44 protein-coding genes and 2 pseudogenes (2 of these 46 cut by a window edge) are annotated in these 57671 nt (G+C 55.1%); 38 read left to right on the forward strand and 8 right to left on the reverse strand.

The genetic code is table 11. The annotated features are described in order from the left end of the window. The 4 genes from secF to NYE74_RS12140 all read left to right on the forward strand — a co-directional run. A protein-coding gene (gene secF, locus NYE74_RS12125; RefSeq protein ID WP_240752019.1) for a protein translocase subunit SecF crosses the window boundary here: on the forward strand, positions 1–312 show its 3' portion. It extends 582 nt beyond the left edge of the window; 312 of the gene's 894 nt are visible here — the last part of the coding sequence; its start codon lies off the left edge, out of view; the stop codon is at positions 310–312. 111 nt (positions 313–423) lie between these two features. Beyond that, positions 424–1380, forward strand: coding sequence for a cation diffusion facilitator family transporter (locus NYE74_RS12130; RefSeq protein ID WP_124332590.1), 957 nt, complete (start codon positions 424–426; stop codon positions 1378–1380). Between the two features lie 246 nt (positions 1381–1626). Beyond that, positions 1627–4035, forward strand: a complete 2409-nt coding sequence (recJ, locus tag NYE74_RS12135; protein ID WP_036620634.1) for a single-stranded-DNA-specific exonuclease RecJ — start codon at positions 1627–1629, stop codon at positions 4033–4035. 134 nt (positions 4036–4169) lie between these two features. Then, positions 4170–4682 carry an adenine phosphoribosyltransferase gene (locus NYE74_RS12140; RefSeq protein WP_036620637.1) on the forward strand — a complete coding sequence of 171 codons (513 nt, stop codon included), beginning with the start codon at positions 4170–4172 and terminating at the stop codon, positions 4680–4682. A gap of 383 nt (positions 4683–5065) precedes the next feature. Here the strand turns inward: NYE74_RS12140 and uraA are convergent, their stop codons facing one another. Next, positions 5066–6364, reverse strand: coding sequence for a uracil permease (gene uraA, locus NYE74_RS12145; protein ID WP_036620640.1), 1299 nt, complete (start codon positions 6362–6364; stop codon positions 5066–5068). Between the two features lie 308 nt (positions 6365–6672). Here uraA and NYE74_RS12150 point away from each other — a divergent pair, with 308 nt between their 5' ends. The 9 genes from NYE74_RS12150 (at position 6673) to NYE74_RS12190 (ending at position 18681) form a co-directional block, all read left to right on the forward strand. Beyond that, on the forward strand, positions 6673–8850 hold the full coding sequence (locus tag NYE74_RS12150) for a RelA/SpoT family protein (protein WP_036627716.1): 2178 nt from the start codon (positions 6673–6675) through the stop codon (positions 8848–8850). Positions 8851–8871: 21 nt separating this feature from the next. After that, the gene (gene dtd / locus NYE74_RS12155; protein WP_036620643.1) at positions 8872–9321 is read left to right on the forward strand and encodes a D-aminoacyl-tRNA deacylase; all 450 of its coding nucleotides are present in this window, start codon (positions 8872–8874) and stop codon (positions 9319–9321) included. Positions 9322–9997: 676 nt separating this feature from the next. Continuing rightward, the gene (locus NYE74_RS12160; RefSeq protein ID WP_164815308.1) at positions 9998–10165 is read left to right on the forward strand and encodes a hypothetical protein; all 168 of its coding nucleotides are present in this window, start codon (positions 9998–10000) and stop codon (positions 10163–10165) included. A gap of 203 nt (positions 10166–10368) precedes the next feature. Continuing rightward, positions 10369–10827: a hypothetical protein gene (locus tag NYE74_RS12165; RefSeq protein ID WP_036620645.1), complete on the forward strand. Its 459-nt coding sequence runs from the start codon at positions 10369–10371 to the stop codon at positions 10825–10827. 678 nt (positions 10828–11505) lie between these two features. Further along, positions 11506–12750, forward strand: coding sequence for a histidine--tRNA ligase (hisS, locus tag NYE74_RS12170; RefSeq protein WP_036620647.1), 1245 nt, complete (start codon positions 11506–11508; stop codon positions 12748–12750). A 49-nt stretch (positions 12751–12799) separates the two neighbouring features. Beyond that, positions 12800–14578 carry an aspartate--tRNA ligase gene (aspS, locus tag NYE74_RS12175; RefSeq protein ID WP_036627717.1) on the forward strand — a complete coding sequence of 593 codons (1779 nt, stop codon included), beginning with the start codon at positions 12800–12802 and terminating at the stop codon, positions 14576–14578. Positions 14579–14625: 47 nt separating this feature from the next. Further along, positions 14626–15381, forward strand: coding sequence for a tRNA threonylcarbamoyladenosine dehydratase (locus NYE74_RS12180; protein ID WP_036620648.1), 756 nt, complete (start codon positions 14626–14628; stop codon positions 15379–15381). After that, a complete protein-coding gene (locus tag NYE74_RS12185) occupies positions 15378–16043 on the forward strand; it encodes a YdeI/OmpD-associated family protein (RefSeq protein WP_341004807.1) in 666 nt (221 codons plus the stop codon). The genes NYE74_RS12180 and NYE74_RS12185 overlap by 4 nt, the downstream gene beginning before the upstream one ends. A 283-nt stretch (positions 16044–16326) precedes the next feature. Next, positions 16327–18681 (forward strand): HelD family protein, encoded by a 2355-nt coding sequence (locus NYE74_RS12190; protein ID WP_341004808.1) that lies wholly within the window; start codon positions 16327–16329, stop codon positions 18679–18681. Positions 18682–20174: 1493 nt separating this feature from the next. Here NYE74_RS12190 and NYE74_RS12195 read toward each other — a convergent pair. Next, positions 20175–21014 carry an HNH endonuclease gene (locus NYE74_RS12195; RefSeq protein WP_371861002.1) on the reverse strand — a complete coding sequence of 280 codons (840 nt, stop codon included), beginning with the start codon at positions 21012–21014 and terminating at the stop codon, positions 20175–20177. A gap of 242 nt (positions 21015–21256) precedes the next feature. Then, positions 21257–21553 (reverse strand): CD3324 family protein, encoded by a 297-nt coding sequence (locus NYE74_RS12200; protein WP_036627728.1) that lies wholly within the window; start codon positions 21551–21553, stop codon positions 21257–21259. 474 nt (positions 21554–22027) lie between these two features. Here NYE74_RS12200 and NYE74_RS12205 point away from each other — a divergent pair, with 474 nt between their 5' ends. Then, the gene (locus NYE74_RS12205) at positions 22028–23341 is read left to right on the forward strand and encodes a replication-associated recombination protein A (protein WP_036620656.1); all 1314 of its coding nucleotides are present in this window, start codon (positions 22028–22030) and stop codon (positions 23339–23341) included. 506 nt (positions 23342–23847) lie between these two features. Here NYE74_RS12205 and mnmA read toward each other — a convergent pair. After that, positions 23848–24981: a tRNA 2-thiouridine(34) synthase MnmA gene (mnmA, locus tag NYE74_RS12210; RefSeq protein WP_036620658.1), complete on the reverse strand. Its 1134-nt coding sequence runs from the start codon at positions 24979–24981 to the stop codon at positions 23848–23850. 306 nt (positions 24982–25287) lie between these two features. On the opposite strand from mnmA, the gene cymR reads away from it, so the two are divergent. After that, entirely contained in the window at positions 25288–25707 is a 420-nt protein-coding gene (gene cymR, locus NYE74_RS12215) for a cysteine metabolism transcriptional regulator CymR (protein WP_036620661.1), read from the forward strand. Between the two features lie 441 nt (positions 25708–26148). Here the strand turns inward: cymR and NYE74_RS12220 are convergent. Next, positions 26149–26462: pseudogene (locus tag NYE74_RS12220) on the reverse strand (glycoside hydrolase family 125 protein); the annotation flags it as partial. Positions 26463–26920: 458 nt separating this feature from the next. Between NYE74_RS12220 and NYE74_RS12225 the strand changes: the two are divergent. From NYE74_RS12225 to NYE74_RS12325, 21 genes are all read left to right on the forward strand, one after another. Then, a complete protein-coding gene (locus NYE74_RS12225; protein WP_278738994.1) occupies positions 26921–28084 on the forward strand; it encodes a cysteine desulfurase family protein in 1164 nt (387 codons plus the stop codon). An 84-nt stretch (positions 28085–28168) separates the two neighbouring features. Further along, positions 28169–28672: a PRC-barrel domain-containing protein gene (locus NYE74_RS12230; protein WP_036620664.1), complete on the forward strand. Its 504-nt coding sequence runs from the start codon at positions 28169–28171 to the stop codon at positions 28670–28672. 31 nt (positions 28673–28703) lie between these two features. After that, on the forward strand, positions 28704–28913 hold the full coding sequence (locus tag NYE74_RS12235) for a hypothetical protein (RefSeq protein WP_082208025.1): 210 nt from the start codon (positions 28704–28706) through the stop codon (positions 28911–28913). A gap of 234 nt (positions 28914–29147) precedes the next feature. Beyond that, complete coding sequence (locus tag NYE74_RS12240; RefSeq protein WP_051985322.1) at positions 29148–30584, forward strand: PTS mannitol transporter subunit IICB; 1437 nt, start codon at positions 29148–29150, stop codon at positions 30582–30584. Positions 30585–30675: 91 nt separating this feature from the next. After that, positions 30676–32799: a BglG family transcription antiterminator gene (locus NYE74_RS12245; RefSeq protein ID WP_036627732.1), complete on the forward strand. Its 2124-nt coding sequence runs from the start codon at positions 30676–30678 to the stop codon at positions 32797–32799. 41 nt (positions 32800–32840) lie between these two features. Next, on the forward strand, positions 32841–33272 hold the full coding sequence (locus tag NYE74_RS12250; RefSeq protein ID WP_036620666.1) for a PTS sugar transporter subunit IIA: 432 nt from the start codon (positions 32841–32843) through the stop codon (positions 33270–33272). 2 nt (positions 33273–33274) lie between these two features. Beyond that, entirely contained in the window at positions 33275–34432 is a 1158-nt protein-coding gene (locus NYE74_RS12255) for a mannitol-1-phosphate 5-dehydrogenase (RefSeq protein WP_036620668.1), read from the forward strand. A gap of 547 nt (positions 34433–34979) precedes the next feature. Continuing rightward, positions 34980–36047 (forward strand): AI-2E family transporter, encoded by a 1068-nt coding sequence (locus NYE74_RS12260; RefSeq protein WP_036620671.1) that lies wholly within the window; start codon positions 34980–34982, stop codon positions 36045–36047. An 893-nt stretch (positions 36048–36940) separates the two neighbouring features. Continuing rightward, a complete protein-coding gene (gene alaS, locus NYE74_RS12265; RefSeq protein ID WP_036620677.1) occupies positions 36941–39565 on the forward strand; it encodes an alanine--tRNA ligase in 2625 nt (874 codons plus the stop codon). Between the two features lie 132 nt (positions 39566–39697). Then, positions 39698–39958 (forward strand): IreB family regulatory phosphoprotein, encoded by a 261-nt coding sequence (locus NYE74_RS12270; protein ID WP_036620680.1) that lies wholly within the window; start codon positions 39698–39700, stop codon positions 39956–39958. A gap of 302 nt (positions 39959–40260) precedes the next feature. Continuing rightward, complete coding sequence (gene ruvX, locus NYE74_RS12275; RefSeq protein ID WP_036627733.1) at positions 40261–40677, forward strand: Holliday junction resolvase RuvX; 417 nt, start codon at positions 40261–40263, stop codon at positions 40675–40677. Between the two features lie 13 nt (positions 40678–40690). Next, the gene (locus tag NYE74_RS12280; protein ID WP_036620682.1) at positions 40691–41008 is read left to right on the forward strand and encodes a DUF1292 domain-containing protein; all 318 of its coding nucleotides are present in this window, start codon (positions 40691–40693) and stop codon (positions 41006–41008) included. Next, a complete protein-coding gene (locus tag NYE74_RS12285) occupies positions 41001–41303 on the forward strand; it encodes a DUF1292 domain-containing protein (protein ID WP_082207705.1) in 303 nt (100 codons plus the stop codon). The genes NYE74_RS12280 and NYE74_RS12285 overlap by 8 nt, the downstream gene beginning before the upstream one ends. A 94-nt stretch (positions 41304–41397) precedes the next feature. Then, positions 41398–42453 carry an endolytic transglycosylase MltG gene (mltG, locus tag NYE74_RS12290; RefSeq protein WP_174719606.1) on the forward strand — a complete coding sequence of 352 codons (1056 nt, stop codon included), beginning with the start codon at positions 41398–41400 and terminating at the stop codon, positions 42451–42453. A 13-nt stretch (positions 42454–42466) separates the two neighbouring features. Further along, positions 42467–43402 (forward strand): peptidase U32 family protein, encoded by a 936-nt coding sequence (locus tag NYE74_RS12295; RefSeq protein ID WP_036620688.1) that lies wholly within the window; start codon positions 42467–42469, stop codon positions 43400–43402. Positions 43403–43425: 23 nt separating this feature from the next. Beyond that, positions 43426–44760, forward strand: a complete 1335-nt coding sequence (locus NYE74_RS12300) for a peptidase U32 family protein (RefSeq protein WP_036620691.1) — start codon at positions 43426–43428, stop codon at positions 44758–44760. A 245-nt stretch (positions 44761–45005) separates the two neighbouring features. Next, a complete protein-coding gene (locus NYE74_RS12305) occupies positions 45006–47189 on the forward strand; it encodes a methyl-accepting chemotaxis protein (protein WP_036620694.1) in 2184 nt (727 codons plus the stop codon). Between the two features lie 524 nt (positions 47190–47713). Further along, complete coding sequence (locus NYE74_RS12310) at positions 47714–49492, forward strand: peptidoglycan D,D-transpeptidase FtsI family protein (RefSeq protein WP_036620696.1); 1779 nt, start codon at positions 47714–47716, stop codon at positions 49490–49492. A gap of 182 nt (positions 49493–49674) precedes the next feature. Then, the gene (locus NYE74_RS12315; RefSeq protein ID WP_326045501.1) at positions 49675–51108 is read left to right on the forward strand and encodes a polysaccharide deacetylase family protein; all 1434 of its coding nucleotides are present in this window, start codon (positions 49675–49677) and stop codon (positions 51106–51108) included. 171 nt (positions 51109–51279) lie between these two features. Beyond that, positions 51280–51837 (forward strand): MarR family winged helix-turn-helix transcriptional regulator, encoded by a 558-nt coding sequence (locus NYE74_RS12320; RefSeq protein WP_036620700.1) that lies wholly within the window; start codon positions 51280–51282, stop codon positions 51835–51837. A 64-nt stretch (positions 51838–51901) separates the two neighbouring features. Beyond that, the gene (locus NYE74_RS12325) at positions 51902–53107 is read left to right on the forward strand and encodes an MFS transporter (RefSeq protein ID WP_227872841.1); all 1206 of its coding nucleotides are present in this window, start codon (positions 51902–51904) and stop codon (positions 53105–53107) included. 80 nt (positions 53108–53187) lie between these two features. Here NYE74_RS12325 and ilvD read toward each other — a convergent pair whose 3' ends face one another. The 3 genes and pseudogenes from ilvD to NYE74_RS12340 form a co-directional block, all read right to left on the reverse strand. Continuing rightward, on the reverse strand, positions 53188–54873 hold the full coding sequence (ilvD, locus tag NYE74_RS12330) for a dihydroxy-acid dehydratase (protein WP_036620704.1): 1686 nt from the start codon (positions 54871–54873) through the stop codon (positions 53188–53190). Positions 54874–55070: 197 nt separating this feature from the next. Then, a pseudogene (locus NYE74_RS12335) lies at positions 55071–55325 on the reverse strand (KGG domain-containing protein); the annotation flags it as partial. Between the two features lie 130 nt (positions 55326–55455). After that, positions 55456–56511, reverse strand: coding sequence for an acyltransferase family protein (locus tag NYE74_RS12340; RefSeq protein ID WP_036620708.1), 1056 nt, complete (start codon positions 56509–56511; stop codon positions 55456–55458). Positions 56512–56724: 213 nt separating this feature from the next. Between NYE74_RS12340 and NYE74_RS12345 the strand changes: the two genes are divergently transcribed. After that, entirely contained in the window at positions 56725–57501 is a 777-nt protein-coding gene (locus tag NYE74_RS12345) for an HAD family hydrolase (RefSeq protein WP_124332625.1), read from the forward strand. A gap of 37 nt (positions 57502–57538) precedes the next feature. After that, a protein-coding gene (locus NYE74_RS12350) for an NAD-dependent protein deacylase (protein WP_124332585.1) crosses the window boundary here: on the forward strand, positions 57539–57671 show its 5' end (the start). Its footprint extends 620 nt past the window's final position; the window shows 133 of its 753 coding nt (coding positions 1–133); its start codon is at positions 57539–57541; the stop codon falls past the right edge of the window.

The following is a 57671-nucleotide window of genomic DNA, read 5'->3' on the forward strand; positions in this document are numbered from 1 at the left end:
AACGATACGATCGTTATCTTCGACCGGATTCGCGAGAACCTGCGTTTTTCCAAGCTCAAAACGCGTCAGGACCTCGTCGATTTGGTCAACCACAGCGTGGCGCAGACGATTATGCGTTCCCTATACACCGCGCTTACGGTGTTTGTGGCCGCCTTCTTCCTGTTCCTGCTGGGCGGCGAGTCGATCAAGATGTTCTCGCTCGCCATGGTGATCGGCCTGCTGTTCGGGGCTTACTCTTCGATCTTTATCGCCAGCCCGCTCTGGTTTGTCTTTAAAGGTAAGCAAAAGAATAAACCGGCTAAAGCATCCTAAGCGGCTTTTTGAAGATATCTAGCCATCGGTTGGTTCAAGAAAGAGCCGCGTCGACTAAAGACGCGGCTCTATCATTCTTCATCAGTTTCTACATGGTTTTAGGAGGTCATTATGAAACGCGAACATGCTGCCTTTTCCGATTCCGCCGCTTGGCTTAGCATCGTAAGCCATGCAGCGCTTGCCGTCTTTAAAGGGATGGTGGGGCTATGGTTCGACAGCCGGGCGCTGCTGGCGGCCGCATTGCACTCCGCTTCGGATGCCGCGGCCGAAATCGCCGCAAAAGTGGAGTGGCCCGGTTTACGGAAGCGGAGAGCGCTGCACGCGGCATATGTCGGGAGAGAAGGGGCTGAGCCGCTTCTTGCGATCTTTTTTGCCGTGTTCCTGCTTATGGGCGGACTGCAGATGATGATTGCCGCCATATCGAATATCGCCAGAGACGAGCTCAAGCCTCCGGAAGTGATGGCCGGAGTCGCCGTCGTCGTTTCATTTGCGCTGAAGGAAGCGGTGTTCCAATTCCGGTTTCGCCAGTCCCGGAAAGAGGATCCCAAAACCGCGCAATCGCTGATCGCAACGCACCGTTACTCTCTTTATTCTTCCGTAGCTGCGTTCATCGGTGTTTTTGGCGCGGTGGCGGGGCAGGCGATGGGGGTTTCTGAATTGCTTTATCTTGATCCTTTGGCCGCCTTTTTTATCGCTTGCCTCGTCTTTTGGAGAGCGTACCGTCTGATCAGGGAGTCCCTTTACGGCCGGCTGGTTTCCGCCATTCAGGAGGAAGACGCCACTTCCTTTATCGAGACGGTCCAGCGGGTCCACGGCGTTATTGCCGTCGATGAACTGAAAGCGCAGGAGAATGGACATTACGTTATCGTGGACGCGAAAATCAGCGTGAATCCGCGGATCACGGTTATGGAAGCAAACGACATCGCCAATCGCGCCAAAATGCTGCTGCTCAACCGGTTTTCCCACGTAAGCGAAGTACGGATTCAAGTGGCGCCTTACGACGCCGGCTATCCTTATAAGAGCAACGCGGAGGAAAACGGCAGCGATATGCCGAATTTACTGCAATGACACTTGGCCCTGCGTAAAAAGACATTAAATGCGTAAAAGACATTTGAATGAAGGTTCAAAAAGTCAGGTTTTCAGCACCGAGAAGGTTGGATGAAGCTAGGGACTGAGTAGCGGAGCGTAGGCTGATCCTACGTGAGCAACGGAAGGCCCGGCTGAATTCAAGATTCGACGTCGAGTTCACTTCTTGACCTGCTTCGTGATCAAAAGATGACTTTTTGAACTACCTCTAGAAAGAAGGTGCCGCCCATGCTTCATCCTAAGTACCGCTGGGACCCGCTTCCCGCCGACGAAGAAGCCGCCCGTTTGCTCGCCGATCGGCTTAACCTCTCTCCGCTTGTCGCCTCGCTGCTGGTTACGCGGGGGATGGCGAAGCCGGAGGAGGCGGAGCTTTTTTTGAAAGGAACGGCCGCCGATCAACACGATCCGATGCTGCTTAGCGGCATGAAGGAAGCGGTCCCGAGAATTCGCCGGGCCGTGGAAAACGGGGAGCGGATCCTCGTGTACGGAGATTACGACGCCGACGGGGTATCCTCGACGACGCTGATGATTTGTTTGATGCGCAAGCTGGGCGCTACATACGAATACTATATCCCGCATCGTACCAAGGAAGGTTACGGTTTACATATTCCGGTTCTGGAGCAGGCTAGGCAGAAGGGGGTTACGCTGGTCGTTACCGTGGATACCGGCATCAGCGCGGTGGAACAGATCGCTTATGCCCGCGAGGAGGGCATGGACGTAATCGTGACGGACCATCACGAACCGCCGGCGGTGCTTCCGGAAGCCTACGCCTTAATTAACCCGAAGCTCCCCTTTTGTCCTTATCCGTTCAAGGGATTGGCCGGTGTCGGCGTCGCTTTCAAGCTGGCTAAAGCGCTGCTTGGGGATGACACCCCGGAATGCTGGACGGAACTGGTAGCGCTTGGAACGATCGCCGATTTGATGCCGCTGGTCGGAGAAAACCGCATGCTGGTCCGGGCCGGGCTCGTCGCGATGTCGCGATCGGCTTTTCCGGGAATGACCGCTTTGCTCGGAACCGCCGGCTGGTCCAAGGGCGAAGTGACCTCGACGGCGGTCGCATTCGGGCTGGCGCCGCGCATCAACGCCAGCGGGCGCATGAGCCACGCGGACCGGGCGGTCGCTTTGCTGACCGCCGAAAACGCGGACGAGGCCGAAACGATTGCCGAGGAGCTTGATGTGCTCAACAAGGAACGGCAGATGCTGGTGGAAAGCATGGTGCAGGAGGCGCTGCTGCAGCTCGAGGAGCAGACCGGTGACGCAGGTTTGCCGAATATCATCGTTGTGGCCGGAGAGGGCTGGAATGCCGGGGTCGTCGGCATCGTAGCCTCAAAGCTGTTGGAGCGGTACTTCCGTCCGACGATCGTGCTCGGAATTAATCCGGAAACCGGCGAATGCAAAGGCTCCGCCCGCTCCATTCCCGGCTTCGACATCTACGAGGCGTTAACCGATTGCGCCGATTTGCTCGACCATTTCGGCGGCCATCCGTCGGCGGCCGGCATGTCGCTGGGGCGCGGCAACCTGGCCGAATTTTCGCGTCGTCTCAATGCTTTCGCCGCCGGCAAGCTCCGGCCGGAGCATTTTGTACCCGTGATTACGACCGATTTGGAATGTTCGCTTAAGGAGATCACGTTATCGTCCATCGAGGAACTGGAAAGCCTGGCTCCGTTCGGGATGGCCAATACGTGTCCGCGCCTGCTGATCCGCGGCGTAAAGCTGGTGGAATGCCGGCAAATGGGCAAAGACGGCAAGCATTTGAAGCTGGTTGTCGGGCAAAACGGAGTGACCGTGGAGGCCGTAGCCTTCGGCAAAGGAGAGCTTGCGCCCCTGCTGGCGGAAGAGGCGGTTTTGGACATGGTGTGCGAAGCCGGAATTAACGAATGGAACGGCTCGCGCAAACCGCAGCTGATGATTCAGGATCTTGCGGTTTCCCATCTTCAGGTGTTCGATTACCGCGGTTCGCGGAATCCGGCTATGCAGTTGGAGCAGCTTAAGAGCACGCTCGTTCACCTGCCGGCGTATGAACGTGACATCCCCGCCGTGATCGCGGCTGGCTCGGGCCCTCAATTGCTTCAGCTTGGCGATTTGAAGGATACCTCGGTTTGGGTATATGATAAGGACGATGGCGTTCTGCCGGGCAACGCTTTGGCGGAATCGGTCGGCGCAAGCCGCGTTACGACGCTGTTTGTGCTTGAGCTGCCGGATGCCTCGGAAGGCTGGAGCCGGATGATGGCTGCGTTTGTGTCGTTGGAAAGAATTTATTTGCTGCATCCGCAGCGCTCGCCGCAGGAAAGAATCGAAACACCGTCCCGCGATCATTTCAAGCAGGTGTACGGCCTGCTGCTTAGGCTTGGCGGGGCGGCTCTGCGCGAAGAAGAAATAGTGGCGGCGCTGTTGAAACGGACCGGCTGGTCGAGGCGGATGCTGGAGCTAACGCTGGGCGTGTTCGAGGAACTGGGTTTTATCTCCAGAGCGTCGGGCTCCATCGCCGTCAACCCTTCTCCTTCCAAACGGCCGCTGGAAACCTCAAGCCGTTACCGGGAGTTCGGGCTGCTCGCCGAAATGGAGCAGATGCTGCTTCATGCCCGGGTTCCGGAAATTACCAAATGGATGTTAACCCGGATTAAAGGGGCTTCATAGATTAACTTAATCTAGTTTTAGAATGGTTTATCTTGCGGTATCAGAAAGGGCGGGGCCTATAAGCTTGTGCTCCCTGATATCTAAAAAATAATCAAAGCACTGCATATTACGTAGTTACGTAGGAGGAGATTGGATTGGATTATAAAGATTACATCCGGGTGATTCCAGATTTTCCCCAGCCCGGGATCAGCTTCAAAGATATTACGACCTTGCTTAACGACGGGGCTAAATACAAGCAGGCCATCGACGATTTGAAAAAGCTCGTTTCCGGCCTGAAGATCGACCTGATCGCCGGCCCTGAAGCGCGCGGTTTCGTCGTGGGGGCGCCGCTGGCGTATGCGCTTGGCGTCGGCTTCGTGCCGATCCGCAAAAGCGGCAAGCTTCCTTACAAGACGATTGAGGTGGAATACGATCTGGAGTACGGGAAGGACCGGCTGGCGATGCACAGCGACGCGGTGAAACCCGGCCAAAACGTGCTGATCGCCGACGACCTGTTGGCGACGGGAGGAACGATTTCGACTTCCGTAAGTCTTGTTCGCGAGCTGGGCGGCAACGTGGCGGGCACCGCGTTTCTGATCGAGCTTAGCGAATTGAACGGCCGGGCCAAATTGCCGGGCATCGAAGTATTTTCCCTTGTAACTTACTAAAATGAAAAAAAGGCCGAGCAGGATTTGTTCCTGGCTCGGTCTTTTATTAAATTTAGCGGTAGCAAGGGCAAGGGCCCGACCTTAAATCGACCTTGAAAACGGTCTTTACAAGCCAACTACTTCGAAGAAGGCCAACCGCCGGTCTCTTTACAATAGCGGCACTTTATGTGCTTATTATCCGGAGATTAGCATGGTCCTCGTCATTAGCGGCATTTTTTGCCCCTATTTTCCAGTGAAATGGCCAGAATGCGGGTAATGCCCGGCAATCCGGGCAAATAGGGGCATCAATTACCTTTATTTCTTTCATATAGAGGGAAACCGCTGGAATAACGGCATTTTTTACCGCTATTTCCGGCGGCAATGAAACTAAACCGCCGGTGCGTTTAGTCCGCTTTATGCGCGGCTTCTTCCTTTTCGTTCGACCAGCCCAGCACCTGAATCAGCTTGAAGAACAAGCTGAGCAGAACGCCGACGATCGTGGCCAGAGCCATTCCTTTCAGTTCGACGTTGCCCATCGTCAGCTTTGTTCCGCTGAGGCCGATGACGAGCACGACCGTGGCCAGCAGCATATTGGTAGGCTTGGAGAAATCGACCTTTTGCTCGACGAAAATCCGCAGGCCGGAGGCGGCGATGACGCCGAACAGCAGGAGCGAAACGCCCCCCATGACCGGTCCCGGAATGCAGGCGACGATCGCCGAAAATTTGCCCGAGAAGGAGAGCAGGATAGCAAAGATGGCCGCTCCGCCGATGACGAACACGGAATATACTTTGGTGAGCGCCATCACGCCGATATTTTCGCCGTATGTCGTGTTTGGCGTAGAGCCTACGAAACCGGACAGGATGGTCGAAATGCCGTTCCCGAGCAAAGAACGGTGAAGCCCCGGATCCTTGGACAAGTCTTTGCCGACGATATTGCTCGTGACGAGCAGGTGTCCGATATGCTCAACGATTACGACGAGCGCCACAGGGATGATCGTGATGATGGCCGGCAGGCTCCACTGCGGCGTGGTCACCGTCGGCAGCGAAATCCAATTCGCTGCGGCGATCTTGGCGGTATCGACTTGCCTCAGGACTAAAGCCAGCACATAACCGACGACGATCCCGATCAGGATATGTATGATTTTGGGGAATCCGCGGAACAGTACGGCGCCCAGCACGGTTACGCCCAGCGTAATCAGCGACAGCATGATGCTGGTCGGATCGGGGGTCCAAGGTTTGGCCGGATCGCTGTTGATCCAGCCGGCCATGCCCGCCGCCACCGGAATGAGCTCGAGGCCGATCAGCGCGACGATGGCGCCCATGGCCGCCGGAGGGAACACGACGTCAATCCACGCGGTGCCGGCATACTTGACCAGGAGCGCGATGACGGAGAAAATGACGCCGGTAACGATAAAAGCGCCGAGCGCCATGGCGTAACCGTTCCCCGGATTGTTCGTAAGGACCAGGGTCACCGGAGAGATAAACGCAAAGCTGGAACCGAGATAAGCGGGGATTTTCCCTTTACAGATCAAAATATAAAGCAAGGTGCCGATGCCGTTCATCAGCAGGATCATGCCGGGGTCGACGCCGAACAGGTTCGGGACGAGCACGGTGCTTCCGAACATGGCGAACAAATGCTGCAAGCTCAGCAGAACGCCGGGGCCGAAAGGAACTTTTTCGTTAACTTGAATTTCGCGTTGCAACCAGGACCACTCCTCTAAATTTAAACGTTCATAGGATAACTATCCTTAATAGATTAAATACATTGCCGTCATATTTCAACAAGAAATTACTTGGACGTGTCATTTTCCATAACATCTCCTGCCCGGCCATTTGACATGCATTGTGGTATCCGCCCATGCCGGAAAAGCCTGGAACCGCCGGACGGCCGGTAGTTGACGAGAGGGGGCGCAAGAGTCATAATTATAGGAAATCAAAATAAGGCGATTTATGCTCTTGTATGGGTTTTTTCAGCATATTTTCATATAGAAAGGAATCGAACGGGATCTCAATGGGCATAGAGCAATTACTCGAAAAGGCGTCTGCCTATATAAAGGAACCGGAGCTTCAGCGTATACGGGTAGCGTACGAGTTTGCGGAGCAGGCCCATCACGGACAGGTCCGCAAATCCGGAGAGCCGTATATTCTTCACCCCCTTGCGGTGGCCGATATCGTGGTTAACATGCAGATGGATGCACTGTCGATCATTGCGGCCTTGCTTCATGATGTCGTAGAGGACACTACCGTGTCCTTGAAAGAGATACAGGAACAATTCGGAAATGACTGCGCCCTGCTTGTCGACGGGCTGACGAAACTGGAACGGATCAAATTCAGATCCAAAGAAGAGCAGCAAAACGAAAACTACCGGAAAATGTTTATCGCCATGGCTCAGGACATCCGCGTGATCGTGATCAAGCTTGCGGACCGTCTGCACAATATGCGGACGCTGAAATATCAGTCGGAGGAGAGCCAGCGGCGGATCGCTTATGAAACATTGGAAATTTTTTGCCCAATCGCCAATAGATTGGGTATTTCCGCGATCAAATGGGAGATGGAAGATATCGCGCTAAGGTATCTCAATCCTCAACAGTACTACCGGATCGCCAACTTAATGCGCAAGAAGCGGGCCGAACGCGAGGAATACATCAAAAACGTCATCGCCCGCATCGCCGAAAAGCTGGAGGAAATGGGCGTGCAGGCCGATTTGTCCGGCCGGCCGAAGCATATTTACAGCGTATACAAGAAAATGACGACGAAAAACAAGCAGTTCAACGAAATTTACGATCTGCTGGCCATTCGCATCATCGTGGAAAATATCAAGGATTGCTATGCAACCTTGGGCATAATCCATACGTTGTGGAAACCGATGCCGGGGCGGTTCAAGGATTACATTGCGATGCCCAAGGCCAATATGTACCAGTCGCTGCACACGACGGTCGTCGGCCCTAACGGGGAGCCGACCGAGGTGCAGATCCGCACCTGGGAAATGCACCGGACGGCGGAATACGGGATCGCGGCCCATTGGGCTTATAAAGAGGGATCGGGCGACAACGGCCTGGTAAACAAAATTACGTTCTTCAACGAAATTTTGGAGCTGCAGCATGAGGCGAAGGACGCCTCCGAATTTGTGGAATCGCTCAAAATGGATTTCTTCTCCGACCTGGTGTTTGTGTTTACGCCGTCCGGGGAAGTCATCGAGCTGCCGGCCGGCTCCGTCCCGCTCGATTTCGCCTACCGGATTCATACCGAGGTGGGCAACCGGACGATCGGCGCCAAGGTGAACGGGCGCATCGTACCGCTCGACCATCGTCTGAAAACGGGCGATATCGTTGAGATTCTGACCTCGAAGCATTCCTACGGGCCAAGCCAGGATTGGCTTAAAATCGCCCAGTCCTCCCATGCCCGAAGCAAAATCAAGCAATGGTTCAAAAAAGAGAAGCGGGAGGAGAACGTCGAAAAGGGGCGCGAAGCGATCGAACGCGAACTGAAACGCGCCGGGATCGAGCCGCCTTCGTTTATGACGGACGAGAAGCTGCTCGAGGCGGCCAAGAAGTACGCTTTCAACGACATCGACGACATGCTGTCGGCCATCGGGTTTGGCGGCATTACCGCCTCCCAGATCGTCACCAAGCTGACCGAAAAGCTGCGCAAGGAGCAGGAGGAGGCTGCGGGCCATATCGAATTGACCTCCGAGGTCAAGGAAGTGAAGGCTCCGGAAGACCGCAAGCATCGTCCGACGAACGGTGTGGTCGTGAAAGGCATCGACAACTTGCTGGTGCGGTTTGCCCGCTGCTGCAATCCTGTGCCGGGCGACGAAATCGTCGGATACATCACCCGCGGCCGCGGGGTTTCCGTGCACCGCAGCGACTGCCCGAACATCCCGGCGGGAACCGATGGGGGAGAAGCGGCCCGCGTGATCGAGGTGGAATGGGAGAACGCGATCGAAGCGAATTACAACGTCGATATCGAGATTACCGGCCACGACCGCCGCAACTTCCTGAACGAAGTGCTGCAGGCGGTTTCGGAAAGCAAAACGAACATTTCGGCCGTGTCCGGCCGTTCGGATAAAAATAAAATGGTTTTTGTGCATATGACGATTTTGATCCGCAACACCGATCACCTGCAATCCGTGGTGGAGAAAATCAAGCGGGTCAAAGATGTGTATACGGTGCACCGGATTATGCAATAGCCGAGTTGAAAGGTGAAGACGATGAGAATTGTGGTTCAGCGCTGCCGGCAAGCCCGCGTCACGGTAGAGGGAGAAACGATCGGCTCCATCGGGCGGGGCTTAATGCTGCTGGTCGGCGTTACGCATGAGGATACGGAACGGGATGCCGCTTATTTGGCCGAAAAAATCGCCGGTTTGCGCATTTTTGAAGACGAAGCCGGCAAAATGAATCTTAGCGTGACGGATATCGGCGGAGCCATTTTGTCCGTGTCGCAGTTTACGCTGTACGGCGATTGCCGAAGCGGCAAGCGTCCGAGCTTCACTGCGGCCGCCCGGCCGGAAACCGCCGAGCCGCTTTACGAGCGGTTTAATGCGATGCTCCGGGAGAAAGGGCTGACGGTGGAAACCGGCAAATTCGGGGCCGACATGAACGTCGAGCTCGTCAATTGGGGGCCGGTCACGCTGATTTTGGACAGCCCTGGCGGAGCTTAAGCGCGAGCTTGTTGGGGCTTGTTCGAGCTTGCAGGACGACCTGACGCTCCGGCAGCGTTTCCAACCCTAACGGACACCAGCGCCGTTATTTCGATGAAGACGACCGTTTTCAAAATGTAACGGACACCACAGACCTTATTCGGTATTGATGTGCGCGTATCCGGCCTTTTTTGAGCAAATAGAGGCTCTCCTGTCCGTTAGAAATGAAAAAGAGCACTAGTGTTGCATTAACTTTCAATCTAGACAACTTGCAGCCCTGATCCATTTCAGATTTCCTGGGATCCAGATTTCCGGGGAAATGATCATGTTTTCAAGCCGATAATGCGCCCGCCGGAAATCTAACGGTTGTGATCGCCGTTATTTGCCTGAATCTAAGCAAACTGAGCCGGATTTAAGTGAAATAAGCGCTCCGGCAACCGTTACAATTTGAAATCAACGTTTTTGGAACAAATAATGTTTGTGGCAACCGTTAGAATACCGGTGTGGCTAGAAAATGTATCTTGTCAGATTTAATGCAACGCCAGTGGAAAAAGAGCCTTTTTTCGGGCAAATAAGGTTGTCTAGTCCGTTAGCCTTCATGAGGTCGGATATCTGCTGCCGAAGAGGGATAATTGGGGCTTGCCGAGGGTACACTTGAGGGTACCAACAACGATGTCCTGAAGGAGCCCACAACCCTATGCGTCAATCGACAAAGTCCAAAGCTTGGCGGAGCGTTCCGCTGCTGGCGGCGGGAGACCGCGGTGAAGCCCGCATGCTGGCGCGTGCGGCGGAACCGGAAGCCTACGAGCTGATCCCGCGGGAGGTTAAGCCGTCCGCCGAGTGGCTTCCGCGCCCGGGAAGCTGAACGCTGTCATTATAGCGGTGGCGAGAAGTGGAAATAATAACAAAACGCAAGCGTAGGAGTAAAATGCTCTCCTGGCTTGCGTTTTTGGCTTTATCGGGCAATTCGCCACATTCGTCATAAACTCTCCCGATTCGGGCAATAACAAGCAAAGAATCGTTCGGCGATCGATGCTTACACCCGAGATGAAGGAGAGATGATCAAGCATGACCAAACATATCCAGGCTTATTTCCGAACCGAAGACCAGGTGGAGGGGGCGCGAATCGGCCTGCTCTCGTACGCGCCGAACCAGGTAGAGGCGGGGCATACGGACGACAGAACGGGCGAAGATAACAAGCTGCTGGTGCAACTGCTTCCCGTTCCCAATGGCTCGATGAATTCCGGCGGCACCGTTGGACTGCCGCTTCCCGGAACGCTGCGGGGCGGCCAAAGCGCGCTTCCGGTATTCGCTTTCGGTGACCGGGGGGCTGGCGACGCTTTGAACGGAGAGCACAGCGAGGCGGTGGCCGGCGAGCGGGAAATGGACCCGGCCCGGAACGTCGTGAATACCGGGGACGGGCCGGAAGGCTGGAAATATGTGCTCAGCGCGGCGGTAAAAGATGAGGATTACGACAGGATCGTGCAAAAATTGCGCGCCCACGGAGCGTATATTCCTATAGGTTAAGCCATGCTGTAATATAACTGTAATATTAGATTCATGATCCCTTAACATAAGCTGTTTATAATAACAGCATAACCCCCTTTTTAATACAATATATACCTTTGGACCTGCACCCCGTTGGTGACAGGTTTTTTTCTTTAATCCGACATTTTTGTTGAGCAGACTTGACTTTAGCGCGGTGGTTACATACAATCAAGAAATAACAGTTGATGTCACCCCCTGGTATGGGGCGCCAATTGAAATAAATAAATGTATGATAGCAATTCGATGACGGGACAAAGTAATTCGACCCCACACCCGCAGAGAGGGATCCCGAGTCTTCGTGGCGATAGGCGCTCTTTAGGAGCCGCTATCCGCTTATGAAGCAGGCTGGAAGGATTCCGGTGATGATTGAACGAAAGACTTCCCCGAGAACCGGCGGCGAAATGCGGTGAGCGGCACCTTAACAGGCTTCCGCTACGGCAAAGTAGACGTACGGCGTAGGCGGGCGATAACCGCTTAAAGCGAATCCCTTTTTCGCATGCAGCATTGCCGTTATCACGGCTGGTGTTGTACGAATCAGGAATTCGGAATGTGGGTGGCACCACGGGTGATTTGGAAACCAGTCTCTCGTCCCTGTTTGCATCAAACAGGAACGGGAGTTTTTTATTTTGATGAGCAATTTAGGATGGAGGATGAACTATGGCTTTTCAAAAACCGAAGGGCACGCAGGATTTGCTGCCGGGCACCGTCGAGAAATGGCAGTTTATTGAAGAGTCGGCCAGAGATATTTGCCGCCGCTTTAATTACCGTGAGATCCGCACGCCGATTTTCGAGCAAACCTCGCTGTTTGAGCGCGGTGTAGGGGAAACGACCGACATCGTCGAGAAGGAGATGTACACCTTCTTGGACAAGGGGGACCGGAGCATGACGCTGCGGCCGGAAGGCACGGCGGGAGTTGTTCGCGCTTATGTGGAGAACAAGCTGTTCGGAGAGCCGGACGTCAGCAAGCTGTATTACATCGGGCCGATGTTCCGCTATGAGCAGCCGCAGGCCGGCCGCCAGCGCCAGTTCCACCAATTCGGGATCGAGGCTTTCGGAGCGACGGACCCGGCGATCGACGCCGAAGTCGTGTCGCTGGGTTACGAGTTTTGCCGCGAGCTGGGACTTCAAGGCGTCAAAGTGGAAATCAACTCCGTGGGCAATCCGGCGAGCCGGGCCGCCTACCGCGAGCAGCTGCTTGCTTTCCTGCTACCGATGAAGGATTCCCTATGCAAGGACTGCCAATCGCGGATAGAACGCAACCCGCTGCGCGTGCTCGATTGCAAGGTGGATCAGGACAAATTCGCCGGGGCGCCTTCAATTCTCGACAGTCTGGATGAGGAATGCACGGCGCATTTCGCCAAAGTCCGCGAACTGCTGACCGCCATGGGGGTCGATTACGTTATCAATCCCCGGCTGGTGCGCGGGCTCGATTATTACACGCATACCGCCTTCGAATACAAAGCGCAGGGGATCGGTGCGATCGACACGATCGGCGGCGGCGGCCGCTACAACGGCCTGGTGGCCGAAGTGGGCGGTCCGGATCAGCCGGGCATCGGGCTTGCTTTAGGCCTGGAGCGGATCGCGCTGATCCTGGAAAAACAGGAGATCGGCATCGGCGCCGCCAAACCTCTCGACGTATATCTCGTCGCGCTCGGCGAGGCGGCCGACAAGGAGAGTACGACCCTGTTGTATAAGCTGCGGCAGGCGGGATTTTCCGCCGAACGCGACTATTTGGGGCGCAAAATGAAGGCGCAAATGAAGTCTGCCGACCGGATGCAAGCCCGCTATACGGCGATCCTCGGCGACGACGAGCTGGAGCGCGGAGAAATCGCCCTCAAATCGATGGAGAGCGGCGAGCAGCGCACCGTGAAGCTGAGCGAATTGATTCATGAGCTATCGTGATCAATAGATGACTTTTTAAACAACATATAATAAGGAGTGTTTTTACATGATGCAGCGTACTCATCATTGCGGCGCCCTCGGCACCGCGAATATTGGAGAAACCGTCACGTTAAACGGCTGGGTGCAAACCCGCCGCGACCTGGGAGGCGTCTTGTTTATCGACCTGCGCGACCGCAGCGGCATCGTGCAAATCGTGTTTAACCCGGCTTATTCCGGGGAAGCACTGCAAATTGCCGACAAGGTGCGGAGCGAATACGTGCTTGCCGTGAGCGGCAAGGTGGTGCAGCGGGACCCGGAGACGGTGAACCCGAACCTGCCGACAGGGCAAATCGAAGTACAGGTCACGGAAATCGAGGTGCTGAACGCCGCGAAAACGCCGCCGTTTTTCATTGAAGACGGCATCGAAGTGGACGAATCGCTGCGCCTGAAATATCGCTACCTGGACCTGCGCCGTCCGGAAATGCAGCAAACGCTGTGGCTGCGCTCGAAAGCGGCTAAAGTATTCCGCGACTTCCTCGATGCGGAAGGCTTCATCGAAATCGAAACGCCGATCCTGACCAAGAGCTCGCCGGAAGGCGCGCGCGACTATCTTGTGCCGAGCCGTGTGCACGAGGGCGAGTTTTTCGCCCTGCCCCAGTCGCCGCAGCTATACAAGCAGCTGCTGATGGTCAGCGGCGTGGAACGCTACTACCAGATGGCCCGCTGCTTCCGCGACGAGGACCTGCGCGCCGACCGCCAGCCGGAATTCACCCAGATCGACATCGAGACCTCGTTCCTGTCGCGGGACGATCTGCTCGATATGATGGAAAAGCTGGTTGTGCGCTTGTTCAAGGAAACGAAGGGCATTGACATTCCTACGCCGTTCCAGCGCCTGACCTACGCGGAAGCGATGGGCAAATACGGCTCCGACAAGCCGGATTTGCGCTTTGGTCTGGAGCTGGTGGACGTTAGCGATCTCGTGGCGAACAGCGGCGTGAAGGTGTTCTCTTCCGTCATCGAAAAAGGCGGGGAAGTCAAAGTGCTGAACGCCAAAGGCTGCGGCACCTGGAGCCGGAAGGACATCGACGACCTGGGACCGTACGCCGCCCGCTACGGCGCGAAAGGCCTCGCCTGGATTCAAGTGAAGGAAGGCGAATTCCGCGGCCCGATCGTGAAGTTCTTCACCGAAGAGGAAATCGCCGCGGTGAAGGAACGCACCTGCGCGGAAGAAGGCGACCTGCTGCTGTTCTCCGCCGACAATAAAAAGGTCGTCGCCGACGTGCTTGGCGCGCTGCGCCTCAAAATCGGCCGCGACCTGGGCCTGATCGACGACAGAGTCTATAAATTCGCCTGGGTGGTGGACTTCCCGCTGCTCGGCTGGGACGAGGAGCAGAAACGGTACGTTGCCGAACACCATCCATTCACTCGTCCGCGCGACGAAGATCTGCCTTTGTTCGACACCGATCCGGGCAAAATTTTGGCCCAGGCCTACGACCTCGTGCTGAACGGCTACGAAGTGGGCGGCGGCTCGATGCGGATTTACCGGCGCGACGTTCAGGAGAAGATGTTCAATGCGATCGGCCTGTCGCCGGAAGAAGCCCAGGACAAATTCGGCTATCTGCTCGATGCGTTCGAATACGGCACGCCGCCGCATGGCGGAATCGCCTTCGGTTTCGACCGCCTGGTGATGCTGCTTGCCGGACGTTCGAACCTGCGCGAAACGATCGCCTTCCCGAAAACGGCGAGCGCGACCGATCTGCTGATGAACGCGCCTTCCGAAGTGGACGGGTCGCAGTTGGAGCAGCTGCATATCAAGCTTGCCGTCAAACCGGCCGAAGCGAAGAAATAAACAACATGAAATGCCATACATGCCATATTTCGGGAGGTGCTTAGACCATGCTTCATCAATTTTCACGGACCGAGCTGGCGATCGGGGCGGAAGGGCTGGACGTATTGAAAAAAAGCACCGTCGCCGTGCTCGGCATCGGCGGGGTCGGTTCGATCGCCGTCGAAGCTTTGGCCCGGACGGGGATTGGCCGCATCATCCTAATCGATAAGGACGTCGTCGACGTTACCAACATCAACCGCCAAATCCATGCGCTGACGACGACGATCGGCCAGAAGAAGGCGGATCTGATGTGCGAGCGGGTCAAGCTGATCAATCCGGAGTGCGAAACGATCGCCCTGAATATGTTTTACACGGAAGAAACGTACGAGGAATTGTTCAAATATGAAATCGACTACGTGCTTGACGCTTCCGATACGATCAAATACAAAATCCACCTTATCAAGGAGTGCCTGAAGCGCGGGATTCCGATTTTGTCCAGCATGGGCGCGGCCAATCGAATGGACCCGACCAAGTTCCAAGTGGCTGACATTTCCAAGACTCACATGGACCCGATGGCCCGCGTCATCCGCGCGAAATTGCGGGAAGAAGGCATCCGCAAAGGGGTCAAGGTCGTTTTCTCCACGGAGCAGCCGGTCAAGCCGCGCGCCGATGTCACGAAAAAGATCGTGCCGGAAAACGCTCCGCAAATCCGCAAAGCGAAGCAGCCGCCGGCGAGCAACTCGTTTGTCCCGCCGGTGGTGGGGCTGATCATGGTCAGCGTCGCCGTCCGCGAGCTGCTGGAACGCGGTGGAGTGCGCGTATGAACGAGGCGCTGGCGAAAAAGCTGCGTTTGCCCGAAGCCGGCGCCCGGAGTTTGGTGCTGAACGCTCCGGAAGGTTATTTGGGCGAGCTTGGCCTGGGGCCGGATCACGCCGTGTACGACGGGAAGCTGGCCGGGAGTTACGACTTCGTGCAGATGTTTTTCCGTTCGATCGGGGAAGTGGAGAACCGGGCCGGCGCGGCGCTTGACGCGGTCAAACCGGACGGGCTGCTGTGGTTGTGTTACCCGAAGGGCGGCGTCAAAGCGGGTACGGATCTGACCCGGGACAAGGGCTGGGAGACGGTGAAGGCGGCCGGATTTGAGGGAATCGCCCTCGTCTCCGTGGACGAGGTGTGGTCCGCCATGCGTTTCCGTCCGGCTGAATTGGTGAAGGCTGCACGGTCGTCGTCCCGGCGTGGCGCGGGGAGCGGAGCGGCTCCGGCTAAGAAGCCGACCCAGCCGGTAGAGGCCCCGGAGGATTTGACGGCCGCTTTGCGCGATCATCCGCAGACTGCCGCTTTTTTTGACGGGCTCGCCCCTTCCCACCGCAAGGCTTACATTGAATGGATATCGGAGGCCAAGCGGGAAGAGACGCGGCAGAGCCGGATTGTCAAAACGGTAGAAAAGCTGGAGCAGGGGCTGAAGCGCCCGAGCGACAAAGCGTAAGGTTCGTATTGCGTGTTTTTACAAACATCAGGTCGTACGAGGCATAGTGTCCTTAGGCGGCTGCCGGACATAAGCGCAGGTTTGATGACAACATCGAATCTGCGCTTTTTAGCGCGCCTGGGTTATTTGTGCCTGTTTTGCCGGGGAAGTTCGCCTTTTTTTCGCCGTAGTGATATAATGAGGTTTCTCTGGCTCCGGATCATGGGAAAATAGCGGATGGCGGGCGTTTCGACTGCCCTGCGGTTGACCGGCGGAGTACATCAATCTTAGGAGGTAACTGAAAGTGGAACATTTTCAAAGTGCCTATCAAGAAGAAAAGGCGCGGCTAGATCGCACCCTGGAAGAGATCGAAAGGCAGCTGAAAGAGCTGCGCAGCATCCCCGTATACACGGGGCATGATTTTACGGAGCAACTGCTTGAGGCAAACCGCGAATCGCAAAGGAAACAGCTGGAGCAGTCGGAGCGTGAGCCTTATTTCGGCCGGCTTGATTTTGCGGAAGCGGGCAGAAAACGGACGCCGATCTATATCGGCAAAGTGGGCGTCGGCGACCCGGAAGCGGGGCACCCGCTCGTTATCGATTGGCGCGCGCCGATCGCCAGTTTGTTTTATTCTTTTACCGGCGGGGATGAGGCTTCTTATCTTGCTCCCGAAGGCTTGATTGACGGACTGGTGTACCTGAAACGCAACATCGTGATTCGCAAGGGCATTCTCGAACGGGTGGCGGATACGTACGACCGCGACAGCGACGGACCGGCCGTAAGCGACGAGTTTCTCGTGTACCGGCTCGGCGAAAATAAGGATAATCGGCTTCGCGATATCGTTTCGACGATCCAGGCCGAGCAGGATCGAATTATCCGTGCGGCCAAAAATACGGCGTTGATCATCCAGGGGGTCGCCGGCAGCGGGAAAACGACCGTGGCGCTGCATCGGCTGGCCTTTTTGCTGTACCAGTACAAAGAGCAGATTTCTGCGGAACGGCTGGTCATTTTTGCGCCGAATCATATGTTTATCGACTACATTTCCGAAGTATTGCCCGAACTGGGGGTCGGGGATATCCAGCAAAATACGTTCAGCGATTGGGCGGCCCGGGTGCTTGGCTTGGAGGAGGGGCCGTCTGACGGGACGGAAGCGCTGTCGCACTGGTTTGACGGAGACTGGCCGGGACAGCCGCAAGGGCGGAGCCAGGCGGAAGGACAGGCGCAGGAGCAGAAGCTGAGGCAGGGGATCGCGCAGTGGCAGGCTCAGACGAAGGATCAGGCGGAAGAGCAGGATCAGGTGAAAGAGCAGGTACCAGCACAGGGGCTGGGACGGAAGCAGATGCATGGGGGCGCCCAGGTTCAGGAAAGCCCGGACGATAACAAGCTGCCCGGCCGGTTTAAAGGCTCCATGCATTTTAAGTCGTTAATCGATGCCTATGTGGAAAACCTGGAGTCCATCTGCGTGCCCGAAGGGGACTTTGAGCCTTGGGACGGGGCGTGTTTATCCCGGAAGGAGATCATCGGCTGGTTTGAAGGCGAATACCGCCATTACCCGGTCGCCCGGCGCAAGGAACGGGTGCTGGCGCGGATTCACCGCTGGATCGAAATGGAGCTGAAGAAGCCGTCTTCCGCGGCGGCGCTGAAGGAACGCAAGAAGAAGGCGCAGCAGCGGGAAAAAGCATACGCCAAAAAGTGGCCTGAGCTCGCTCCGCTTAACCTGTACCGGGGTCTGTTTGGCATCCGGAGGAGCGGCGGGACGGCGGACTCGGGCCTTGCGGATATGGCGGGGCGGATTCCGCGGGAGATTTGGCGGGAAACGCAGGGCTATTTGAAGAAAAACAACCTTAAGGAAGAAGATCTGCCCGCACTGTTGTATCTGTACTCCGTGGTCAACGAAATCGACGGGAAAATGACCTTCGACCATGTGGTGATCGACGAGGCCCAGGATTTTTCGCCGTTTCAGGTGTATGTGCTGGACCGGTTCGTCAAAGGGCATTCGTTTACGATCCTGGGAGACTTGTCGCAGGGCATTCACTATTACAAAGGCGTAAGAAGCTGGGAGGAAATGCAGAACCTGTTCCGTCCGGAGGAGACGGCTTACTTTGCGTTGACCCGAAGCTACCGCTCGACAATGGAGATCATTGAGTTCGCCAACGAAATATTGAAGCGGGGCGTGGGAACGGATTTGCTTGCCGTCCCGGTGTTCCGCAGCGGGGAGCCGGTGCGGCTGCTGCCGGCGGCCGGAGAACGGCGCTTCGGCGCAATCCGTTACGCCTTGGACAAGGCGCTGTCGGGCACGTACCGGACGGTGGCGATTCTGACGCGGACGATGCGCGAAGCGGAGGAACTGCATGAGGAACTGCATAAGGGACTGACGAAGAACGGTACCGAGATCAACCTGATTAACGGGGAACTCAAGGAATATGCCGGCGGGGTGTCGGTGCTGCCCGTGTATTTGTCCAAAGGGCTGGAATTCGACGCAGTGATCGTGACGGACGTCGACCCGCTTCACTACGGGCCGGAGGAAGCCAAGCTTCTTTACGTCGGCTGCACCCGCGCGCTGCATGAGCTGTGGCTGCTGCATGGCGACGAGCTGCCGGACTACGTTCCCGGAGAAGACACCGACTTCGCCGTCCGCGCGGCTGTGGAGGGATTTTGATCTGCGGTCCCTGAAGTTTAGGGGCCCGAGTTTAGCGCCCCAGGCGACCGTGAGATGAAACCATTAGGCGAGTTGATTAGGCGTGCGTGGCGCGTCACGGACTGAAATGTAGGGATTAAAATGACCTGAGCGACTATTAGCATGAAATCACTCCAAGCGGCCTCATTTGGAGCCGAATAGCGCCTGCTGAGACCGTTACGTCAGGAAATACCCGGGAATTGTGCGAATAACCTCGCGGAGTACGGTGGGATGAGAGCGTCGTCGATGTCCTGCTTTTTCAGCCAGGTCAACAGGAAGTGGCGTAGCCTGTGTGGCGAAAGGTGTCTTGGTATCCCTGCCTGCTGCTTTGCACGATTATTCCTTTTGTTCAGGGGGGGAGAGGATGGGGGCTATTCACGGTCTTTTCATTTTTCCCGGTGTCTTGCCCCATTCCTCCCGTCAGGTCTGCTTCACTTCTCCTAACCTCCTGCTCACAAACCTGTCTAACGATCTCGAACATGTCTGCTTCTCTTAAACATATTTTTCTCCTGAATTTATCTTCCTCTCTGCTTCCGGATCAAACGGGATAATCGTGCAAAGCGTCCGGACAGCGGATATTGATCTGCCGACCAAGCACCGGCCTTCCCTGTCAAGCGCTGATTATTAGGTTGAGCCGATTTTCTCGCATTCCCCGATCCGTATATTTTTTCTTCCACGACGATTCAAACAATAAACCGCAGTTTTTTCCTCATCGCATCAGCATGCATGGCCAATAGCTCTTTGAATGATTGCGGGAACGGAACAATTCGGGCTTTTCCACCCTTCCCTTTATTGATGGTTATTTGCCAGTAGTGAAAAATCAATTTCCGAAAGCCGTACATTGACCAGTTCGCTTACCCGGATACCGGTATACGTTCGCAAGGCTGGAACAAACTTTTGCAGGTAGGGTGTTGAAAAAAACTTGATATTATTCCCTCAATCTCCGAGCTTTTTTACCTTCTCTAACCTTAATCTAAAATATGCTGTTTAAAAGGGAATCGTAATCTTTAAGTCTCTTTATACTATCTTCATATGGGTAACATTCTGTCAATTTAGGAAATACCCTTCGCTTTGGGGGGGATTCTAATTTTATCCATTCGTTTGCACCTGGTGACAGTTACGCTGGCATTACCCCTTACTGGATGCATATCTCGCTTCCGCATGTTCGCTCCTTTGCTAAGGAACGGCTGCTTTAGCGGAGGATGAACCGCAAAAGTGCATTTCATTTTTCGTATATTCACGTTTTAGAGCGATTAAAATGCAAAGTGCATCTGTTTTGCGGACATTTGATCAAAAAGTAGCTATTGACCGGAAATGAACTATACATTTGCATTTGAACTGCCCGCTTCGAGGAATTTCGACGAAAATCGCATGCACTTTTGCATTTCGTGCGGTGATGGTCTCAGTGGGTACCAGGGACCCCGATGCAGATGTGTTGATCCGAACCTAACCATGGGCCGGGATTTTTTCATCGGTCAGCGGGGCCGGCCCTCGATAAAATCCTCCAGGTCTTGGTCCGCTTTGCTTTGATTGCACAAATTGCAGGCGCAGACGCAGTTTACCGGAGTGGTGTGGCCGCCTTTCGCTTTGGGCAGCAGATGGTCGATCGTGTCCCCGTATTCCCCGCAAAAAAAGCAGGTATAGTTGTCGCGGGTGAGAATATAATTGCGAAACGCTTTGTTGGTGTAGAGGCGCCGGATCGTATGCGGGTTGACGACCACGGCGGCATGCTCGCGGACGAGCGTTACGGCCAATTCAAAGTCGACCTCCTGCTGCCAGCGGCGGCCTTTGTCGGTCCGTCCGCGCATACGGATCATCCCGTTGCGGTTCGGGCGCAACGTCCGCACGTCCGGCCCCTCCGCCCGCGGCGGCGGTGCCGGCAGCGCACGTTTGATCCGGCGCTTCGGCGTCGTCCCGTGAACCGCCGGCAAGGAGGCCGCTTTGGCGTCCCGTCTAGCCGAAGCGGCTCCCGCAACGTCATCGCCTGCTTTGGGAACGATTTCATCAGCCTTGCGGCTGTGCCGAGCAGCTTCTTTGCTCTTGTCAGGCCTGCCGCTCTGCCGCGCCGCCTGGGCCTGGGCAGCGCCGGCATCGGCCGTCACGGCAAGTCCTACAGCGGGTGATTCCACGCTCCTAGGCTTTTCCTGGACCATGCGGGCCTGCTGCTTCCGAAGCGACCGGCAGCTTCGGCAGGCGCCGCGGCGCGAGCCTTTGCCGGAGCGTTTGCCGGTGCGCCGGAGGAACTCGGAAACCGGTTTTGCTTCGCCGCAGTAGGCGCAGGTTTTTGTCGCCGGCACCGGCGCGTTTCGGCGCATATCTGGTCTTTGCTCTTCCATGTTGTCCCGGCGGAAAGACGGGGCATGCTGCTGTGTCAATGGTGTCACCTCGGTTTCGGATAAGCGGCGTATCCTGCTTTAGTCATATTTTCATTATACCTGATCGAAAATATAAATATAGCCAAGACCGCGGGTCTTGGCTTCGCATATGGTTAATTTATCGTAGAACCAAGCTGCTGGCTTTCCGCCTCGGCTGCGGGGCGGGACCTTTATACCCGCGTTTACTCCGTTACCGCTGCCTGGGGTCTGAGCGCTCGCATTTTGGTCAAAATTTTTCGGATACTTTCATCGGATAAATGGTATTTGGCGGCTAAATCCCGTACGGAACACCCTGTATGGTGAAGCCGGTAAATCTCTTCGTTTCGTTTGGCGATGGACGTGCGCGATCCGCTCAATTCACCCCATAACGCTCTTGTCCGTTCCGGTTTCGGGATGTACAGCAGCTCGCCTTGAATGTAGTTCTGGAGCTCCTGCAGCAGCCTAGGGGGAAGAACATCCTTCCCATTTTTGTAGTTCACGATCATGTACCTCCTTATTTCGTGGTCCGTTTTCCATAGTTGTTACGATATAAGTCAGCATGGCCGTAAATCCCCCTTTCAGCTTGGAATAATATTGAAAAATTCAACTTAGGATCTATCATAACACAGTCATCATCTAAACGGAAATAAGGGGAGCTGTTTCCAGCCCCCCGTTTTTTTGCGGTTTCCGCTTACGCGGAAGCCACCTCACTCACTGAAATCACTTCGATCAGCCCCCTTTCCCGTGATTCGTCGGCCCGACATCTATATTAACTCATATTTTGTGCCGCGGGAAAAGCGAAAGAACAACTATAAGTGTTTTTTACGCATTAGTGCTTTTAAGTGTTTTACTACTTTAGGTGCTTTAACTACTTTAAGTGCTTTTTTTGCATCGGTGTTATGGGGCATAAGTGTTTTTGCTGCGGGTGTGCTAGAATAGAGTAGACAATGCCTACGATCAAGGAAGTGAGCATGATGGATTTGTTCTCCTACCAACAGGAGCAAAACCCGGCGGGGCGGCTTTTGGCCGATCGGATGCGGCCCGTCACGCTGGATGAATATATCGGACAGGAGCATATCGTCGGTCCGGGGAAGCTGCTGCGGCGGGCGATCGAAGCGGACCAGATATCCTCGATTTTGCTGTATGGCCCTCCCGGCTGCGGGAAAACGACGTTGGCCCACATTATCTCCAACCACACGAAAGCCGAGTTCGTCCGGCTGAACGCGGTTGACGCTTCGGTCAAGGATGTTCGGGAAGTGATCGAAAAGGCGCAAAACGACAAGTCGTTTTACGGAACGAAAACGATTCTGTTCCTGGACGAGGTGCATCGCTTTAATAGCTCGCGCCAGGATGCGCTGCTGCCGGCGGTGGAGAAGGGAACGATCATTTTTATCGGCGCGACCACGGAAAACCCGTTTCATTACGTCAACGGCGCTTTGATGAGCCGCTCCACTTTGTTTCAGCTCGAGCCGCTGACGAAGGAGCACTCGCTTATCGCAATGCGCCGGGCGTTGGCCGATAAGGAAAAAGGGATCGGCTTCATGCAGTTGAACGCCGACGAGGAGGCGCTCCAGCACATCGCTTCCATGGCCAACGGCGACATCCGCCGCGCCCTGAACGCGCTGGAGCTGGCCGCGATGACCACGCCGCCGCAGCCGGACGGCACGGTGCATCTGACGCTCGAAGTCGCCGAGGAGTCGATCCGCCGCCCGCTGGTCAAGGCGGACGAATCGACGCAATATGATGTACTGTCGGCGTTCCACAAGTGCATTCGCGGCTCCAGCGACGCCGCGGTGTTCTGGTTCCTGTACGCGGTGGAAAAGCTGGGGATGGACCCGATGACCTTCATCCGGCGTTTGATCGCCGCCAGCAGCGAGGACATCGGGCTGGCCAATCCGCAGGCGATGGTGCAGGCGGTCAGCGCTTTGGAAGCCTACCGCAACAACGGCTGGCCCGAGGCCAAGCTTAATGTCGTCCAGGCGATTTTGTTCGCGGTGGAAAGTCCGAAATCGAACGGGGTGGTTGAGGCGATCGGAAACGCCATGGCGGCGATCGAGGAGGTCGTTTCGGCCGAGGTGCCGCTGCATTTGCGGGACACCCATTACAAAGGCGCCGTGAAGCTGGGGCACGAAGGGTATAAATACCCCCACAATTATCCGGGGCATTATGTGGAGCAGGAATATTTGCCGCCGAGGTTGTCCGGCCGCACGTTTTACCACGCTACGGAGCAGGGCAACGAGGCGAAAATCAAACACAACCAGGAGCTGCGGCGCAGGGTGAAAAGATAAGGGCGGGTCTTTCGTAGGCCTGCTCAGCCAAAAAAATCGGCCCTCAAAAGCCAACTGAATGGAACGGCCAACCGTCGGCCGGGCCTGCAAATTAGCTGCACTTTATGTATTTTTTATCCGAAGCCTGGCATGTTCATCCCCATTAGCGACGTTTTGTGCCCCTATTTTCCTATGAATGGCCCAAAGCACGGGCATTTCCTTGCGATGGGGCAAAATAGCGGCATAAATTGCTTCTACTTCTCTCCAACGGACGGATATCGCTGAAATAACGACGTTGTGTCCTTATTTTTTCGCTGGAGTTTCTCGGGCGGCCTGATTTTAGCTGGTTTTCTCGGCACACCATAAAAGAGCCCCGCCGGCTTACCGGCGGGCTCCTGTTTTGATGTTCAGCGGCGTCACGCTCTTATGGGGCATCGGTCTAAATATCATCGCTCTGGAAGGCTGGCCCTGTTGTCCCTATATTTCGAGCAGAGGACCCCGAGAAAGGGCGAGCTTATCGGCTCGTATTACCCCAGCGCCCCTTCCGCCTCACGCGCCTCCAGCTTCACCGGCGATTCGATCGTGCCGCCGCCGAGGCATTCCTCGCCTTGGTAAAACACGACAGCCTGCCCCGGCGTGATCGCTTTTTGCGGCTCGTCAAACTCGACATACACCGTGCCGTCCGCCCGCTTCGTCAAGGTTACCCCTTGATCCGCCTGGCGGTAACGGAATTTCGCCGTGCAGCGGAACGGTCCGTCCGGCAGCTTGTCAGCTCCGGCGATCCAATTGACGCCCGAAGCGGTCAGCGCCGTCGAATACAGGCTCGGATGCTTATCGCCCTGAACGACATATAAAATGTTGCGTTCCAGGTCTTTATCCGCGACAAACCACGGTTCGCCGGTGCCCGAGCCGCCGATGCCCAGGCCTTGCCGTTGGCCCAGCGTATAATACATCAGCCCGTCATGGCGGCCCTTGACCTCACCGGTCGCAATGTCGACCATATCGCCGGACTGGGCCGGCAAATAATTGCTCAGGAACTCCTTGAAATTGCGTTCCCCGATAAAGCAAACGCCGGTGCTGTCTTTTTTCTTCGCCGTGTACAGGCCGGCTTCTTCCGCGATGCGGCGGACCTCCGGCTTCGGAAGATGGCCGATCGGGAACATCGCCTTGGACAATTGCTCCTGATTCAAGGCATTCAGGAAGTACGTTTGGTCCTTGTTGCCGTCAACGCCGCGCAGCAGCTTGTACACCCCGTCTTTTTCGACAACGCGGGCATAATGGCCGGTAGCGACGTAATCCGCGCCGAGATCAAGCGCTTTGTTCAAAAATTCGCCGAATTTGATCTCGCGGTTGCACATCACGTCGGGATTTGGCGTACGGCCGCGCTTATATTCATCGAGAAAGTAGGCAAAAACTTTATCGTAATACTGTTTCTCGAAATTGACGGTATAGTAGGGGATATCGATTTGCTCGCACACGCGGCGGACATCCTCGGCATCCGCTTCGGCGGTGCAGTAGCCGAATTCGTCGGTATCGTCCCAGTTTTTCATAAATATGCCGATAACGTCGTAGCCTTGCTGTTTCAGCAGGAGCGCCGTCACCGAAGAATCGACGCCGCCGGACATGCCGACGACAACGCGGGTTTCGTTTGGTTGCTTCATTTCTATCACTCCTTTGGGCGCATGTGGCCCTGCCGTTATTTTACCATATGCGTGCAACCCTATACGATGGGTATTCCCTATATTAAAGTAAGGAAAACAAATTGCAACCCCAAAAAGGTTGATTTATTTTTCAAAACACATATGATATGTTACGATAAGCAGAGGTTAAAGATAGGAATAGGGAGGTATTCTTTAAATAACTGGACTTCAGCCGCGGTTTTGGGCCGTAGACGCCGTCAATCGCCATTTAATTGATCGGAGTTCAATTATATAAAGTTTCCCTGAAAATTGAAAGAGGTGGCTTCTTTGAAGATTTCTACAAAAGGACGCTATGGATTGACGATTATGATGGAGTTGGCCGCAAAATTCGGCGAGGGCCCGACTTCCCTGAAAAGCATCGCCGAAAAAAACCAGCTGTCCGAGCATTATCTGGAGCAGCTCATTGCACCGCTTCGCAACGCCGGATTGGTTAAAAGCGTACGCGGCGCCTACGGCGGGTACATCCTGTCGCGCGACGCGAGCGAAATTACGGCGGGGGATATTATCCGCGTTCTGGAAGGACCGATTTCTCCGGTTGATTTTACCGAGGAAGACGATCCGGCCAAACGCGATTTATGGCTGCGCATCCGCGACAGCATTGCGGAGGTGCTCGATTCGACAACGCTGGAAAACTTAGTCAACTTTGAAGAGCATGGCGCGAAAGAGAATTATATGTTCTACATTTAAGATTTTGTCCGCGGTCAGCCGTTGACGGCTTATGCGAAGTCATCTCATATTGCTGATGGCGGCTTTGAGTGGCCTTAGATAAAGTAAGTAATTACAAAAGTCAGCCCAAAAAGAGCCTGCGGATTTGTATTTGCAGGCTCTTTTTGGGGCTTATCCTAGAACTTACGATCGGGGAAAATAACGACATGAATTGCATCAGCGTTGCACTAATTCCGACAAGATACACCTCTAGCCAACAACTAACCTAACGGTTGCCACAACCGCTATTCGGTCAAAAAAGTTGATCTCAAATTGTAACGGTTGCCATAGCGCTTATTTCACTGACACCCGGCTTATTTTGCTTAGATTCAGGCAAATAACGCTTCTCACAACCGTTAGATTTCCTGCAAACCCAATTTTATTTAGACAACCTAAGCCTTTGCGGGAAACCTGATTCTAAACCTACCCTTTGTCCATGGCTTTGCAGATCAGTGTGGCAAACAGGCTGTTAGACCACGCGAACCATTCCCGGGAGAAATCGGCCGGGTTTTCCTAGTGAAATCCTTCGTGCATATACCCGGTGGTCCGCGTCCGCAGCGACCAGCGTGTCGATCAGCGCCTTGACTTCCTCGTCGACCAATGGCCGCCAGCGCCTGCATCGCCAGCGCCATGTGCCACACGTATCCGCCCGGCGTATACGGATTGCCGATGCTCTTGGCGAATTTGCCTTCGAAATGAAACGGGTTGTCGAAGCTCAAGGCAAAACGCCGGGTATTTTAGAAATGGTTTACTGCTTTGGCCACGAATAACCTCCCCCTTATGGCACATCTATGATCATTATAACGTTATAAGTACTATGCTATAATTTGCGGTTAAAGGAAGAAAAGATAGAAAATTGTCGCATTTCAGGCATGAGTAGTTTTTTTTCGGAAAATCATATAGAATAAGACTGCTTAAAGTGTGTGTTCAAAAAGGCCGGTTTTCAGCACCGAGAAGGTTGGATGAAGCTAGGGACGTCAGGAGCGGAGCGTACGTTTTGGGTACGTGAGCAACTGAAATGTTTCCGTAGGAAACATGCTTCGGAAGCATATGCTTAGGCCCGGCTGAATTCAAGATTCAATGTCGAGTTTGCTTCTTGATTCACTTCGTGATCAAAAGCGGACTTTTTGAACTACCTCTTAAAAAAAGTCGGGAACATGTCCCGGCATCCCTTCGTTTAAGGTGGCTAAGGAAAATGACTCACATATATCTCGACCATGCCGCATCCACCCCGGTCCATCCGCTGGTTGCGGAAACGATGCTGAACGTGATGCGGGAGCAGTTCGGCAACGCCTCAAGCGTGCATTTTTACGGCCGCGCCGCCAAACGGCTTGTGAACGGGGCGCGGGACGCGATCTCCTCGCGCATCGGCTGCCGTCCGGACGAGCTGGTGTTTACGAGCGGCGGCACGGAAAGCGACAACCTGGCGCTGTTTGGCACGGCCGCTGCCCGTAAAGACAAGGGGCGCCACATCATTACGACGTCCATCGAGCATCACGCCGTTCTGCATGCCTGCGAGCGTTTGGAAAAAGACGGCTTCGAGGTGACGTATCTCCCGGTCGACCGGTACGGCCAGGCGCATCCGGACCAGGTGCGGGAGGCGATTCGCCCGGATACGATCCTGATCAGCGTGATGTACGGCAATAACGAGGTCGGTACGATTCAGCCGGTCGCGGAGATCGGACAAATCGCCAGAGAGCGGGATATCCTGTTTCACGTCGACGCCGTGCAAGCGCTCGGTTCGCTGCCGATTGCCTGCAGCGGGCTGCCGGTCGATCTGATGAGCTTCTCCTCCCATAAAATCAATGGTCCGCAAGGAGTCGGGGCATTGTACGTACGGAAGGACTTGGCGATCGAGCCGATTCTGCACGGCGGCCTCCAGGAAAGAAAACGCCGCGCCGGAACCGAAAACATGGCGGGGATCGCCGGCTTCGCCAAGGCGGTGGAACTGGTTGTGTCTGAGCGGGAGGAGCGGGCCGCCCACGAGGCGGAGCTGCGCCGGGAATTGCTGAACGCGCTAGAGGCGCGCATTACGCGCGAACGCTTCCACGTCAACGGCCATCCTACCGAGCATTTGCCGCATATCGCCAATATCAGTTTTCCCGAGTGTGATTCGGAGACGATGCTGATGAACCTGGATATGGAAGGGATTGCCGCTTCAAGCGGATCGGCCTGCACCTCGGGGTCGCTGGAACCGTCGCATGTGCTTGAGGCGATGCACGTATCTGAGGCTTTTTTACGTTCGGCGATTCGTTTTAGCTTCGGATGGGGTAATACTAAAGAAGAAGTTGTGCAAACCGCAGAAAAAATTGCAACCATTTTGGAACGTCTCCGTAAAAGAAGTTATGGGCACTCGTAACGGGGGTCCTCTAGCTTTTGCGGAGGGAGGCAGAAATTAAGCTAAGCAACCAAGGGAAATGCCAGCAGGGAGTGTCGGCGGTTCATGAGAATGCAGGAAATGATCGGCCTGGCTGTCTTTGACGTGGAACAAGGCAAGCGGGTCGGGAAAGTTCTTGATGTCTTGCTGGGGAGCGATTGGTCGATCACGGGCATTCAGCTGGAGAACAGATCTCTTTTTCATTCCAGCATCAAGGCGGTGCTCTGGGACGATATCGTCGCTTACGGCGAGGATGCTGTGATGATACGCAATCAACAGGCTGTCTGCAAATGGGAAGCCGAGCATATACAAAATACGTTTTTGTCCGGACCCGGCAAATTGAAGGATCTGTCCGTACTTACGGAGGACGGGATTCGGATCGGATACGTCACGGATGTTTATTTTGAACACGAATTGGGAAACACAATTACTGGAATTGAAATAAGCGACGGGTTTTTCACCGATCTGATGGAAGGGCGGAAAGTGCTCCCCTTTGTCCCGGAAATGACCCGAGGGGAAAATGCGATCATGGTGCCCCGCAGTAGCGAGCAACTGCTTGAAAAACCATGAATTTTTACGAACGGTAGGTGGTCGGTCAATGATGAAATGTCCAAATTGCAATTCCAAGGATATCGGCAAAATCGGTTCCCATCAGTTTTACTGCTGGGGATGCTTTATCGAACTGACGGTGAACGGCGACAAAATGTCGGTTTATCAAGTGGAGGAAGACGGGACGCTAAGCTCCCTGGACGACTTGTTTTTCGGCGAGGAGATCGTGCAGGAATTCCCGCAGATCCAAGCTTCTTCTTAAAAAATATATATTCGCTTCCGCCTGCGGAAATGCTAAGAGCTGTCCATCTATTTATCGTAAATAGAGCGGGCGGCTTTTTTTTCTGCTCTTAAAAAATTGTCAACAACGATCATGACGAAACCGCATTTTGATTTGATTGAGAAAGAAAGCGCTTTGAATTAGGATGAGATTAGGAACACGGTAAATCCTAAAGTTTGTGGTGGTCCGCACAATTTTTGAAGGAGGTTTCTCTTTATGGCTATAGCACAAACCAAAGCACAACCAGAGGGAAGCGGCGGAATCCGGGTGCAGGTGCAGCGGTTCGGACGTGCGCTTAGCGGCATGGTCATGCCGAACATCGGCGCTTTTATCGCCTGGGGCTTGATTACCGCCTTGTTTATTCCGACCGGTTGGTTTCCAAACGAATATTTGGGTAAATTGGTCGACCCGATGATCAAATATTTGCTGCCGCTGCTGATCGGCTACACCGGCGGGCAGATGGTTCACGGCAAACGCGGGGCCGTCACCGGCGCGATCGTGACTATGGGGGTTATCGTCGGCAGCGACATTCCGATGTTCCTCGGCGCCATGATCGTAGGTCCTTTGTCGGCTTGGTTGATCAAACAATTCGACAAAGCGATTGAAGGCAAAATCGGTTCCGGTTTCGAAATGCTGGTCAACAACTTTTCGATCGGCATTTTTGGCGGCGCGATGGCGTTGGGAGCTTACTCCGGCGTAGGTCCGTTCGTGCAAGCGATCAGCAAGGTGTTGTCTTCCGGCGTGAACTTCCTGGTGGATGCCAAATTGCTGCCGCTGGTCAATATCATTATCGAACCCGGCAAGGTGTTATTCCTGAACAATGCCATCAACCACGGCGTTATTACGCCGCTCGCGGCTGAAGAAGTCGCGCGGGTGGGTAAATCCATGTTGTTTATGCTGGAATCGAACCCCGGCCCCGGCCTTGGTATCCTACTGGCCTACTGGCTGGTCGGACGCGGTTCGGCGAAGCAATCCGCTCCGGGTGCGGTCGTCATCCACTTCTTCGGCGGGATTCATGAGATTTACTTCCCGTACATCCTGATGAAGCCGGTGCTGATTCTTGCCGCGATCGCCGGCGGCGTAGCCGGTACGTTTACGTTCCAGTTGACCGGTGCCGCTCTTTCCGGGGCGCCTTCTCCAGGCAGTATTCTCACTTACATTATGATGACGCCGAAAGGCGGATTCCTGCCGATGTTCAGCGGTGTCATCGTAGCTGCGGTTGTTTCCTTCCTGGTTGCGGCTTTGCTGCTGAAAACGGGTAAGAAAAACGATGAAGAACTGGATTTGGAAGAAGCGTCGGCAAAAATGAAAGAGATGAAATCCGCCGGCGTGAATACGCAAGCAGCGGCTGAAGCGGTAACGAGCGTGCGCAAGGATGCGGTTAACAAAATCGTGTTCGCCTGCGACGCGGGCATGGGCTCGAGCGCCATGGGCGCCTCGGTGCTGCGCAAAAAAATGCAGGATGCCGGCGTGAAGGTGACGGTCGTCAATTCGGCGGTCAGCGAAATTCCGGATGACGCGGATATCGTCATTACGCAAAAAACGCTCACGGAGCGCGCCAAGGCGAACAAGCCGGACGCGGAGCATATCTCCATCGACAATTTCCTGAAAAGTCCGAAATACGACGAGCTGGTTGAACGGCTGAAAGGCTAAGCTCGCGGGGACGATACTGGCAAAACACTGGCGGTTCGCTTCGCCGGTGTTTTGCGTCTGTTTTTTCGAAGGGGGAGTTCTAGTGAGGAAAATGACCGCCCGGCAAAAGCAGATCTTTCTGCTCCTGCTCGGGCGGAAAACGGGTATGACCGCCGCCGAGATCGCCGCCGATATCGGGGTCAGCGTCAGGACGGTACACCGGGAATTGGACGAAATCGAGAAAAGCCTCGCCTATTTTGGCCTCATGCTGTACCGTAAATCCGGCACGGGCATTTCCGTTTGGAGCGATGCCCCGGGCAATGACGAACAGGAGCGCCTGGAGGAAGCGCGCCGGCTGCTGCTCGAGGGCAGCCCCGGCGATTATTCCGGCGAAGAGCGGAAAATTATGCTGATCTGCCGTCTGCTGGATGAACTTGAGCCATGCAAGCTGTTTACGCTGGCTCACGATCTGAAAGTTACGGCGGCTACCGTAAGCAGCGACCTTGATGAGGTTGGTCCGTGGATTCGCCGGTTTGGACTTGAGCTGGTTCGCCGGAGAGGATACGGTGTGGAAATCGTCGGGGAGGAGATCGGCAAAAGGGCCGCCATTTGCCAACTGGCATCCGATCATTTGGACTACTCCGATCTGATCGGCGGTTCAACCGAACGCCGCTGGTCGGCGGCCATCGACCATTTGCTGGAAGCGGCGGGCTCGCAGCACTTGATGACGGTGGAAAATACGCTGTGGCAAATGAACTGGGATTGGACCGAGCATTTATCCGAAAAAGCCTATACCCAGCTGCTGATCAACCTGTCCGTAACCGTCAACCGCATTAGGGTGGGCCGCCGCGTTTCCGGAGCCGTTTTGGCCGCGTCATCTCCGGGAGGCAGCGATGACCGGCCCGGAGAAGGCGAGACGGAACGTTTTGCCAAACTTTTGGGCGAAAAGCTGGATTTGCGGTTTCCGCAGGATGAGGTTCAATATATGGGGCGCCTGTTCCATCAGGCCAGGGATGCTTCGCCGGAGCTGGTGCAGGCGGACATGGAGCTGGTGGACATCGTGTCCCGGCTGACGGACAACGTCGTGAAGCGGACCGGCATCCCGTTTCAGGAGGACCGGCTGCTCGGCAGCGGCCTGCTTGAGCATGTGGGTCCGGCGTTCAAACGGATCCGCGAAGGGGCGAGAATCCGCAACCCGCTGCTGGGCGCGATCCGCAAGGACTACGAGGATCTGTTCTACATCGTCCGGGAAGCGATGAACGAAAGCGGCGTGAACCTGGAGGTTCCCGACGAGGAAATCGGCTTCCTGGTCATGCACTTCGGCGCGTCGATAGAGCGGTTGAATCAGCTGGGCCGGAATGTGCGGGCCATTCTTGTCTGCTCCAGCGGACTCAGCTCCTCGAAGCTGCTGGCTACGCGGCTGGCCAAGGAAATGCCGCAGATCGAAGTGATGGGGAATGTGTCCTGGTACGAAGCGAAACGCTTGCCGGAGGAAGATTACGATTTGATCATCTCCACGATCGATCTGCCGCTTCCGTCCGATCGGTACGTTAGGTTAAGTCCTTTGCTGACGGACGAGGACAGCGACCGGCTGCTCCACTATTTGCAAAATACGACACTCAAATTGAGGAAAAACGCTCCGCACAAAGATTCGGCCAAAACGAGGGCGTACGACCGGCTGCGGACCTTAAACTCCATGATGGATGAAATCGTCCTTCTGCTGGACCAGTTCGTGGTGGGAGCGCTGGATAACGCGGGTTGCTCCCTGCGCGAGACGGTTTTGGCGGCGCTCAAAGAGATAAACGCTGCCTTTCCGGAGAGCGCCGCCGTCTCTCCCGGAACCGGAGGGTACCGGGAGACGCGCGAAAGCGTCAGCGCAATGTCCGATATTGAGGCCGTCGCCGACCGCTTGCTGGAACGCGAAAAGATGGCCAGCCAAGTCATTCCCGGCACTTCGCTTGCGCTATTCCATACCCGCACCCGGTTTGTGAACTATCGTTCGCTGGCTTTGTTCCGGATGGCGGAGCCCGTGGTGCTGGACGGGGATACCCGGATAAGCGCCATTCTGTTTATGCTGGCCCCGCGGGAGCTGCCGAAGGAAACCCTGGAGGTGCTTAGCGAAATCAGCGCCCTGCTGCTCAAGCCGGAGCTGATCGAACTGCTCGAAACCGGGGAGCGCGCGGATATCCGCGACTTTTTGGCGGCGGAATTGCTGCAGTATGTTGAGAACTATTGATGGAAATTGGTAGGATATTAGTGGAAAAGGAGAGAAAATAAATGAAAATGCTGTCTAAAGAAAAAATTATCCTGAACGGAAAAGCCAAAGACAAATACGAAGCCGTCCGCATGGCCGGTAAACTGTTGGTCGACGCCGGCCACGTCGCGCCGGAGTACGTCGACAAAATGCTGGAGCGCGAAGAGATCGTTTCTACGTACATGGGCGGCGGCCTGGCTATCCCGCACGGGACCAAGGAAGCGAAAAATCTGATCTTCTCCACGGGGCTGTCGGTCGTGCGTTTTCCGGAAGGCGTCGATTTCGGCGGCGATGAGCCGGCGTTTATCGTGATCGGCATCGCGGCGGCCGGCGGCGACCATATGGAGGTGCTGACCAACGTGGCCATGATCTTCACCGAGGAATCGAACTTGGAACGCATCATGAACGCCGCGACCGAAGAAGAAATTGCCGATATCCTCGAAGGGGGGATGTAATGATGAAGGCGGTCCATTTTGGCGCGGGCAACATCGGAAGAGGATTCATCGGGCTGCTGCTGTCCCGTTCGGGCTACGAGGTTTGCTTCGTTGACGTAAACGACCGCGTCGTTTCCGAATTGAAACGGCGCGGGGAGTATCCCGTCATCCTTGCCAGCGAACATCGCGAAACGCTGACGGTTACGGGCGTCACCGCGCTGAACAGCGTAAGCGAACCGGAGGAAGCCGCGCGGGCGGTTGCGGAAGCGGATCTGGTGACGACGGCGGTCGGCGTATCGATACTGAAGCATATTGCCGGCACGATTGCCGCGGGCCTTAAGCTGCGCAAGCAGGGCAACGCGGAGGCGAAGCTGCACGTCATCGCCTGCGAAAACGCCATCGGCGGCAGTTCCCAGTTGAAGGCGCACGTCTATGCGCAGCTCGATGAGGAGACGCGCCGCTGGGCGGATCAAACGGTCGCCTTTCCGGACGCGGCGGTGGACCGGATCGTTCCGCTGCAGCAGCACGAAGACCCGCTTCAGGTCGTTGTCGAGCCTTTTTACGAATGGGCGGTGGATCAATCGCAAATGTTCGCCGGCTTCCATAAAGTCGCGGGCGTACATTACGTGGACCGGTTGGAGCCGTACATCGAACGCAAGCTGTTTACCGTAAACACGGGGCACTGCTCGGCGGCCTACATCGGCCAATTGCAAGGTTACGCAACCATTCAGGAAGCGATGAAGGATGAAAAGGTAGCCGGGCATGTCCGTTCGGTGCTTGCCGAGTCGGGAGCGGTGCTTATAGCCAAGCACGGGTTTGCGGAGGCGGAGCACCAGGCCTACATCGACACGACGCTGCAGCGCTTCGCCAATCCGGCGCTGACGGATGAAGTGTCGCGCGTCGGCCGCTCGCCGATCCGCAAGCTGTCCCCCGGCGACAGGCTCGTCTCCCCGGCGGCGCAAGCTTATAAGCGCGGGCTCGGGTACGATTACCTGGCGCGGACGATGGCGGCGGCGCTGTTCTTCACCGCGCCGGATGACGCGGAAGTAGAGGAGCTTCAGGCTTATCTGCGGGGGGCCGGGCCGGAGAGCACCCTTGCGAAGTACACGGGGCTTGGGGTGGACCACCCGATTGTTCAAGCCGCGCTGCGCCATTACGAGGAGTTGAACAAGGACCGCTAACTAAGCTAGGCCCGTTGATGGGCCGTTAATGGCCCATTAATGGCCCGTTAATTGATAGGCTGCGCATGTATCGGTAATTGGCTATAAGTTCTTCTAGGCCGGGTAGGGGGTTCCCTGTCCGGCCTAGAAGAACTGGCGCCTTACTGGATCAAATGCAAAAATGCATTACAACGCACTATAAACTTCCACTTTTGAGCGAATGAAATGCAAAATTACATCTGATTTGGGATTTTTTTGATGAAAAATACGCTTTCAACCGGGAATGAACTGCATTTTTGCATTTGGTGAGCCATATTCGGAGCATTGGTGAGAAGGAACTGCACTTTTGCATTTCGCTGGAATTGGAATGGTTGGCATAGCGGGCATTGTTGGCATAAACGGACACTGTTGGCATAGCAAGAATAGATGGCATAGATGGTATAGATGGTATAGATGGATAGATGTAATAGCCTTGGATTAGCCATGGCCCAAAACGCTTGCGATTATTTTTCCCTCCTCCGGCAAATAATGAACTATAGCCAATCCATTGCCAAAGGAGGAATCGCGCATGGAACCGATCTTCAAAAGCAAGGCATTCCGCTATGGGGTTTGGCTGCTGCTCGGGCTGTTGATTTTGTACTTCATTTGGCTGCTTCGCCCGATGTTTGCGCTGGTTTACGGCTTTCTCAAAGCGGTGCTCGCCCCGTTCGTGATCGCCATCATCATCTCCTACGTCCTGAATCCGGTCGTCCGCATGCTCGGCGGGCGCAAAGTGCCGCGAACGATCGCGGTGCTGCTCATTTATGCGGTGTTTCTGACCGCGCTTGCGGTTATTTTGATGAACGTTATCCCGATGTTCGTGGAGCAGTTGGAAGAGCTGGGAGAGCATTTGCCGGAGTTGACCATCCATACGCAGCAGATGATGAACCGCTGGGATAACGGCCTGTTGCCGGGCAGCGTGCGCATGGGGATGAACAACTGGTTTTTTCAGTTCGAGAACCGGCTGGCGAGCGCGATTTCGCGTTTTTTGGACAATATCGGGGCAACGATCGGAGTCGTTTTTAACGCGTTTATCATTCCTTTTCTCATTTTCTACATGCTGAAGGACATCGAGTTGATTGAACGGCTTGTGCTTCGATATCTTCCGCGCTCCGGCCGCAAATCGATCATCACGCTGCTGAGGGAAATCGACCAGGCGCTCGGCAACTACATTCGGGGGCAGCTGCTTGTCTGCGTTATTATCGGCGTACTGGCTTATATCGGGTACATGATGATCGGGATGCCGTTCGCCCTGCTGCTCGCCGGAGTTGTGGCGGTCTGCAACATCATTCCTTACCTGGGGCCTTTTCTCGGCGCCGCCCCGGCGCTTGTCATGGCTACCACGATATCGTGGAAAATGGTGCTGTTCGTGCTGCTCGTCAACATGCTTTGCCAGACGATCGAAAGCAACGTCATCTCGCCGCAGGTGGTCGGCCGCAGCTTGCACTTGCATCCGATGCTGATCATTTTCGCCTTGCTGGTCGGCGGGGAGATCGCCGGGGTTCCGGGGTTGATTTTGGCCGTACCGCTGTTCGCCGTAATGAAGGTGATCATTCAGCATTTTTTCACTTATTACGTGCGGCGCAAGGCCATGTGAAGGGGTTGCTGCGGCGGCCCGGGAGTTGACCGTTACACTTTGAAATCAACGTTTTTCGAACAAATAACGCTTGTGGCAACCGTTAGATATAGGTGAGGCTAGAAAATGTATCTTGTCAGATTTAATGCAACGCTAGTGCTCTAAATGCTCTAAGTGCTGCCAAACGCCGCTAAGTGCCGGGTAAACGACGCTAAATGTGCCCGGTTGAGGCGTACCGGTGCCATCCAGTGTAAAGGTGCATTGACAGCGCGTTTTTCGCCTTATATACTAAAAATATTATTTTCAAAGTAGTTAAATCGTTGATGAAATGGAGTACGTTCGAATCGTGGATTTATCAGAGAAGGGTTCCTTCGCTTTAGGCCGGGCGCAATGCCCTCCTTGAATGCGTCGGCTGAGAGAACCCGAAATCTCGCGCGGGCGGAAAGCTGATTTCGGAGTGTGAGTCCAAATTCACCGGCGAGGTCCCCGTTACCGGACCAATGAGGCGATCGCTATACGGTGTCGTGCCGGTCTTCGGAATCGGACGGCGGCGGAGGCGATAACCAGGGTGGTACCGCGATGCAATCGTCCCTGTATTTCAGGGGCGTTTTTTTGTTGTTCCGCGAGGCGTTTTTACAAGGCTCAGCTAAATAGCGGAAAAAAGGGGTCTTATTTTCGCGGATTCCCCGGTCAAGCCGTAAATAGAGGACTTTTTTGGCGCTATTTTCGAGCGGGAGCTGCAAATGGGCATGTTTCCTTAAGGTGCTGACGGAATAACGCCTAAAATTACCGCTATCTTCCGCAAAACTGGCCGAGTCCCCGAAATAACGCCCAAAAACGCCGCTATTTTTGCCGGTGCATCCGGATAGGGTGCCGAATTTTATTTGTATATGAACTCTAGGAGGTCAAAAACTATGAAAGCAAGTGAAATCCGTTCCAAGTGGCTGGAGTTTTTCGCCGGCAAAGGCCACAAAATCGAACCGAGCGCTTCGCTCGTTCCGCATAACGATCCGTCGCTGCTATGGATCAACGCCGGGATGGCCCCGCTCAAGCCATATTTTGACGGCCGGGTGAAGCCGGAAAATCCGCGCCTGGCCAACTCGCAAAAGTGCATCCGCACGAACGATATCGAAAACGTCGGCAAAACGCGGCGGCACCATACGTTTTTTGAGATGCTGGGCAATTTCTCCATCGGCGACTATTTCAAGGAAGAGGCGATCACCTGGGCCTGGGAATTCCTGACCGGTCCCCAGTGGATCGGGTTCGATCCGGAGCGTCTGTCGGTGACCGTCTACCCCGAGGATGAAGAAGCGTACAAGCTGTGGAACGAAAAAATCGGCATTCCGGCGGAGCGGATCGTGAAGCTGGAGGACAACTTCTGGGATATCGGCGAAGGCCCTTGCGGACCGTGTACCGAAATTTTCTACGACCGCGGGGACGCCTACGGCGATCTGTCCGGTCCGGAAATGTATCCGGGCGGCGAGAACGAACGTTTCCTTGAAGTGTGGAACCTTGTATTCTCGCAATTCAACCATAACAAAGACGGCAGCTACACGCCGCTGCCCAACAAAAACATCGATACCGGAGCCGGTCTGGAGCGTTTTGCGTCGATCCTCCAAAATGTGGACTCCAACTTCGACACCGATCTGTTCCAGCCGATTATCGCCAAGACGGCGGCGATGGCCGGGATAGAGTATAAGGCTGCCGAAGACAGCGACGTCGCGATGAAAGTGATCGCCGACCATATCCGTACGGTCGCCTTCGCCGTGGCCGACGGCGTGCTGCCGTCCAACGAAGGGCGCGGTTACGTCATCCGCCGCTTGCTGCGCCGGGCCGTGCGCTACGGCAAGCTGATCGGACTGGACAAACCGTTTATGTTTGGCCTGGTGGAAACCGTAGGGGAAATTATGGGCAGCTACTACCCGGACGTCGTGACCAAACGGGAGTTTATTGAGAAAGTCATCCATAACGAAGAGGAGCGCTTCCACGAAACGCTCAGCGACGGCCTGGCGATTTTGGCCGAGATCAGTGCCGAAGCGAAAGCGGCCGGCCGCACGCTGATCAGCGGGACGGATGCGTTTAAGCTGTACGATACCTATGGCTTCCCGCTCGACCTGACCGAAGATTTCGCGGCCGAACAAGGCCTAAGCGTCGATCGCGAAGGCTTTGAAGCCGCGATGGAGGAGCAGCGCGAGCGGGCCCGGAAGGCCCGCCACGAAAGCGGCAGCATGAAAGTGCAGGGCGGCGTGTTGGCGGATTTTACGACTAAAACGGAGTTCGTTGGATATAATGAGCTTGAAGTAAACACCACTATCGTGGCTATTATCGCGGACGAAACGTTCGTCGATACGCTCGCCTCCGGCAAGACGGGGCAGATCATTTTGGAAGCCACGCCTTTTTATGCCGAAAGCGGCGGTCAGGTGAGCGATCAGGGGATCATCCGCGGCGAGTCGGGCAGCGCCAAAGTGGAGGGCTTGTTCAAAGCGCCGCACGGCCAGCATGTGCATCAGGTGACGGTGGAATCCGGGGAGCTGCGCGTCGGCATGAGCGTAACCGCAGCGGTCGACGAGGAGCAGCGGGCCCAAACGGTCAAAAACCATACGGCCACCCACCTGCTGCACAAAGCTTTGAAGGAAACGCTGGGCGAGCATGTCAATCAAGCCGGCTCGTTGGTTGAGCCGCAGCGCCTGCGCTTCGACTTCTCGCATCTCGGCAGCATTTCGCCGGAGGAGCTTGCTGAAATCGAACGGCGCGTCAACGAGCAGATCTGGAAGGCGCTGCCGGTCAGCACGCTGCTCAAACCGATCGATGAAGCGAAAGCGATGGGCGCCATGGCGCTGTTCGGCGAGAAATACGGCGATATCGTCCGCGTTGTGAAGGTCGGCGACTACAGCCTGGAGCTGTGCGGCGGCTGCCACGTGAACAACTCGGCCGAAATCGGCCTGTTCAAGATCGTCAGCGAAAGCGGCATCGGTTCCGGCGTGCGCCGGATTGAGGCGGTGACCGGACGCGGCGCTTACTTGTTCCTGGACGGGCAGCTGGACCTGCTGAACCAGGCGGCCGGCCTGCTTAAAGCAAACGTAAGCGATGTGCCGAAACGGATCGAGGGGCTGTACCAGCAACTGAAGGAATTGAGCCGGGAGAACGAATCGCTGCAGAGCAAACTCAGCGCGATCGAAGCCGGCGAGCTGACTGGCAAGGTCGTCAGCGTAGGCGAAACCCGCCTGCTCGCCGCCAAGGTGCAAGCCGGCAGCATGGAGGCGCTGCGCGGTCTGGCCGACGAACTGAAGGCCAAGCTTCCCGACGCTGTTCTCGTGCTGGGCGCGCCGATGGATGACAAGGTGAATTTTGTCGTGGCCGTGCCAAAGGAAGCGGTGGGACGCGGACTTCACGCCGGCAAGCTCGTCAAGGAAATCGCCGCGGTTTGCGGCGGCGGAGGAGGCGGCCGGCCGGATATGGCCCAAGCCGGCGGCAAGGACGCCGGCAAGCTGGACGAAGCCTTGAAGCTAGCGGAACAACTGATCGCTTCACAAGGCTGAATCCGCCGATAAAAATTTGACGGGGGCTGCCGAAAATTTCCTTATGGAACCCATGATATGGTATAGTATGATTAGGCTAAGTAGAAGCCGGCTGCGATCATATAGGGATGTCTGAAGAAGCGAGGTGTCATCATGGACTCCATGGATAAAACCGTCAAGTTTAACGTCAAGGGCGATGAGCAAGAGGCGTCGGCAAAGGAAATACTTTTAACGGTATACGAAGCCCTGCAGGAGAAGGAATACAACCCGGTCAACCAGATCGTCGGTTACTTGCTGTCGGGGGACCCTGCGTATATACCGCGGCATAACAACGCGCGAAGCTTGGTGCGCAAGAAAGAGCGCGATGAATTGATTGAAGAGTTGGTCCGGTACTACATGGCCGGCCACCGTTAAAGAGGCAAAATGCCGACTTTTGATCACGAAGCAGGACAAGAAGCGGATTCGGCGTCGAATTTTGAATTCAGCCGGGTGGGGGCATATGCTTTCGAAGTATGTTTCCTGCGGAAACATTTCAGTTGCTCACGCAGGCTCGCAAGCTTATGCTTGCGAAGCCGTTTTCTCCGAAAACGTTCAGCTCCGCTCCTTCGTCCTTAGCTTCATCCGACCTAAAGCGTTTTGAAAAAACGCATATCGGAAGCATACACTTCGGTGCTGAAAAGTCGGCTTTTTTGAACTCGCACTTAAAGGAGCAACGCATGAGAATTATGGGTCTGGATTACGGGGACCGCCGGATCGGGGTGGCCGTCAGCGATGCGTTCGGCTGGACCGCCCAAGGCGTAGAAGTGATCGAACGCCGCAAAGAAGGCGGAGAATTCGGCCGGATCGCGGAGCTGGTGAAGCAGCATGAAGTGGAAGAGATCGTAGTTGGGCTTCCCAAGAACATGAACGGCTCGATCGGTCCCCGCGGAGAAATATGCAAGGCTTTTGCCGACGACCTGCAAAGCAGGCTGAATCTGCCCGTTCATCTTTGGGATGAGCGGCTAACGACCGTCTCGGCGCAGCGGACGCTGCTCGAGGCGGACGTCAGCAGAAAGAAGCGCAAAGGGGTCGTGGACAAAATGGCCGCCAGCTTGATTTTACAAAATTATTTGGACTCTAAGAGTAAAATGTGAGGAGGACCCGCTCATGTCTAAAGATCGTATCGGCAATGAAGAAGAACCGGAGATTATTTATATTCCCGATGAAGAGGGGAATGAAGAAGAATTCGAAGTGATTATGAAATTCGAAGTTGACGGTTCCGACAATAAGTATATGATGGTCGTTCCTCTGGATTCCGATCAGAACGAGGATGAAGAGAGCGAAGAGGTATACGCATTCCGTTACGAGGAAGACGGCGATGATCTGAAGCTGTTCACGATTGAAAGCGATGAAGAATGGGAAATCGTGGAGGAGACGTTCAACACGCTGATCGACGAGTTCGACGGAGAAGATGATCATGACTGAGTTCACGGCGGATCAAGTCGTTTGGTCTTCGCGCGTGCGCGACGCCTATGGCCCGGTTGTGGAGCTGGAGGATGAATCCGGCAAAGCGTCCTACTACAAGGTCGAGCGTGAGTTTGACGTAGCGGGGGCGTCCTACGCCGTTCTGCTGCCGGAAAATGCCGGCCGGGACGATGAACCGGAGATTTTTAAAATCGCGGAAGCGGCGGACGGATCTTTGGAGCTCATTACCATCGACGACGACGATGAGTGGGAGAACGTATCCGAGCTTTATGACGAATTGACGTTCCCGGAATAAACGTATTACCAGGTTCTAAGCACGAAGCGGATAAGAACGGTCTGGGAAGGGCGGGGTAACAACCGCTCTTTTTGGCTGTAAAGGGGTTGAGCGATTGAAAAAGGCGCTAAAATGGCTGAGCATATTGATCGTGCTCGTGATAGCCGCGGCAGGTGCCGCGGGCGCTTATGTATATACGGGCATGCAGCCTGTCAAGGCGTCGGAACAGGCCGTTAAAATAACGATCGAGCCCGGAACGGGCACCGGCGAAATTGCGGATTTGCTGGAGAAACAGGGACTTATTAAAAATTCATTATTATTCCGGTCTTACTTGAAATGGAAGTCCGAAGGCAGCCGTTTTCAAGCCGGCGTTTATGAATTCAATCCGGGAGCGACGTATGACGAAATCATCGCCAGGCTGAACAGCGGCGATGTCGTCAAAGCGGAGATGGTCCGGTTTACGATCCCCGAAGGGTTTACGGTTAAGCAGATGGCCGATAAGCTGAGCGAGGAGGGCGTCCTCGACAAGGACGCGTTCTTAAAGCTGGCCGGAGACGCTTCCGGGCTGGACAGCGAGCTGCTGAAGGAAATTCCGCAAAACGACAAATTAACCTATCGGTTGGAGGGGTATCTGTTCCCGGAAACCTATGAGCTCAAAAAAGGCAGCACCGAGCGGGATATCGCCTTGCGTATGCTCCAGGAGACGGAGAAAAGGCTGGACGGCATCCCGGACTTCCGGCAAAAACTGAAGGAACGGGGCCTTACCCTGAACGAACTGATGACGGTGGCCTCGCTGGTGGAGCGGGAAGTCGTGGTTGACAAGGAGCGAAGTATGGTGGCCGGCGTCATCTATAACCGGCTGGCCAAGCACATGAAGCTGGAGATCGACGCGACGGTGCAGTACGTGCTGGACAAGCCGAAGGAGCGGCTGCTGAATTCCGATTTGCGAAGCGTGGACAGCCCTTATAATACTTATCTTTACGAAGGTCTGCCGCCCGGCCCGATCGCGGCCCCGAGCCTTAAATCAATCGAGGCGGCGCTGGCGCCGGCGGCTTCGGAATATCTTTTTTATGTGACGAAAAAAGACGGAAGCGGCGAGCATCTGTTTGCCAAAACGTACGCGGAGCATTTGAAAAACATCGAGACTAGCAAGGCTATGGCCGAGAAATAAGGTGGTAAACTGTATGACGAAAAAACCGGAACTGCTCGTTCCCGCGGGATCGCTGAAAGAGCTGGAGCGTTATTTGGCGGCCGGGGCGGATGCGGCTCTCATTGGCGAAGCTAAATACGGCATGCGGCTTCCCGGCGATTTCTCGCCGGACGAAATTGCCGCGGCCGTTCGCTTTGGACATGAGCGGGGAGCCAAAATCTACGTATGCGTGAATAACCTGATGTCGAACGAACTGCTGGAGGATTTGCCCGATTATGTGAAGCGCCTCGCCGATTGCGGCGTCGACGCGGTGGAATTCGGCGATCCGGCGGTGCTGCAGACGGTGCGCGAAGTTGCGCCGGAGCTGGGGCTCCATTGGAACGCGGAAATGACTTCAACGAATTACGCGACCGCCAATTATTGGGGGTCCAAAGGCGCATCCCGTGTCGTTTTGGCGCGCGAGCTGAATATGGACGAGATTACGGGCATGTCCCCTTCGCTGCAGATTGAAGCGGAGGTGCAGGTGCACGGGATGACGAACATATACCATTCCAAACGCCGGCTGGTGCAGAGCTACATGAATCATCAGGGGCGCCCGGTGGAACCCGGCGGCGACCTGGGCCCGCGGCGCGGGTTGTTCCTGATCGAAGCCGAACGGCCGGAAGAGAAGTTCCCGATCTATGAAGACCGGAACGGTACGCATATCATGAGTTCGGACGATATTTGCATTCTGGAGGACCTGCATGTGCTGATGGCGGCGGGCATCGACAGCTTTAAGATCGAAACGCTGCTGAAGCCGGCGGCCTATAACGAGACGGTCATCTCCGCGTACCGTCTGGCGATCGAGGCTTATTTCCGCGATCCGGACGGCTATGAGTTTGACGAATCCTGGATCGAGGCAATCCGCCGCGTACAGGACCCCGAGCGCGAGCTGTCCTTCGGCTTTTTCTATAAAGAGCAAGTGTATTGAATAAAACGGAGAGGTGAACGAAGATGCGGACAGCGGAGAAACACATCCCGAAATATGCGGGAAATCGTTACCGGCTGGCGAAACCCGAGCTGCTCGCTCCGGCGGGCAATCTCGAAAAGCTGAAATTCGCCGTTCATTACGGAGCGGATGCCGTGTATATCGGTGGACAAAAATACGGCCTTCGTTCCAATGCGGATAATTTCAGTTTTGAAGAAATGCGCGAGGGCGTGGAGTTCGCGCGGAAATACGGGGCCAAAGTGTTCGTGGCCACCAATATTTATGCCCATAACGAGGATCTGGAGGGCATTGAAGATTATTTGCGGAATTTGTACGAGATCGGCATCGCCGCGATCATCGTGGCCGATCCGGTCATTATCGAAACGGCGCGGCGGGTCGTTCCCGGTCTCGAGGTGCACCTCAGCACCCAGCAATCGACGGTTAACTGGCAGGCGGTTAAGTTCTGGAAGGAGCAAGGCCTGCCGCGGGTCGTGCTTGGCCGGGAGACGAGTTTGCACGAAATCGAGGAAATCAAGAAGCATGTCGACATCGAGCTGGAGGCTTTTATTCACGGGGCGATGTGTTCCTCTTACTCGGGCCGCTGCGTGCTGTCAAACCATTTTACCGACCGCGACTCCAACCGTGGGGGCTGCTGCCAGTCGTGCCGCTGGAAATACGATTTGTTTGAGGACGGCCGTCCGGAGGCCGCTTGGGTCTCCGAGGAAGAAGCCCGGGAGAACCAGGTGTTGCAGCAGTTCCGTCTGGGTGTGACCCAATTGCCTTTGTTCGAGGAAAACGACAACGCGTTTACAATGGGATCGAAAGATCTGTGCATGATCGAGCATATTCCGGATTTGATCGATGCCGGGGTGGACAGCTTTAAAATCGAAGGACGGATGAAATCGATCCATTACGTGGCCACGGTCGTGAACGTTTACCGCCAGGCGATCGACGCCTATATGGCCGATCCGGACAACTATGAGCTGAAGCCGGAGTGGGTGGAGGAAATCAATAAGGCGGCGAATCGCCCGCTGAATACGGGGTTCTTCTACGACACGCCGGACCATGAAGATCATATTTACGAGCCGGAGGAAAAGGCTGCGCCTTACGACTTTGCCGGATTGGTGATGGAATATGACGAAAATACCGGCATGGCGGTCATTCAGCAGCGCAACCATTTTAAACCGGGGCAGGAAGTCGAATTTTTCGGACCGGGCGGGACGTTTTTCAAACAGACGGTCGGGGCGATTTATGACGAGGACGGCAATGAATTGGATGCGGCAAGACATCCGCTGCAGCGGATCAAAATGAAAGTGGAGCACCCGGTATCCTATTTCGACATGATGCGGAAGAAGAAATAATTTAAAAATGCAATATGCTTTGAGGCCTGTTCTTATCTAGGACAAAAGGCCTCTTTTTTGCGTTTTGGGACTTTTTTGTTAAGAAAATTTAAAATCCATTCCATTTCCAGCCGATATTAAAGAGGAGAACGTCAGTTATTGTCGAACTATTTACTGACGGAAGTCATACATACCAGTAGTATTAAGGCATGACCTAAAGCCTATTTGGCAGAGGGTGCAACTATTATGAGTGGTGGGTGATCAACATGAGTCTGGTTCCAAAGAACGAGGACCAACAGGCGGACAGCAAGAAAAAAGCGAAAAGCAAGAAAGGGGAGCGGACGGAATCCAAAAAAGGAAACACCGGCAAACCGGGTTTTGACTGGAAAGCGGCGGCGGTTTCGTTGAAGGACAAGCTGCCCAAACAGATTAATCCATCCAAATCGGTTGGCATACGTTTGTTTTTGATTTTCTTCGTGGCGATTATGGTGTTTGTACTAACGATCGGCATTTTGTCTTCCCAGATGGCTAAGGCGACGATCCAGGACAACGCCGAACAAGCGAATTTGCAGACGATTGTGCAGACCTCCCAAAAGCTCGATATCGTTTTGCAAAAATACGAAGAGAATCTGCAGCAAATGTTCCTGGATGACGAAATGCAGAGTGCGATTATGGACGCGTCGTTGTCGGAGGTTTCCGAATATGACCGGTTCACGGCAACGAATAAAATGAGAACTCGTTTGAATACGCTGACATTTTCCACTACGGGCGTTGCCGCCGTTTATATGCTCTCCCCGGACAAGGTCATTGACGATGTCACTTCCGGAAGCGCCGATACGGCTTTCCTGGGCACGGTGCGGGAGCAGCCGTGGTTTGAGGACGTGACCAAATCGTCCAAAACGATGTGGATCAACGTGCCGGAACAAAAAGCGGGCTCCTCCGTGTTCCGTCTCGTAAGATCCGTGCAAAGCGTTAACAGCATGAAGCGGTTCATTCTGATCGCGGACATCAATCTGGAAGTGCTGAACGGTTACCTGCAGGAAGTGAATTTGGGCAAAAACTCCAAGCTGCAAATGGTGAACGACCAAAATATCGTCGTCGGTTCGTCGGCGGCCGGAGATGAAGGCAAAGAATCGGAATTTAAGCTTGGCGAGGCCGCCGCAAACGAGCCTTACGGCAGCTTCCGGACGACCGATGCGAACGGAAACGCCGTTTTGGCTGTGTTCAATACGCAGCAGTCTTCCGGCTGGAAATTGCTCGGCACCGTTGACGCGGGAGAATTGACCCAGAGCGCCAACGCCATTTTGCTGGTTACGATTTTCTCGCTGATTGGCGTCGCCATTATCGCGATTTTGATCGGCATCTGGATGGTGCGGATGATCGCGCATCCGCTGGGCAAATTGAAAAACCTGATGGAGGAAGGTTCCAAAGGGAATTTGAACGTCCGGTTGGAGCTTAAGGTTAAAGATGAAATCGGGCAGTTGGCCGACAGCTTTAACGTGATGATGGAAAATATCACCTCGCTGGTGAAGCAAACCAACAGTTCGGCGCAGGAGGTTCTCGATACCGCTACCGAACTGACGCACGCCTCCAACAAAACGGCGCTTTCTGCCAAGGAGATCGCCATCGCGACGGAGGAGATCGCCAACGGGGCAACCAGCCTGGCGAACGAAGCCGAGCGCGGCAACGAACTGACGGAGAACATTTCCCGGCAAATGGAACGCGTGATTCAAACCAACAAAGAGATGGAAGCATCGGCGCGGCAAGTCGAGAAGTCCAGTCAATTAGGTACCGAATATTTGAACGGCCTTCTGGAAAAAACGAATATCACGGGAGAAATGGTCAATGCCTTGACGGACAAAGTCAATTCTTTGAAAGCAAGCACCAATTCCGTCATGAAAGTGCTTGACGTGATGCAAAACATTACGCAGCAAACGAATATTTTGTCCCTGAATGCGACGATTGAAGCGGCCCGGGCAGGCGCGGCAGGCAAAGGGTTCATGGTTGTTGCCGACGAAATCCGCCAGCTGGCCGAGCAATCGCGCCAATCGATTACGATGGTCGGGGAGATTACCGATACGATTCAAAAGGAAATGAACGAAACGGTCAAAGCGCTCTCGGAAGCGAGCCCCTTGTTCCAGGAGCAAGCCAACTCCGTACAGGAAACCAGCCAGATTTTCGTTTCCGTTCAAGAGCAAATGGAAGGCTTCGTGCGGCATCTCGATTCGGTAACGGCTTCGATCGACGAGTTGAACGAAGCGCAGACGGTGCTGTCGGAAGCGATGAGCAATGTCAGCGCCGTCGCGCAGCAGTCGTCGGCCACCTCCGAAGAAGTGGCTTCGCTCAGCAGCGAGCAGCAAACGGTTGGCGATCAATTGGTGCAGTTGTCGAACAAGCTCGAAAACGTATCGGTCGGCCTGAAAGAATCGCTGTCCAAGTTTACGGTTTAGGCATATTGAACCTAAGCACATACACAGCCCTGCAAATCAGCAGTTGATTTGCGGGGCTGTTTGTTTTTAAGATGTGTCTGCGCTGAATAGCTGTAAAAGATACAGTTATTGATCGGGAAATGGAGCGGGGCGCTTGTTTAGTTGTAATTTGCGCAATTAAATCTGCACGATTCGAAGGTATGGCGCAAGTAATGGGGTGTAGTTGCAGGAAAGGCAATTAAAACGGATGAACCTGTTGCTTCGTTGAGATCTAGTTGTACGTTTTGCAACTATTCCTACGAGCCGCCAGACTGTTGCTGGCATTGTCTGCTGCAGCTGGCACCCGAATTGAAATTGGATATATCCCATAGAGTTGGAAAATAAAATCACTGGTAAGCATAACCGCTAGATTGGATATTTTCCAATGGATGAAGCTCAACAGGATGCAGGACGAGGATACAGGACGAACTTTTCTATTTCAAGCAGCCGCCCCTGGTGTGAACCCGCTTTTCCCAGGAAATAATAAGGGACAAGGGGGGCGAATCATGTCATTATTGCGCAAAAAACGCATTTTTTATATTTTGCTGTTGTTTACGGTCGTGCTTGGCGTGTTTGCCTTGCGGATGGCCTGGATCCAAGCGGCTTCCGCTTTCCGGGCGGCCACCGTCGGCGGCAAGACGATCAACGAGCTGGCCGTGCGGCAGCGGGAAGAAAGCATCGAATTGGACCCGGGAAGAGGCAACTTCCTGGATCGGAACGGCCTTCCATTAACCGGACGGGTAGCCTGGTCGCCGATTCTTTTTCCCGTAAAAGACGTCCCGGACGGAGAAGCGCTGCGTAAATTGGCGGCCTCGCTTGAGGTGACTCCTGCGGAGCTTCGGTCATTGTGGGCCGGATTGCGGAAACCTTATGTTTGGCTTCGGGAGGGGGAGAAGCCGCTACAACTGACCGAAGCGCAGGCAAGCAAGCTGCCCCGGCTTGAAGGGCTGGAAGTGTTGCCTTATGTAACGCGTTATGATTCGGGAATGCGCGGAAATCAGTGGCTGGGTTATGTCGCTCAGCGCCCGGATGTCATCCGGCGGCTGCGCCGGGATCAGCCGCGCACCCCTTTGCCGATGACCCTTCAAGTCGGAGCGGCCGGGCTGGAAAAGACATTTGACCGCTATTTGCGGGGGATCGGCGGTGTGCGAGCCGCTTTTACGGTAGATGGGCAAAAACGGCCGCTGGATGGTTTAGGCACGCGGATCAATGCGAATGGCAGCCGTTATTATCCTTTGCAAATTAAAACGACGGTGGACGAGGGGGTGCAAAGGGGGATCGAACGGCTTGCCGCCGAGATGAATGTCAAGGAAGGAGCCGTCGTCGTTCTCGATGCGGACAATGGGGACATTGTGTCGATGGTTTCTTTGCCGTTTTACGATCCGCGGCATGTGGATCCGAAGCGGCCGGACTGGGCCAACAAAGCGGTAAAAGCAGCGGTTCCGGGGTCGATCTTCAAAACGGTTGTCGCGGCAGCGGCGCTTGAGGAGCATGTTTCCTCCCCGCATGAAACCTTTCATTGCAGCGGACACTATGGAAAATACGGATTGTCCTGCTGGAAGGAAGGCGGTCACGGAACGATTACGCTGGGGGAGGGATATTCCCGTTCCTGCAACATCGTATTTGCAGCGCTGGGGGAAAGGCTGGGACCGGCAAGGATCGCAAAAGCGGCATCCAAGCTTGGGCTTGCCCGCCAGGTAGGCTGGCAGGCCGAACGCTTTCTGGACGGGGACGATCTCAGACAGCTGGATCAGGAGGAAGCGGGAGCCGTTTTTAACGATAGGTCTAAAGTGGACGGAGGCGCGCTTGCCCAGACGGCCATCGGCCAGCGCGATGTGCTTGTCTCTCCGCTCCAGGCGGCCAACTTGGTTGTTACACTGCTGCACCGCGGCCAGGTGACGGCGCCGCGGCTGGTCAGCGAAATCCGGTTTAGGGACGGTTCGCTGCTGGCCGGTTTCCCGGTACAAGCCGCGCCTTCTCCCGCCGGGCAAATTTCGCCCCATACGGCGGACACGCTGCTGTCCTGGATGAGGATGGTGGTAACCGAGGGCACGGGACGCTCGCTAAACCGGGCCAAATGGCCCTTGGCCGGAAAATCCGGGACGGCCCAGGTGCCGAAAGACGGCGTAAACAAGAACCATCAGTGGTTTATCGGATACGGGCCTGCCGATCAGCCCCAATATGCCGTCGCGGTACTGGTCCAAAACCGCCCGGCAGGCTCGGCGCATCAAGCGGCCGAGCTGTTCCGCAGGACGATGGACTTGCTGGCGTCGCGCGGTTCGTAAAGCATGTCCGGTGCTTAAAACCAGACTTTTAGTACTCGTACTTTAAGCCAATGGCGCAAAAACTTCCCTGAGCTTTCCCCAAAAAAGTACGCCTAAACCGGCGGGGGATATGATAAAATAATGTAGATGCTATGCTAAAAAGCATGCCAAAGTCATTGATCATTGAAAAGTGGGGAAAGCATATGGAGACTTTGCTGCTATGGTTGTTTTATATTTCAACGCTGTACGCTTTTATACCCGGATTAATTACCCGGATTTTCGGGTTTCGCGTATTCAAGCATGGGAGCAACGAGAAGCAATTCGCGCTGACTTTCGATGACGGCCCTGATCCGAGATATACGCCGCAGTTGCTTGACTTGTTGAAGCGTTTCGGAGCCAAGGCCACTTTTTTCGTCGTCGGTACGAACGCGGAGAAGTATCCCGAATTACTGAAACGGATGCATGAAGAGGGCCATTTGATCGGGACCCATAATTACGTCCATAAAACCAATTGGCTGATGGGGCCCGCCGCCGTAAAAAAACAAATCCAAAAAACGAACAAAATCATTTACGATGCCACCGGAGTCCGGTCTCATTATTACCGCCCGCCATGGGGGATCGTGAATTTGTTCGATTTCGCGGGCCGGGGCGATACGCAAATCGTGTTGTGGTCGGCGATGTTTAGCGATTGGCGCGTCAAAGTCGGCGCGAATCGGTTAACGGAGCGAATGATGAGGAAGCTTCGCGGCGGAGAAATATTTCTGCTTCACGATTGCGGCGCTACGTTGGGAGCAAACAGCGATGCGCCGCGGGAAATGTTGGTCGCTCTGGAACGGGTGCTGCAGGAAGCCCAGCGGCGGGGACTGCAAAGCATCCGGATCGATGAAATGATCCAAGAGACGGAGGCTGCACGCCAGATGAAAAGAAAAGCGAAGCCAGTGACGAAGGAGGCGGAACTCGGACGGAAGAAGCCGGCATCCATATCCGGATTCAAAAGATGCATCGTTGCGCTGTGGCTTTTGTGGGAGAAATTGTTCCATTTCGTTTTTCAGCTTAAGGTCGTCGATGAGCACAATCCGATTCTGCATTTTCGGGAAGCGACCTATCATGGCAAACCGGTGGCCATGACCGGAGGAACGTCTTTGGAGCAGGGAGACCGGATATTGGAACTTCATCTCGATAATAAGACCTTGTTTCAGTACAGCACGCGCGCCAGATCTTCGGTCCAGCTTGCGATCCAAATGATCCGCGCCATGGAGAAATCGTTGCCCCGGTTAGCGGAATACGTAACCGCCCATCCGGAACTGAACGACGTTAAGGCCTTGTACGGCGTAACTATGATCAACCGGGGACCGGAGCAGTTTGGTTTTACCGTCACGGACTTGCCCAAAGGCTGGTTTGCCCGTTCCTCCCAGGTTTATTTGAAATTATTGATGAGTGTTGTTCATCCGGAGGGGAGTTCGAGGTTAAAGCAGCATACGGAAGAGATGGTTCCAAAGCTGATCGTGATGCCGATTGACTATTTGATCAGTGAATTTATGGATTCCGGGCACCGCCGCCACCGTTTGGCCAAAGAGCAGCACGCCGCGGCGGAGGAAGATGAGAGGGCATTGCGTACAACGCTGCCTTGCAATTAAACCAAACGTTCCGTTATAACATCAAGAAGCCGTCCCGAGCAGGCTTGAAGCTGCTTTTGGGGACGGCTTCTTGAGTAGATAGACAAGTGCATATTCTGGCTTGCAATCCCGCACGGGATCATGTACACTGAAAATAATTAGATTATCTAATCAATTGGCGGAGGTGATTAAATGAGAAGAAAAATCGAGCAGGACTACTCAAAAGAGCAGCAATTGCCTAGACTGGGCATTTCACCGTACTTGGAGTTGATGAAGAAGTCCGTTTCAAGCGATCTAACCGAGAAAGCGCATATCGGTTTATTATTATTATGGATCAGCGACAATATTCAAGATTTAGTCGACCTGAAGCTGGAGCCGTATGGGATCACGGAAAGCAAGCTGGACCTTCTGCTGTTGCTGACCTTACATTCCAATGACAAAGCCGCTTCCCCGACTCCGTCTGCGCTTGCCAGCCGGCTCGGGATTCGCCGGGCTTCGGCAACCGCGCTGCTGGACTGGCTGGAAAAAAGAAACTGGGTCAAACGCACGGTTAATACGGACAATCGCAGAATGGTTCATGTTGAAATAACCGAGGAGGGACGGCGGCTCGTCCGGCAAGTTTTACCGGAATTTTGGACGGTGCTCGCCTCTTTGATGAGCGATATGACTCATGAAGAGCAACAAGTATTGCTGAAATTATTCGGGAAAATGAATACCAGTTTGGAAAAACGCTTGGGAGTCGGAAGATAATTTTTTTTTAAACTCATAGTTAGATTATCTAATCATTATCGTTAATAAAAGGAGAAGTTCCGAAATGAATCATTTATCTGTCAAACAGCATCCTTATTCATTAATGACCGCATTATTGAGTTGGTCCGGGATGGTGGTCATGTGCAGCTTGTATGTCACTATTCCGCTCATCGATCTGTTCGCGGACTTGTTTCAAGTATCTGCCACGCGAGCCGCTGCGGCCGGCAGTATTTTCTCGCTCGGTTTTGCCGCCGGCTGCCTGGTTTACGGCGCCTTGTCCGACAGATACGGACGCAAACAGGTGATTCTGACCGGCATGATCGCACTGACGCTGATTTCGCTTATATTGGGGCTCGTGCACAATTTCGCCGGACTCCTGGTGTTGCGCGCTTTGCAAGGTGCCGCGGCCGCCACTTTCTCGCCGGTGGCCCTGGCTTACGCGGTGGAGATGTTCCCTGCCGAACGGCGCGTCTCTACGATCGGATTCATCAGTACAGGCTTTCTTGTCGCCGGCATTGCCGGGCAATTGATTAGCAGCCTGCTCAGCCAGACTTACGGGTGGAATGCGGTTTTCCTGCTTCTGTCCACGATTTACGCTTTGACGGCTATACTGACTTGGTTGCTGCTGCCGAAAGGCGAGATTCACCATTCTCACGCCGGGATTTGGGAGCCGATCAAGCATATCGGCAAAGTTTTCGCCAAAAAACGTCTCCTGCTCTGCTATCTCGTCGCTTTCGTCTTGTTGATGTCGTTTGTGGGAATGTACACCATGTTGGGGGCCTATGTAAGCTGGGCACCGTTTGAGCTGAAACCGGGGCAAATTTTGCTGGTACGGGCGTTCGGTGTGCTCGGTATGATTTTGTCGCCCTTTGCCGGCAAGCTTGCCAAACGTTTGGGCACCAGGGCTGTATTGCGGAGCGGATTGTTGATGGCCATAGTTGGAATGGCTGCGCTGGGACTGATCTCAAACTTGCCGTTGCTAGTGGTCATGACCATCGTGTTCGTCGCGGGAATCGCCATCGCTGTGCCGTCATTAGTATCGCTCGTCGGCAGTCTGAGCGGCAACTTACGGGGAATCGCCGTTTCGATGTATACCTTTATTTTGTTTGCCGGAACAAGCATTGGCCCGGTTCTCGCTCTGCAATTTATAAGAGCCGGCAGTTTTGCGGTGTCGTTCGCACTTTTTGCATTGGTGCTGGGGATCGGGCTAATCGCCGCGCTCCTGCTTGACCGCGAAACCGATGAAAGCCCGCAGCCCGCAAACAAATGATCCCGCTGATCAAAAAGCAAAAACCGCCGGAGCGGGTGCTCCGGCGGTTTTCCGATGCGGACAAAACGAAATCAAGTCAATCAGATCTTCATGACGCCGCCGGAGCTGGCGTTGGTGACGAGCTTGGAATAACGGGCCAGATAGCCGGTTTTCACCTTCGGCTCAAAGCCTTTCCAGTTCGCTTTGCGGCGGGCCATTTCCTCTTCGCTGACATGAAGCTCGATTTTGCGGTTGTTCAGATCGAGCTCGATGATATCGCCGTCTTCCACGAAAGCGATCGGACCGCCTTCAGCGGCTTCCGGCGAAATGTGGCCGATGCTGATGCCGCGGGAGGCCCCGGAGAAGCGGCCGTCGGTGATCAGGCCGACTTTGGCGCCCAGGCCCATCCCGACGATTTGCGATGTCGGAGCGAGCATTTCCGGCATACCCGGACCGCCTTTCGGCCCTTCGTAGCGGATGACGACGACGCAGCCTTCCTTGACTTTGCCGTTGGCGATGCCTTCCAAAGCTTCCTCTTGGGAATCAAAGCAGATCGCGGGTCCTTTATGATAACCGCCGACGGAAGGATCCACGGCGCCGACTTTAATGACCGAGCCTTCCGGAGCCAGGTTGCCGTACAGGATCGCCAGGCCGCCTTTTTCCGAATAGGGTTTGTCGATCGGATGGATGACGCTGTGGTCGAGGATTTCACAACCCTCAACGTTTTCCGCGATCGTTTTTCCGGTGACGGTGATTTGATCGCCGAAGATCGCTCCAGGTTTCTTGAGCAGTTCGTGGAGCACGGCGCTCACTCCGCCGGCACGCTGCACGTCTTCGATAAAAATATCGGATGCCGGGGCCAGCTTGGCGATATGCGGCACGCGGTTGGCCACTTCGTTGATACGCTCCAGCGGGTAATCGACTCCGGCTTCCTGGGCCAAAGCGAGCGTATGCAGGACGGTATTGGTGGAACCGCCCATTGCCATATCCAGGGCGAACGCGTTGTCGATCGATTCTTTGGTCACGATATCGCGCGGTTTAAGATCCAGCTTGATCAGTTCCATCAGTTGGGTCGCGGACTTCCGCACGAAATCGCGGCGTTCTTCGGAAACGGCCAGAATCGTGCCGTTCCCCGGAAGCGCCAGGCCAAGAGCTTCGGCCAGACAGTTCATCGAGTTGGCGGTGAACATGCCGGAGCAGGAGCCGCAGGTAGGACAGCCGTACTGTTCAAGTTCCAGCAGTTCGCTGTCGTCGATTTTGCCGGATTGGTAAGCCCCCACGCCTTCGAAAACGGAAGTCAGAGAAAGCTTGCGGCCTTTGCTGTCCACGCCGGCCTTCATCGGGCCGCCGCTGACGAAGATGGTCGGAATGTTGACGCGCAGCGCGCCCATCATCATGCCCGGGGTAATTTTGTCGCAGTTGGGAATGCAGACCATGCCGTCAAACCAGTGTGCGGAAACGACGGTTTCCAGGGAATCGGCGATGATTTCCCGGCTCGGCAGGGAGTAACGCATCCCGATATGCCCCATCGCAATACCGTCATCCACGCCGATCGTGTTGAATTCAAACGGAACACCGCCCGCCTCACGGATGGCCTCTTTTACGATTTTGCCGAATTCTTGCAGATGCACATGCCCGGGAACGATATCGATATAAGAGTTGCACACCGCGATAAACGGTTTGCCGAAATCTTCTTCCTTGACGCCCGCCGCCCGCAGCAAGCTGCGGTGAGGCGCCCGGTCGAAGCCTTTTTTGATCATGTCAGAACGCATTTTCTTGGTTGTCATGATGCCTATCCCCCCCATGATGGTTTAGATTTTGTAGCTTTACACCGCTAAAGGTTTTCTCTAAAGTCTATCACAAGTAGTTATCTTTTTCTAGCGGGGATCACAGGGAGCAGAACGAAGGAAAAGCCGGGCTTGCTCCCGCGAAAACAAGAAATCCCCGAATTTTTTCGGGGACTTCGTAAAAATAGCAGCTTTTAATAGCTTTTGCTGCGGGAAACGCCGCCTTTGCGGCCGATATTGCGGTAAAATTCTTTATCGTGCTTTTGGGAGGTGGCTTCGCCGCCCTTTTGGCCGATTTCCTGGTAAAATTCCTTGCTGTGCGATTTGGAGGTGGCTTCGCCCCCTTTTTGACCGATTTCCTGGTAAAATTGTTTGCCGTGGGTTTTGGCGGTGGCTAGACCTCCCAAACGTCCTGCTTCTTCACGAGTCATTTTCCTTCCATTCCTTGCCATGTAATCCCTCCTAATCTGGTTGGTAAATAAATGGTATGATTTATTTACCACAGATTTGCCTTTTGAAACGAATTGTGACAGGAAATAAGGCCATGTTCTCGGTTATGCGCATAAAAAGCGGACTGTGGGCCTATGAATGTTTGCCCGTTGCGCCTACTTGGCGAAAGGCCCGGCGTTCCAGTTTCAGCAGCCAGGATACCGGCGGCTCGATAAGCGGGGAGCTGCATATCCGCACCCAGCGGCGGGTGAGCAGCCAAGTCAGCGCCACGGCTCCGGCCACGACGCCGAGGGCGGCAGGCAGGCTCCGCACGGCGGCATAAAGCGGGGAAACCGCAGCCAGGCGGACGATAAATCCGTGCAGCAGGAATACGTAGAGGGTATGGCGTCCCATCTCGGTGACTTTGCTCTTTTTTGCCGGAACAAATCCCCAAAAAACGATTCCCGCAAACAGCTGCAGCGGATAGAGCAGCAAGCGGAAAACGCCGGCGTACCATTCCGGATGCCCGAGCTGGCCGTAGGTCATGCTGCCGTACAGCCATCCGGGGGCGATATCCGCTCCGCCGAGGGCGATCAGGCCAAACCAAGCAAGCGACAGGGCGATGGCGGCAAGCCGGACTTTCCGGGTGAGCAGACGTTCCATACGTTCAAACGAAAAATGATAGCCTGCGATAAAAAAGGGCAGGTAGACAAATGTGCGCGACAGGCTCAGCCAGCTTCCGTCCACGGGCAGATAGCCGGCCAGCACGGCCAGCGCGATCGAGAAGGCCAACTGGTGAAGCGCGGGCCATTTGCGCAGCATAAGCTGCATCAGACGCCAGCCCAAATGGCTGGCCAGGAACCAGAGCAGCAGATAAGGGGCGAAAAAGGAGCGGTGGATGCCGTTTACGTGAAACACTGCAGCATCCAGCAAGGAATAAAGGCTTTGGAAAATGACGTATTGCAGCCCGATCTGAAGCAGCCCCTTGCGCCCGGCCTCGCCAAGCAAATTCGCTTTGGCAAAATACCCCGTCACGAACACGAACAAAGGCATATGAAAAGTAAAAATCCACGTGTATAGCCAGGCCATGCCGCCGATCCGCCCCATCAGGGGTTCGATGGCGTTGCCGACGAACACGCAGACGATCAGCAGAAAGCGCAGGTTTAGAAAAAACGTCTCGCCTCGAGGGGTAATGCCGGTTTCCGTCATGTCGTTTGCCTCCTCCTCATTCCCGCTAGAAACTCAAAATTTTAAATATATAACTCAAGTATTAAGGTACGATGTTTACCGGGAAAACTTTGTGATAGAAATCACAATGGAAAGCGCTGCCACTTGCTGCAATTATGTCGAACTGATGAACCCCGGCGCCAAAATGGTATAATGGAATATATCACCATGGATTTCCGGAAGGTTGGGGTGCGGATGGCGAATATTCAGGCGGCGGGGCGCCTTGTCCCTTGCCGGGGCATACTGTTTGACAAAGACGGCACGCTGCTCGATTTCATGGCGCTTTGGGGAAGCTGGGCGGAGACGCTGACCGGCTTCGTGGAGCGGGAGTTGGAGACGCTGGGAGCCGCAGGCCTGTTCAACAAAACGGCGGCGCTTGGACTGCGGCTGGACGAGGCGAACCGCGTCAGCGGGTACGACCGCACCGGTCCGGTCGCGATGGGCACGGAGGAGGAAGTCACCGCGCTTCTGGCCGGCCCGCTTTATGCCGCGGGCGTTCCCTGGAACGATGCGGTAAGCCGGGTGCGGGAGTTCAACGCGGCGGCGCTGGCGCAGCTCAAGCGGCGGCGGGAGGCGCGGCCGCTGCCGGGCTTGCGCGAGTTCCTCGACGCTTGCCGGGAAGCGGGGCTTGCGCTGGCGGTGGTCACTTCCGACACGACGGCGGAAGCTCTGGAGCATCTGGAATGGATGGGCCTGCGCGAGCGGTTTGGCAGCGTGGTCGGCCGCGACCGGGCCCTCCGCGGGAAACCCGATCCGGACATGGCGCTTCTGGCCTGCCGCGAGCTGGGCATTTCCCCGGCGGAGGCCGTGGTCATCGGCGACAGCAACGCCGACATGCAGATGGGCAAGCGGGCCGGCGCCGGGCTGACCGTCGGGCTGGCCGCTGCGGAGGACGGGGCGCCGCCGGGGACAGCTTATTTGCGGGATGCGGACGTGATCGTTTCCGGTTATCGGGAACTCTCGGTGCGCTAAGGCGGCGCGAGCAAAATTTAAGGAGGAATTCAATGCGATGAACAGTGAAACGCAAACGGAGCGGCTGGCGTCCTGGGTGAAGGAAAGCGGCCGTATCGTGTTTTTCGGCGGTGCCGGCATTTCCACGGAAAGCGGGATTCCCGATTTCCGTTCGGCGGCGGGCATCTACC

It is taken from the genome of Paenibacillus sp. FSL P4-0127 (assembly GCF_038007325.1).
Classification (GTDB): domain Bacteria; phylum Bacillota; class Bacilli; order Paenibacillales; family Paenibacillaceae; genus Fontibacillus; species Fontibacillus macerans.

Coding starts and splice junctions, on each gene's coding strand:
- NYE74_RS12160 (WP_164815308.1), top strand. CDS start 9,998: ATGCGTCAATCGACAAAGTCCAAAGCTTGGCGGAGCGTTCCGCTGCTG.
- NYE74_RS12225 (WP_278738994.1), top strand. CDS start 26,921: ATGACTCACATATATCTCGACCATGCCGCATCCACCCCGGTCCATCCG.
- NYE74_RS12340 (WP_036620708.1), bottom strand. CDS start 56,511: ATGACGGAAACCGGCATTACCCCTCGAGGCGAGACGTTTTTTCTAAAC.
- NYE74_RS12310 (WP_036620696.1), top strand. CDS start 47,714: ATGTCATTATTGCGCAAAAAACGCATTTTTTATATTTTGCTGTTGTTT.
- NYE74_RS12260 (WP_036620671.1), top strand. CDS start 34,980: ATGGAACCGATCTTCAAAAGCAAGGCATTCCGCTATGGGGTTTGGCTG.
- NYE74_RS12250 (WP_036620666.1), top strand. CDS start 32,841: ATGAAAATGCTGTCTAAAGAAAAAATTATCCTGAACGGAAAAGCCAAA.
- NYE74_RS12240 (WP_051985322.1), top strand. CDS start 29,148: ATGGCTATAGCACAAACCAAAGCACAACCAGAGGGAAGCGGCGGAATC.
- NYE74_RS12180 (WP_036620648.1), top strand. CDS start 14,626: ATGCTTCATCAATTTTCACGGACCGAGCTGGCGATCGGGGCGGAAGGG.
- NYE74_RS12295 (WP_036620688.1), top strand. CDS start 42,467: ATGACGAAAAAACCGGAACTGCTCGTTCCCGCGGGATCGCTGAAAGAG.
- NYE74_RS12320 (WP_036620700.1), top strand. CDS start 51,280: ATGAGAAGAAAAATCGAGCAGGACTACTCAAAAGAGCAGCAATTGCCT.
- NYE74_RS12280 (WP_036620682.1), top strand. CDS start 40,691: ATGTCTAAAGATCGTATCGGCAATGAAGAAGAACCGGAGATTATTTAT.
- ruvX (WP_036627733.1), top strand. CDS start 40,261: ATGAGAATTATGGGTCTGGATTACGGGGACCGCCGGATCGGGGTGGCC.
- NYE74_RS12230 (WP_036620664.1), top strand. CDS start 28,169: ATGAGAATGCAGGAAATGATCGGCCTGGCTGTCTTTGACGTGGAACAA.
- NYE74_RS12165 (WP_036620645.1), top strand. CDS start 10,369: ATGACCAAACATATCCAGGCTTATTTCCGAACCGAAGACCAGGTGGAG.
- NYE74_RS12235 (WP_082208025.1), top strand. CDS start 28,704: ATGAAATGTCCAAATTGCAATTCCAAGGATATCGGCAAAATCGGTTCC.
- NYE74_RS12305 (WP_036620694.1), top strand. CDS start 45,006: ATGAGTCTGGTTCCAAAGAACGAGGACCAACAGGCGGACAGCAAGAAA.
- hisS (WP_036620647.1), top strand. CDS start 11,506: ATGGCTTTTCAAAAACCGAAGGGCACGCAGGATTTGCTGCCGGGCACC.
- aspS (WP_036627717.1), top strand. CDS start 12,800: ATGCAGCGTACTCATCATTGCGGCGCCCTCGGCACCGCGAATATTGGA.
- NYE74_RS12195 (WP_371861002.1), bottom strand. CDS start 21,014: ATGCGCCGAAACGCGCCGGTGCCGGCGACAAAAACCTGCGCCTACTGC.
- NYE74_RS12245 (WP_036627732.1), top strand. CDS start 30,676: ATGACCGCCCGGCAAAAGCAGATCTTTCTGCTCCTGCTCGGGCGGAAA.
- NYE74_RS12205 (WP_036620656.1), top strand. CDS start 22,028: ATGGATTTGTTCTCCTACCAACAGGAGCAAAACCCGGCGGGGCGGCTT.
- NYE74_RS12270 (WP_036620680.1), top strand. CDS start 39,698: ATGGACTCCATGGATAAAACCGTCAAGTTTAACGTCAAGGGCGATGAG.
- NYE74_RS12150 (WP_036627716.1), top strand. CDS start 6,673: ATGGGCATAGAGCAATTACTCGAAAAGGCGTCTGCCTATATAAAGGAA.
- NYE74_RS12285 (WP_082207705.1), top strand. CDS start 41,001: ATGACTGAGTTCACGGCGGATCAAGTCGTTTGGTCTTCGCGCGTGCGC.
- NYE74_RS12255 (WP_036620668.1), top strand. CDS start 33,275: ATGAAGGCGGTCCATTTTGGCGCGGGCAACATCGGAAGAGGATTCATC.
- mnmA (WP_036620658.1), bottom strand. CDS start 24,981: ATGAAGCAACCAAACGAAACCCGCGTTGTCGTCGGCATGTCCGGCGGC.
- NYE74_RS12300 (WP_036620691.1), top strand. CDS start 43,426: ATGCGGACAGCGGAGAAACACATCCCGAAATATGCGGGAAATCGTTAC.
- ilvD (WP_036620704.1), bottom strand. CDS start 54,873: ATGACAACCAAGAAAATGCGTTCTGACATGATCAAAAAAGGCTTCGAC.
- NYE74_RS12315 (WP_326045501.1), top strand. CDS start 49,675: ATGGAGACTTTGCTGCTATGGTTGTTTTATATTTCAACGCTGTACGCT.
- recJ (WP_036620634.1), top strand. CDS start 1,627: ATGCTTCATCCTAAGTACCGCTGGGACCCGCTTCCCGCCGACGAAGAA.
- NYE74_RS12345 (WP_124332625.1), top strand. CDS start 56,725: ATGGCGAATATTCAGGCGGCGGGGCGCCTTGTCCCTTGCCGGGGCATA.
- NYE74_RS12325 (WP_227872841.1), top strand. CDS start 51,902: ATGAATCATTTATCTGTCAAACAGCATCCTTATTCATTAATGACCGCA.
- alaS (WP_036620677.1), top strand. CDS start 36,941: ATGAAAGCAAGTGAAATCCGTTCCAAGTGGCTGGAGTTTTTCGCCGGC.
- NYE74_RS12130 (WP_124332590.1), top strand. CDS start 424: ATGAAACGCGAACATGCTGCCTTTTCCGATTCCGCCGCTTGGCTTAGC.
- dtd (WP_036620643.1), top strand. CDS start 8,872: ATGAGAATTGTGGTTCAGCGCTGCCGGCAAGCCCGCGTCACGGTAGAG.
- NYE74_RS12185 (WP_341004807.1), top strand. CDS start 15,378: ATGAACGAGGCGCTGGCGAAAAAGCTGCGTTTGCCCGAAGCCGGCGCC.